The following is a 57,413-nucleotide window of genomic DNA, read 5'->3' as shown; positions in this document are numbered from 1 at the left end:
GCTTCAGCCTCGCTTCCTCATGCGTCTTCGGCGTGACGAAGCGGCCGAGCAGGAGGTAGGCGACCGGGGTCAGGAACAGCGTCGAGGCGGTGGCGAGACCCAGCCCGCCGACAATGACCCAGCCGAGCGCGATGCGCGCTTCGGCACCGGCGCCGGCGGCCAGCACCAGCGGGACCCCGCCGAGAATGGTGCAGATCATCGTCATCATCACCGGCCGCAGGCGGATGATCGAGGCCTGCTCGATCGCCTCGCGCACGCCGAGGCCGCGGTCGCGCAGCTGGTTGGCGAATTCGACGATGAGGATGCCGTTCTTGGCCATGACGCCGACCAGAAGCACGAGGCCAATCTGGCTGTAGGCATTGAGGCTGGTGCCTGACAAAAGCAGCGCAAAGATTGCGCAGGCAAGGCCGAGGGGGACCGTCGCCATGATGATGACGGCGCTGACGAAGCTTTCGAACTGGGCGGCGAGCACCAGGAGGATGATGACCAGCGCGAAGCCGAAAATGGTGATCATGGCGCTGTTGGTCTCGCCGAGCGTCGCGGCTTCGGCCAGCGGCAGGACGCGGCTGCCCGGCGGCAGCAGCGGGGCGGCGATCTGCTCGGCAACGCCGAGCGCGTCACCCAGTGCGAAATTGCCGTTCAGGTTCGAGGTGATCGCCACCGAAGGCTGCTGCTGTTCGCGGGTCAGCGACGGCGGCACGGCGCGCTCGGTCAGCGTGGCGATGGTCGACATTGGCACGAAGCGGCCGTCGGCGGTCTTCAGGAAGATGTTTTCCAGATCGGTCGGATCATTGATCGGGTTGGTGGTCGAGACCAGCTTCACGCCATAGCTGCGGTCGGCGATGTAGACATCGACGACATCGTTGCCGTCGAGCATCGCCTGCAAGGTGTTGGCGAGACCCGATATGTAGATGCCGAGATCGGAGGCGCGCTCGCGGTCGATCGCCACCGCCAGCTGCGGCTGCGTCGGGTCGATGGAAAGCCGCGGCGTCTGGAAGCGCGGATCGGCCTGCATCCGGGCGATGATCTTCACCGCCGCGTCGCCGAGCGCCTTGCGGTCGTTGCCGACCAGCGCGAATTGCAGGCCGTTGCCGGCGCCGCGAATGCCGAGGCTATTGGCCTGCACCGGGAAGATGCGCACGGATGGCACCTGCCGGGTCAGCTGGCTTATCTGCGCCATGATCTCCTGCTGGCTGCGCGTGCGCTCGTCCCACGGCGCCAGCGTCATCACCATGAAGCCGGAATTGTAGGCGCCGTTCTGGCCGGCGTTTTCGAAGGTCGAGACGATCTCGCCGGAATCGCGCAGCGGCTGGATCAGCCGCTCGATCTTCTGCATCTGCTGCGTGGTGTAATCGAGGCTGACGCCTTGCGGCGCGTTGATGCGCAACAGCACGACGGCGCGGTCCTCGCTCGGCGTCAGTTCCTGGCGGATGGTGCCGAACAGGCTGAAGGCGACGCCCGCAAACAGCACCGCAACCAGCAGCACGATCCACGGCGCGCCGAGGCAGGCATGCAGGGCGCGCTTGTAGGCCGCGTTCAGCGCGCCACCGACGCGCGCGCCAATGCCGTGACCGCCTTCATGGTGGAGCGATGCGCCGGTCAACATGCGCGAGGCCAGCATCGGGCACAGCGTCAGCGCCACCACGCAGGAGAGCAGCACCGACATGGCGAGGACGAAGCCGAATTCGCGAAACAGGCCGCCGGTCTGTCCCGGCAGGAAGGAGATCGGCACGAAAACGGCAACGAGCGTCAGCGTCGTGGCGATGACTGCGAAGAACACTTCTTGGGCGCCGAGCACGGCGGCGGCACGAGGCCCCATGCCTTCGTTGCGCCGTCGCACGATGTTTTCCAGAACGACGATGGCGTCGTCGACGACAAGGCCGGTTGCCAGCACCAGCGCCAGAAGCGTCAGGATGTTGATGGAGAAGCCGGCGAGATAGATGGCGGCGATGGTGCCAATCATGGCGACCGGCATTGACAGACCAGGGATCAGCGTCGCGCGCCAGTCGAGCAGGAAGATGTAGATGACGATCAGCACCATGGAGATCGACAGGCCGAGCGCGATCTCGACCTCGTGCACGGCGCCGTTGACGAAGACTGCGTCGTCGCTGGTGATCTTGATCGACATGCCCTTGGGCAGGTTTTCCTGCAGCTTGGCGACGGCTGCCTTCACTCCGGTGGAAATATCCAGCGTGTTCGATTCCGCCTGGCGGATGATGCCAAGGCCAATGCCGGTCTTGCCGTCGGAGCGCAACGAGGTCTGGCCGATGTCGGGACCGAGCGTGACGGTGGCGACGTCGCGGATGCGCGTCGTGCCGCCGATGATGATGTTTTCGAATTCTTCCGGCGTCGTCACATCGGCCGTGGTGCGGACGATGAGATCCTGGTTGGTGGTGGTGATCGAACCGGCTGGTGAATCGAAAGCGACCGAGGCAAGCGCTGCCCTCAGATCGGCCACAGTGAAGCCGAGGCTGGCGAGCTTGTTCTGGTCGACATCGATGCGGAAGATCTTGTCGCGGTCGCCATAGACCTGAACGTCGGCGACGCCAGGCACGGCAGCCAGTTCGTCCTCGATCTGGTCCTGGACGATCACCGTCATGTCCTGCACCGACATGGTGTCGGAGGTGACGGCCAGTCGCATCACGGCATCGGAATTGGCATCGGCCTTGACGATGCGCGGCGGGTCGGCGGTCTCCGGTATCATGTTGGCGACACGGCCGACCGCGTCGCGCACGTCGGAGGCGGCGACGTTCAAATCGACGCCGTCGTTGAACTCGATGGTGACGCGGCTCTGGCCGAAGGAAGAGGTCGACGAGATCGACTTGACGCCGGAGACGCGGGCGACCGCGCCCTCGATGGTGTCGGTCAGTTCACGGTCGACGGTTTCGGCGGCGGCACCCTCGAAGGCCGTCGACACGGTGACCACGGCGCGGTCGACATCGGGCAGTTCGCGGATTTCGACGCCATAGAAAGCGGCAAGGCCGGCCACTGCGATCAGCGTGTTCAGCACGAAGGCCATAACCGGCCTGCGGATGAAGAGTGCGGTGAAGCCGGTTTCGCTGGCGGTGCTGACGGGTGCAGTCATGAGCCTTCGGCAGCTTCCGCGGCGCGCTGATCCTGGCCGGCGATGCGGACCGCGCCGCCTTCGCTGACGCTCTGGGTGCCTTCGGTGACGACCATGTCGCCATCCTCGATCTCAGCGTCGATCAGCACCGTCTCAGTGTTGCGCTGGATGATGCGCACGGGAACGCGCCTGGCCTTGCCGTCCTCGACCTGCCAGACATAGGCGCCGTCGGAACCCCACAGGATTGCCAGCGGGCTGACGGCCGGATAGGTGTCGCCGGGGAAGCGCATGGTGATGCCGAACGACATGCCGGCGCGCAGCGAATCCGCCGGATTGGCGATTGCAGCCTTGACCAGCAGGGTGCGGCTCTTTTCGTCGATGTGGTTGTCGATGGCCGACACAGTGCCGGTATAGGCCTTGCTCGGATTGGCGATCGGCGTCGCCGACAGTTGCGCGCCGACCTTGACGGCGGCGGCGAAGCGCTCGGGCACCAGGAAATCGACCAGGATGGAGGAGCGGTCGTCAAGCGTGGCGATCGCCGACTGGCTGGTGACGTAATTGCCGGCCGATATCGGCAGGATGCCGACCGTGCCGGCGATAGGGGCGACGATCGAACGACGCTGCAAGGCGAGTTCGGCATCCTGCAGCGCCAGTTTGGCGCCGGCCAGCACCACTTGGGCATCGGCGACGGCGACCGGGGTCGCGGCGTTGGAGGCCCTCAATGATTTCACCCGCTCGAGCTTGTCCTGGGCATCCTGCAAGGCAAGCTTGGCACGATCTTGCGAGATCACCTCGGTCTCGGAATCGAGAACAGCGATGATCTGCCCCTTGTCGACGCGGGTGCCGGATTGGACGAGAAATTCAACGAGGCGCCCAGAGCTGTATGGGTTGACCGTCACCGAGGCGTTGGCGCGGCCGGTGCCGATCGCCTGCAGGCGATCGTTGATGGTGGCGGTGGTCGCCGGCAAGGCGACGACATTTGCCGGGCGGCCGGCAGCGTTGCGGCCGCCTGCCTGTTTTGTCGTGTCGACCGCACCGGTTGTGGCGGGCGCCGAAGCATAGGTCCAGTCGATGCCCCAGCGTGCTAGAACCTCCGGCGCGCCCGGGAAGAATCGCGCCCAGGCGAGGACAGCCGCGACCAGGATCACAAGCGCAAAAACGATCTGTTTCCAGGCGGCCATCGACACTCCGGTTGGCAAAACGTCTACCGGTTTCGCCAAGCAAAAAAACGCGCAGCGACGCACCCGGTATGTGCGAAGCCGCCGCAATATCATGGCTTTATGGCAATTCTGCCGCTTCCATGCACATTAAATCTGCGTAATTTTGCGCACCTGCGGCGGGGATTGAACGTGTCAGCGCAGGCTTTCGAGGTCGCGGATGCGCCTGGCGCTGTCGGCCTCGAGCTGCCTCGTGACGGCGCCGATCAGCGTCTCGGCGACAACGAACAGAGCGGCCGAAGAGTCCCACGCCGAAGGCACGGCGGTGCGTCCGGCAATGACATGGCGGGCAAAGCGGGCGATCGGCGATAGCCACTGGTCGGTGAACAGCACGATCTGAACGCCGCGCTGATGCGCGGTCTGGGCAAAGCGGACCAGACTGTCCTGGTAGCGCCTGATGTCGAAGATCACCAGCACGTCGCGCTTGCCCATGTCGATCAGCCGGTCGCGCCAGATGCTCTCCTGGCCGGCAAGGTGATAGACATCGGGCTGGATGATGGCGAGGTGGGCGGCCATGTAGCGTGCCAACGGATCGGTGAAGCGGCCGCCGATCAGGAATGTCTTGCCGCGCCGGTCGGCAAGCCTTGCGGCGATGTCGGCAAGCTGTCTGTCGGAGAGATGCCTGAAGGTCTCGCGCATATTGTCCAGCGTCGCCTCCAGCATTGGCGATACTGCACCGCTTGGGGAGGCCGGGTTGAGCGTGCGCGATGCCGGCGACTGCAATTGCGCCGCCAGTTCGTCCTGCAGCGCCGACTGGAATTCGGGATAGTTCTGGAACCCCAGCCTGGAGACAAAGCGCAGGATGGTCGGCGACGATACGCCGGCGGCGGTCGAGAACTCGGCGACCGTCTTCAGCCCGATCAGCGGATAGTTCGCAATCAGTGTCTGCGCGGCGCGGCGCTCGCCGGCCGGCATCGTGCCGATGCGGTCCGAAATCAGTTCGGCAATGCTGGAAATCATCGTTTTCCCCACCCCTGAGCCCGTCCAGACCGCTTCCCCGAAATCGCGTTGACAAAGCCGGACAAACTGTATGAAATCATCCACAGGGACGCAATGAGGCAAAATACGTAACATAAGATACAGCGCTCCCCAGGGGACGGCAGACTATGGAGAGAGCACGGCCCGCCAGCCTTGCATCGTCTGATACCGTAGGGGTGACGAACCCCGGCGGGTCCAGCCCTTTCGTGCTGACCTGCGACCACGCTTCCAACTTCCTGCCGTCCGAATTCGGCACGCTTGGCCTGCCGGCCGAGGACCTCTCCCGCCACATCGCCTGGGACCCCGGCGCGCTGCCGGTGGCGCGCCGCATCGCGACCGCCCTCGATGCGACGCTCATCGAAACCCGCATCTCGCGCCTGATAATCGACTGCAACCGTCCGCTCGAGGCACCGGACCTGGTGCCGCCGGTAAGCGAGACGACGGCCATTCCGGGCAATGCCGGCCTGTCGGACAGTGAGCGCGCCGAGCGCATCGCTTTGTCGTGGCGGCCGTTCCACGACACGATCGCATCGATCATCGACGACCGGCAGGCGCGTGGGCAGGACACCCGGCTGGTGTCGGTGCATTCCTTCACGCCGGTCTACAAGGGCAAGAACCGGCCCTGGCATATCGGCATCATCCATGATGACGACCGCCGGCTGGCGTCGCCGCTGATAGCGGCGCTGCAGCGGCTCTCCGGCGTCACTGTCGGCATCAACGAGCCCTATTCGCCGGCCGACCGCGTCTATTTCACTTTGGAGCGCCATGCACGCTCGCGCGGCCTTGCCTGCGCAATGATCGAAATCCGCAACGACGAGATCTCCGGCGAGACCGGGCAGCGGAAATGGGCGGATCTGCTCACAGGCATTTTTTCTGACCTGGAACCCGAGGAGGCCAAGGGTTCCCGGCGACACGCAATGGGAAAGTCAGTTCAATCGGCCAGCTAGAAAAACAGGGGACGAAAATGGCAGGACCGGACAAATCAGACGCTGAAAGATCGGAGGATGTAAAAACCCTCCATAGCATGGGCTATGCCCAGGAGTTGGCTCGCCGCATGAGCGGCTTCTCGAATTTCGCAATTTCCTTTTCGATCATTTGTATTCTGGCGGGCGGCATCACGTCCTTCCCGCTGGCCATGGCGACCGGCAGCGGCTTCGAGGCGACTGTCGGCTGGGTCATCGGTGGCGTCTTTGCACTTGTCGTTGCCGCGTCCCTTGGCCAGATCGGCTCGGCCTACCCAACGGCCGGCGGTCTCTACCACTGGTCGTCAATTCTCGGCGGGCGCGGCTGGGGCTGGGCCACGGCCTGGATCAACTTGCTCGGCCTGGTCTTCGTCGTCGCCTCGGTCAATGTCGGCGTCTACGCGCTGTTCAAGGACCTTGTCTGGTCCGGCGTGTTCGGCAACGACGTCTCCGCGTGGGGCTATCAGGAGCAGGTGATCGGCGTTGTGATCATCACGGTCGCACAGGCGCTGATCAACCATTTCGGTATCAGGCTCACCACCATGCTGACGGATTTCTCGGGCTACCTCATTCTGGTCGTCGCCGTCGTGTTGACCGCGATGTTCCTGATCTGGGGCGCAAGCTGGGATTTCTCGCGGCTCACCACCTTCGTCAATAACACCGGTGATCCAGGCGCAGGCTACGTTCCGACCGCACGGACGGCACTCGTCGCCTTCCTGATCGGCCTGCTCTACCCACTCTACACCATCACCGGCTTCGACGCTTCGGCCCACACGTCCGAAGAGACCCACAATGCCCGCGTGGCGGTGCCGCGCGGCATGATCCATTCGGTCCTGTGGTCGCTGGTGTTCGGCTTCGTCATGGCCGTTTCGTTCGTACTGGCCAGCCCCGATCTGGCAGCGACGGCCAAGGATGGCGCCAATGCCTGGTTCAATCTCTTCAACAACCTGCCGGCACCATTCCTGCTGAAGAGCATCATTGCCATCGCAATCGTGCTGGCGAACTTCATCTGCGCTCTCGCCGGACTGACGTCGACCTCGCGCATGATCTTTGCCTTCGCGCGTGACGGCGGCCTGCCCGGTTCGTCGGTGTGGAAAACCGTCAGCCCGACATGGCGCACGCCGGTGGCGGCAATCTGGCTCGGAGCGGTGCTCGCGGTCGCAGCGACATTGTACTCGCCGGCTTTTGCCGCACTGGCGGCCGGCTGTGCATTGTTCCTCTACGTGTCCTACGCCATGCCCGTGGCCGCCGGCCTGCTTGCCGAGGGCAAGAGCTGGACCGAATTCGGCCCGTTCCGCCTCGGCATCTGGTCCAAGCCGTTCGCCGTCATCACGGTGCTTGGCGTTCTGGTGCTGATGTATGCCGGCATCCAGCCGCCCTTCGACATCCTGATCAACTATGCCATCGGCCTGATCGTTCTGCTCGTGGTGCTGTGGTTCGGCATCGAATCGCGCCGCTTCAAGGGCCCGCCGATCGGCGCCGACATTGCTCGCCGCGCTTCGGAGATCGCGGCCGCGGAAGCAGCCGTCGGCCAGACGGCAGGCTAACAGCAAAGACGAGATGCTCCGGCCGGCGCAAGCCGACCGGGGCAGGGCCGGCCAGCTAAGAACGCAAAGGGGACTACAATGGCAGCACCGGGTTATTCAGACACAGACAAGGCGGAAGACGTAAAGCACCTCCATTCCATGGGCTACGCCCAGGAACTTGAGCGGCGGCTAAGCCGCTTCTCCAACTTCGCCGTTTCCTTCTCCATCATCTGCATCCTGTCCGGCGGCATCAATTCGCTAGCGCAGGCAACGTCGGGCGCCGGCGGTATCGGTATCGGCATCGGCTGGCTGGTCGGCTGCTTCGTTTCGCTCACCTTCGCGGTCGCCATGTCGCAGATCAGCTCGGCCTATCCGACGGCCGGCGGCCTCTATCACTGGGGTTCGATCCTCGGCAATCGCGGCACCGGCTGGGTGACGGCCTGGCTCAACCTGCTCGGCCTGATCACCGTGCTTGGCGCCATCAATGTCGGCACCTGGACGTTCTTCATCGGCGCCTTCGGGCCGACGCTCGGCATCGAGGGTACGCTGACCAATCAGATGATCTTCCTGGTCATCATCACTGGCGCCCAGGCCCTGATCAACCATCTCGGCATCAAGCTGACGGCGAAGTTGACCGATTTTTCGGGCTACCTGATCTTCTTCGGCTCGATCCTGATTGCGGTCGTCTGCCTGTTCTCCGCCGAGACCTGGGATTTCAGCCGGCTCTTCACCTTCCACAACTACTCGGGTGAGGCCGGCGCCAGCGTCTGGCCGTCCGTCTCGAACGCCTGGGTGTTCGCTCTCGGCCTCTTGCTGCCGATCTACACCATCACCGGCTACGATGCTTCGGCACACACTTCCGAGGAAACCATCAAGGCGGCCTCATCGGTGCCGCGTGCGATGGTGATGTCTGTTATCTGGTCGGCGGTCTTCGGCTATTTGTTCCTGGCCGCCTTCGTGCTGATGATCCCCAACATGGACGACGCCGCCAAGCAGGGTTGGAACGTGTTCTTCTGGGCCTTCGACCAGCGCGTCAGTCCCGGCCTCAAGGAGTTCGTCTACCTCGTCGTGTTCATCGCCCAGCTGTTGTGCGGCCTCGCAACCGTCACCTCGGCTTCGCGCATGATCTTTGCCTTCTCGCGTGACGGCGGCCTGCCGGGCTCGTCGGCACTGGCCAAGGTCAGCCCGACCTATCGCACGCCAGTGGCGGCCATCTGGACGGCGTCGGTCCTGTCGGTGCTGTTCGTTTGGGGTTCGACGCTGGTTTCGGTCGCCGGCACTTCGGCCTACACCATCGTCGTCTCGTGCACCGTCATCTTCCTGTTCCTGTCCTTCACCGTGCCGATCGTGCTCGGCATGGTGGCCTGGGGCACGCCGAAGTGGGACAAGATGGGACCGTGGAACCTGGGCCGTGGCATCTTCATGCTGTTCGGGGTCCTTTCCATAGTGTCGATGATCCTGATCTTCATCATCGGCATCCAGCCGCCGAACGACTGGGCGCTGTACATCACCGTCGGCTTCTTCATCCTGACGGCGATTGTCTGGTTCGCCTTCGAGCGCAATCGCTTCCAGGGCCCGCCGCTGGGCGACATCATCGCGGCGCGTCAGGCAGCGATCAAGGCTGCCGAACAAGCTGTCGGCGAAACCGGCCACTGACGTCACCATCATGGCCATGGCCGGCGTGCAGCCGGCTATGGTTTCGTCCTCAACGACCAAGCACTGGAGTGCCAAAGGAATGGCCGGAAATTTCTCGTTCGATCAGTTGAAGAAAGCGGTCTCCAGTGGCGAGATCGACACGGTGCTGGCCTGCATCGTCGACATGCAGGGGCGGCTCGCGGGAAAGCGTTTCCTGGCGCAGTACTTTGTGGATTCTGCTCATGACGAGACGCATGGCTGCAACTATCTGCTCGCCGCCGACATCGATATGGAGCCGGTGCCGGGCTACAAGGCGGCAAGCTGGTCGAAGGGCTATGGCGACTTCGTCATGAAGCCGGACCTTGCCACGCTGCGGCGGGTTCCGTGGCTGGAAAAGACCGCGCTGGTGATCTGCGACGTGCTCGACCACCACACCCATGACGACCTTCCGCATTCGCCGCGCGCGATGCTGAAAAAGCAGGTCAAGCGGCTCACCGAACGCGGCTATATCGGCTACTTCGCCTCCGAGCTCGAATTCTACCTGTTCAACGAGACCTACGATTCCGCCCGCAAGAAGCACTGGCAGGGGCTCGACACCGCGTCGCCCTATATCGGCGACTACCAGATCGGCATCACCACCAAGGAAGAAGGCGTCATGCGCCGGCTTCGCAACGAGATGGAAGCGGCGGGCATTCCGATCGAAAACTCCAAGGGCGAATGGGGCCCGGGGCAGGAAGAGATCAATGTGCGCTATGCCGAGGCGCTCGACATGGCGGACCGCCACGTCATCCTGAAGAACGGCGCCAAGGAGATTGCCGAGTCCGAAGGCAAGTCGATTTCCTTCATGTCGAAATACAATTACGGGCTCGCCGGTAATTCCAGCCACATCCACAATTCGCTGTGGAGCGCCGATGGCAAGACGCCATTGTTCTTCGACAAGAAGGCGGACTGGACTTTGTCCACGCTTGGCCAGCAATGGGCGGCTGGGCAACTGAAATATGCCAGGGAGTTTACCTGGTTCCTGGCGCCCTACATCAACTCCTACAAGCGCTTCCAGGCCGGCACCTTCGCACCGACCAAGATCATGTGGAGCGAGGACAACCGCACCGCCGGCTTCCGCCTGTGCGGTGAGGGCACCAAGGGCATCCGCATGGAATGCCGCATCGGCGGCGCCGACCTGAACCCCTATCTCGCTTTCGCGGCGCTGATCGCCGCCGGCCTTGCCGGCATCGACGAGAAGCTCGAACTGCAGAAGCCGTTCGTCGGCGATGCCTACCAGGCCTCGCGCCTGCCGGAGATCCCGAAGACGCTGCGCGACGCCACCGAGACGCTGGCCAAGTCGAAGATGCTGAAGCAGGCGCTCGGCGACGATGTGCTCGAACATTATGTCCACACCGCAAAGTGGGAGCAGTTCGAATACGACCGCCGCATTACGGATTGGGAACTGCACAGGGGGTTCGAGCGGTATTAAAACTTTATACAGCTTTAATGTTGACAATGTAGTGAAGTTAGTACCATATGGTACCTGTAAACTGCAGTGCGCTACATTGAGGAGTTTGCAATGTCCAAATATGCGCCGCTCAAGGACTTTCTCATTGCCCAAAATGTCGATCGCATTCCGATGTCATTCGCCGAAATCGAGAGAGTGCTCAATCTGCCGCTGCCCGCATCGAAGCAATACCCTGCATGGTGGAGCAACAATCCGAGCAACAATCCCATGACAAGGGAGTGGCTTGAGGCTGGGTTCGAGACCGAATCCGTCAATATAGGGAGTGGGAAACTGGTATTTCGCCGCGTTCGCAAAGTACCCATTTCGGCGCCGCCCAGTGGTAGCGTGCCTGCCGCGCCAAAGGAGGCGCGCGCGGATCGCCACCCCGGTTTTGGTTTCATGAAGGGCCTGATAACAATCGAAGCCGGATTTGATATCACCAAACCTTTCGATGACGAGCCATGGGACCGGGGCTATCTGGGCGGTGAGGCTGACGCGCGTGACGGCAAACTTGCGGTGCGTAAATGAGCGAAGAGCCAAACCTGCTTCTGGATACATGTGCGATGATCTTTGTCGCCAACGATAGTCTGATCGATCCGCACGCAAGCCGGGAGATTTCGGAAGCGGCCTATGACGGCCGTCTGTATCTTTCGCCGATGTCGGCATGGGAGATCGGAATTGGCGTAGCCAAGGGCCGGCTCAATCTGCCATTGGCGCCACTCGACTTCGTGGAGCGATTCATCGAGCGAATGTCGGCGAAGCTCAGCGCTATCTCACCAGCCATTCTGATTGCGTCATCCAACCTGCCCGGTCCGCCTCATGGTGATCCCATGGATCGGATACTGATGGCAAGTGCGAGAGCGTTGGACATGGTTCTGGTGACGCGTGACGAGCCCATCCTTCGCTATGGCCGCAATGGCCATCTGCGCACCCTAGCCTGCTAACTTGGAGTATCCTTTGGAAACCGTAAAACTCAAATCGCCCATCGATGGTTCGATTTACGCCGAGCGGCCGATCGCGACCGACCAGGCGATCAATGCCGCGGTCGAGCGCGCCAAGGCGGCGCAGGAGAAGTGGGCGCTGACGCCGATCGTCGAGCGCGGCAAATTTATGCTGGCGATGCTCGAAGCGCTGGTCGCGATGACCGACGAGATCGTGCCGGAGATCGCCTGGCAGATGGGGCGACCGGTGCGCTATGGCGGCGAGTTCGGCGGCGTCAGGGAACGCACCAATTACATGGTCGAGATCGCTGAAGCCGCGCTGAAATCCGTGCCGGCATCCAACCCGAAGGACGGCTTCCGACGCTATGTGAAGAAGGATCCGCTCGGCGTCGTCATGGTGATCGCGCCGTGGAACTATCCCTATCTGACCGCCGTCAACACCATCGTGCCGGCACTGATGGCCGGCAATACCGTTATCCTCAAACATGCGGCGCAGACGCTGCTGGTTGGCGAACGGTTCCAGCAGGCGTTCGACAAGGTTGGGCTGCCCAAGGGCGTGTTCCAGAATGTCGTGCTGAACCATGCCCAGACCGAGAAGCTGCTCGGCTCGGGCAAGATCGACCATGTCAATTTCACCGGTTCGGTCGGCGGCGGCCGCGCCATCGAGAAGGCGGCGGCCGGCACCTTCATGACGCTCGGGCTCGAACTCGGCGGCAAGGATCCGGCCTATGTGCTGCCCGACGCCAAGCTCGACCATGCGGTGGCCAATCTGGTCGACGGCGCCTTCTACAATTCCGGCCAGTGCTGCTGCGGCATCGAGCGCGTCTATGTGCATGAGAAGGTCTACGACCAGTTCGTCGAAGGTTTCATCGCCGAGACGAAGAATTATGCCGTCGGCAATCCGCTAGAACAGGCGACGACAATGGGGCCGATGGCGCAGGCGCGCTTTGCCGACCTGATCCGCGAGCAGAAGGCCGAGGCGCTGCGCAAGGGTGCAATCGCACACATCAATATGAAGGTGGCTAACGACAAGGCCGGCTCGCCCTATCTCGCGCCGGAAGTGCTGACCGGCGTCGACCACCAGATGAGCGTCATGCGCGAGGAAAGTTTTGGCCCGATCGTCGGCATCATGAAGGTGCGCAACGACGAGGAGGCGATCGCGCTGATGAACGACAGCCCCTACGGGCTGACCGCTTCGATCTGGACCGACGATATCGAGCATGCGGTGGCGATCGGCGACCGCGTCGAGACCGGCACCGTGTTCATGAACCGCTGCGACTACCTCGATCCGGCGCTGGTCTGGACCGGCGTCAAGGACACCGGCAAAGGCGTCGCCCTTTCGGCGCTCGGCTACGACAATCTGACCCGGCCGAAATCCTTCCATCTGCGCGAAGCCATCTGATTTTTTGAAAGACAAGACATGTCCAAGCTGATCTCCAAATGGAACTACCCGACCACCGTCCGCTTCGGCGCCGGGCGCATCAAGGAACTGCCTGAGGTGCTCGCTGCCACCGGCATTAAGCGGCCGCTTTTCGTCACCGATCCGGGGTTGGCGAAACTGCCGGTCGTCGCTTCGACGCTGAAAATCCTCGACGACGCCAAGGTATCCTATGGCGTGTTCTCCGAGGTGAAGCCGAACCCGGTCGATTCCAACCTCACCGCCGGCATCGCCGTTTTCAAGAAGGGCAAGCATGACGGCGTCATCGCCTTCGGCGGCGGTTCAGCGCTCGATCTCGGCAAGCTGATCGCGTTCCAGGCCGGCCAGACGCGACCGATCTGGGACTTTGAGGATGTCGGCGACTGGTGGACGCGCGCCAATTCGGATGCCATCGCGCCGATCATCGCCGTGCCGACCACTGCCGGCACAGGCTCGGAAGTCGGGCGTGCCGGCGTCATCACCAATGAGGCGACGCACACCAAGAAGGTCATCTTCCATCCGAAGCTTTTGCCGGCAATCGTCATTGCCGATCCGGAACTGTCGGTCGGCATGCCCGGCTTCATCACCGCCGGCACCGGCATGGATGCGCTGGCACATTGCCTCGAAGCCTATTGCGCGCCGGGCTACCATCCGATGGCCGACGGCATTGCGGTGGAAGGTGTGCGCCTGGTGTTCGAGAACCTGCCCAGGGCCTACGCCAAAGGCAAGGACCTTGTCGCGCGCGCCCACATGATGAGTGCGGCCGCCATGGGTGCTGCCGCCTTCCAGAAGGGTCTTGGCGCCATCCACTCGCTGTCGCATCCGATCGGCGCGCTCTACGACACCCATCACGGCATGACGAATGCGGTGTTCATGCCCTATGTCTTGGCCTTCAATCGCGACTCCATCGAGGAGCGGATTGCCCGGCTCGCTGCCTATTGCGGCATCAAGGGTGGCTTCGACGGCTTTGCCAAAGCGATCATCAAGCTGCGCAAGGAATTGAAGGTGCCGCATGCGCTGCCCGATCTGATCAAGGGGCTCGACATGGACAAGAAGCGCAAGGGGCTGATCGCCGACATGGCGGTGGTCGATCCGACAGCCGGCGGCAACCCGGTCAAGCTGACCAAGAAAGCAGCGCTGACGCTGCTCGAGAACACTATCGCCGGCACTGTCTGAGGCGGTTTCTGCGCCGGGCGTGATCTAAAAACGAAGGGAAAGGAAGGGCAAGGGGGCAAAAAGCAAGGCAATAAACCATTAGCCGGGAAATTAAGTCGAGGCTAATTGCTACAGCCGGTTAAAAAGAGTTAACTTTTCGTACCGCCGGGGGCCAGTTTCAAAAAGCTTTCATCTGGCTGTCATATGAAACCGATACCGCATCGCAGGCGTCCAGGACGCCAGTTCAACGGAGAGAACACATGTTCAAGTTCACAGGGAAAGTGCTTTCCCTTTCGGCCGTCGCCCTCATGGCGACCTCTGCTATCTCGTCGGCCCAGTCCATGGATGAACTGGTTGCCGCTGCGAAGAAGGAAGGCCAGCTCACGACCATCGCGCTGCCGCATGACTGGTGCGGCTACGGCGCCGTCATCGACGGCTTCAAGGCAAAGTATCCTGAGATCACCATCAACGAACTCAACCCCGATGCCGGCTCCGGCGACGAGGTCGAGGCGATCAAGGCCAACAAGGACAACAAGGGCCCGCAGGCGCCCGACGTCATCGACGTTGGCCTGTCCTTCGGCCCGACCGCCAAGGCTGACGGCCTGATCCAGCCCTACAAAGTGTCGACCTGGGACTCGATCCCCGACAGCGCCAAGGATGCCGATGGTTACTGGACCGGCGACTACTATGGCGTGCTATCCTTCCTGGTGAACAAGGACCTCGTCAAGGAAGCGCCTGCTGACTGGGCTGACCTGCTGAAGCCGGAATTCGCCAACACCGTGGCGCTTGCCGGCGACCCGCGCGCCTCGAACCAGGCCATCCAGGCCGTCTACGCGGCCGGCATTTCCGGTGGTGCGGCTGCCGGCGAAGCTGCTGGCACTGCTGGTCTCGACTTCTTCAAGAAGCTTAACGCCGCCGGCAATTTCGTGCCGGTCATCGGCAAACCGGCGACCCTGGCACAAGGCCAGACGCCGATCCTGGTGACCTGGGATTACAATGCACTTGCCGGTCGCGACACGCTGAAGGGCAATCCGCCCGTCGACGTCGTCGTGCCCAAGACCGGTGTCGTTGCCGGCGTCTATGTGCAGGCGATCAGTGCTTTCGCACCGCATCCGAACGCTGCCAAGCTCTGGCTGGAGTATCTCTACTCCGACGAAGGCCAGATCGGCTGGCTGAAGGGCTATTGCCACCCGATCCGCTTCAACGATCTTGCCAAGAACGGCAAGCTCCCGGCGGACGTGATGGCCAAGCTGCCGCCGGCCGAGGCTTACGCTGCCGCAGTGTTCCCGACGCTGGACGAGCAGGGCAAGGCAAAGGAAGCCGTCACCAAGAACTGGGATGCCGTCGTCGGCGCCAACGTCAAGTAAGGCTTGAAACCAACCGGGCGGCCTCGCGGCCGCCCGGTGTTCCTCGGAGACGGTAGCCGGCGCATGACAGATATCTCGCTTTCCGATCACGCAGTTGCCGGGAAGACCGCGCCCCCCAGCGAGGCGCGTGCAATGCGACTGCCGACGCAATGGCTCGGCGTTGCGCCATTCTTCATCTTCGCCATCATGTTCCTGATCCTACCCACGCTCTATCTGATGCTGGGTGCATTCCAGAACGATGCCGGCGAATTCACGTTCGAAAACATAGCAGCACTGGCGCAGCCATCGATTGTCGCCGCCTACTGGATCTCGCTCAAGGTCAGCCTTTCCTCGTCGCTGATCGGCGCCTTCGCAGGTCTCGGCATCGCCATCGCCATCGTGCGCGGCGGCCTGCCGGAGTGGATACGTTCGGCGACGTTGACATTCTCCGGCGTGGCTTCCAATTTCGCCGGCGTACCGCTGGCCTTCGCCTTCATCGCCACGCTCGGCCGGCTGGGCCTTGCCACGGTGATGCTGAACACTTTTTTCGGTCTTAATATCTACGCGCACGGCTTCAACATCCTGTCGTTCTGGGGCCTGACGCTGACCTATGTCTATTTCCAGATTCCCCTAATGGTGGTCATCATCACGCCTGCGATCGACGGCTTGAAGAAGGAGTGGGGCGAGGCTGCGGCGACGCTTGGCGCCACCCAGACGCAATACTGGCGCATGGTGGTCATCCCGGTGATCTGGCCGAGTTTCCTCGGCACGGTCATCCTGCTCTTCGCCAATGCCTTCGGCGCCATCGCCACCGCCTATGCGCTGACCGGCTCTTCACTCAACATCGTGCCGATCCTGCTCTATGCGCAGATACGCGGTGACGTGCTGCACAATGCCCATCTCGGCTATGCGATCGCCTTCGGCATGATCGTCATCACCGGGCTGGCCAATGTCTTCTACATCTGGTTCCGGACGCGCTCGGAGAGGTGGCTGAAATGAAGTCCGGAAAATTCTGGGCCTGGGTCGTCTTCGGGCTGGGCGCGGCCTATTTCTTCATTCCGCTGATCGCGACGGTGGAATTTTCCTTGCGCATGCGGCGCGGCGCTTATTCCTTCGACGCCTATCAGATCGTGCTTGGCGACCCTCGTTTTCAGGCGACCTTTGGCTACTCAGTGCTTGCCGCCATCTTCACCATCATTCTGGGCGTGTTGATCGTGGTGCCCGCCGCCTACTGGATTCGACTGCGCCTGCCGCAACTGCGCCCGATCGTAGAGTTCATCACGCTGCTGCCGCTGGTCATTCCCGCCATCGTCATCGTCTTCGGCTATATCAGGATGTACGGTTCGAATTCGCCGCTGCCGTTCCTGGCGACCGACATGGGCACAAATGCCTTGCTGGTCATCGGCTATGCAATGCTGGCGCTGCCCTACATGTATCGCGCGGTCGATACCGGACTGCGCACCATCGACGTCAGGACGCTGACCGAAGCGGCGCAGATCCTTGGCGCCGGTTGGGGCACGATCATTGGTCGTGTGATCCTGCCCAATGTGCTGATCGCCGTGCTGTCGGGCGCCTTCCTTACCTTCGCCATCGTCATTGGCGAATTCACCATGGCCAGCTTGCTCAACCGGCCCGCCTTCGGCCCCTATCTGCAAAACGTTGGCGCCAACCGCGCCTATGAGCCGGCGGCGCTTGCCATCATCGCCTTCGCCATCACCTGGGGCTGTATGTCGCTGATCCAGATCCTGTCCCGTTTCGCGCCGAGATCGGCGAACCGCCCGAACTGATCGACAAAGTACTGATCGAAAGAAAAAGCCATGGCCGAACCATTCCTCTCCATCCAGCATGTGCGAAAATCCTTCGGCGCCACCACCGTGGTCGAAGATTTCAATCTTGATGTCGAGCCGGGCGAGTTCGTTTCCTTCCTTGGGCCATCGGGTTGCGGCAAGACCACCGTGCTGCGCATGGTCGCCGGTTTCGAAGAGCCGTCGGCGGGCAAGATCGTCGTCGCAGGCAAGGACATCACGAGGCTAAAGCCCAACCAGCGCAATGTCGGCATGGTGTTCCAAGCCTATGCGCTGTTCCCCAACCTGACGGTGGCGCAAAACATCGGCTTTGGCCTGAAGGTCGCCGGCATGCCCAAGGCGGACATCGACAGACGCGTGGCCGAGATGCTCGACATCATCAAGCTGCCGCAGATGGCCGACCGCTATCCCTACCAGCTCTCCGGCGGCCAGCAGCAGCGCATCGCGCTGGCCCGCGCCATCGCGCCGAAGCCGAAGCTGCTTTTGCTCGACGAGCCGCTGTCGGCGCTCGATGCCAAGGTACGTGTGTCGTTGCGCGAGGAAATCCGCTCGATCCAGAAGAAGCTCGGCATCACCACCATCTTCGTCACACATGACCAGGAAGAGGCGCTGTCGATCTCCGACCGCATCGCGGTGATGTATGGCGGCAAGGCCGAGCAGGTCGGCACGCCGTTCGAGATCTACAACCGGCCGGCGACCAAGTTCGTCGCCAACTTCGTCGGCACGCTGAACGTGCTCGAAGGCAAGGTCACTGACGCCGCGGCCGGCACGGTGCAGGTCAACACGCAGGAAGTCTCGCTCAAGGGCAAGCTCAACGGCTCGAAGTCCGGTGACACGCTGTCGCTGGCGCTGCGTCCCGAGGCGATTTCGCTAGGCCGCCAGCCCGGTCGCGATTCAAGCCTGTCGGGCGAAATCTCCGAAGTGCACTTCCTCGGCTCGGTCATCCGCGTTCGCGTCGGCATCGGAGGCAACACGGTGTCGCTCGACACCTTCAACAGCCCGGCAACGCCACCGCCCGCAGTCGGCGAGAAGGCCGACATATCGTTCTCATCAAGCGATATGCTGGTGCTGCACTAGCAAGCAGCATTTTGGCGCGACCGAGGCGGTCGATTCGAGCTGGCGCGATGAACGGCCGTATCATTGCCGGACCCCGAGTGCTGGATAATCAACAGCATCTTGCCATCCAGCCACTGCCCATGATGCCGCTTCGCCGCTACGATGGGCCATGGCGCTATTCGAACTTACCCTCATCCTGCTTCTGGCTGCCGTCGCGCTGACGGCGCTGTCGCGGCGGCTGGAAATTCCCTATCCGTCCCTGCTGGCTCTGGCCGGCGTCGCGATTGCCTTCGTACCCGGTGCGCCGACGATCGAGATCGATCCGGAGCTGGCGCTTGCCCTGTTCATCGCGCCGGTGCTTCTCGACGCCGCCTATGACACGTCGCTGCGCGACCTCAAGCGCTACCGGCTGTCGCTCGCGTTGCTGGCGCTGGGCGCCGTGGTCTTCACCACCGTGATGGTTGCCTTGGTCGGCTGGAAGATGGCCGGCCTGCCGATCGCGGCGGCAATCGCGCTCGGCGCCATCGTCGCGCCACCGGATGCGGTGGCCGCATCCGCCGTGCTCAGCCAGTTCAAGGTGCCGCACCGCATCACCGCCATCCTGCAGGGCGAGAGCCTGCTCAACGATGCCACGGCGCTGCTGATCTACCGGCTGGCGGTTTCGGCGGCGCTTGGCACGATCATGCTCAGCAACGCCGTTCCGGTGATCCTGCTGGCAACGATCGGCAGTGTGATCGCGGGCTATCTGTTTGGCCGCGTCTCGCTGCTGGCGCTCGGCCGCATCGAGGATGCGGCGAGCAGCACGGTGGTGCAGTTTGCCGGAACCTTCGCCGTGTGGATCATCGCCGACAGGCTCGGCCTTTCCGCCATCATCACCATCGTCGTCTATGCCATGACCATTGCGCGCAGGGCGCCGCGCCAGTCGTCGGCGAGACGCCGCGTCAGCACCTATTCGGTCTGGGAGTCGGCGGTGTTCGTGCTCAACGTGCTGGCTTTCGTGCTGATGGGCCTGCAGGCACGCACGATCGTTGGCAGGCTGGCCGGCGACGGGCAAGGCGAAGCATTCCTTTTCGCCGCAACGGTGCTGGTCGTCGTTATCGTCGCGCGCCTTGTCTGGGTGGCGAGTTACGTCGCGATCATCCGGTGGCTTGCCCGCTTCGGCAGCCAAGAGGCAAGGCGGGAATTGCCGACGTTCGGCGGCGCCGTCATTGTCGGCTGGTGCGGCATGCGTGGGTTGGTGACGCTGGTGGTGGCCATTGCGCTGCCGGCCGATTTTCCCGGCCGCGACCCGATCGTGCTTGCCGCCTTCGCGGTGGTGCTGGGCACGCTGGTGCTGCAAGGCATGACGCTGAAGCCGCTGCTGCGCTGGATCAACTTCGACCCCGATAGAACCGTCGACAATGAGGTGGCGCAGGCGCGCGTCGCCATCATGCAGGCAGCACTGGACGTGCTGAGCCGCAAGACATCTGCGGCCGCCGCCGTCGTGCGCGAACAGTATGAAGCGCAGCGCCTGATTGCGGAAAACCCGGAGGACGCTCAGGCCGCGACCGAATACGACCGGCTGCGCCTCTATGCCATCAACCGCCAGCGCGACACGCTCGAGGAGTTGCGCAGCAACGGCACGATCGGCGACGAAGCCTACCACCGGCTGGAGGAAGAGATCGACTGGGCCGAACTGGCGGCATCGCCGGCGGGCCGGTTCCAGCCGCTGACCACATCATAGACGCTGGCCCAGTTCCGCCGTCGTGCCGGTACATTGCAACCCGTCTGCCGAACCGCTACTGCCAAAGCGAAATTCAGCCGGATAAGCAATGAAGCTGGTCAGCTACAACATCCAGTACGGGTTCGGCGGCGATGGCCGGTACGATCTTTCGCGCTGCACCAAGCTGGTCGACGGCGCCGATATCATCGCGCTGCAGGAGGTCGAGCGGCATTGGCAGCGCACCAATGAGGACGACCAGCCGGAGGTCCTGTCCAAGCTGCTGCCTAGCTATTACTGGGTCTATGGCCCGGCCTTCGACATGGACGCCAGTGAGCAGCGCGACGGCCGGGTCGTCAACCGCCGCCGCCAGTTCGGCACCATGCTGCTGTCGAAGCTGCCGATCGCCTGGTCGCGGCTGCACGCGCTGCCCATGCGCCGCACGCTCAAGCCGCTCAACACGCGCAACGCCGCGCTCGAATGCATGATCCGCACGCCGGCCGGACCGGTAAGGGTCCTGTCGCTGCATCTCGCCCATATCGCGGCGGAGGAGCGTCTGGAGCAGATCGACTATCTCTTGGCCGAGCATCGCCGCGCGCCGTCCGAGGGCGGCCCGTGGAGCGGCGCGGACGATGAGCCTTCGCGCAACTGGACCAGCGGCGAGGCCGAGCCGGAGAACCCGACGGCGGCGATCTGGATGGGCGATTTCAACATGGAGCCTGGCAGCGCCGAATACAGCCGCATCGTCGGCAGCACGCCCTATCATCGCGGGGCGGCCTATCTCGACGGCTTTGTTGATGCCGCTGCCGTCGCTAGCGAGCCGGCTGCCGATTACCACACCCATGTGAAAACGATCGACGGGAAAGTGGCAAAACGCCGGCTCGACCATTGCTTCGTCGGCGGTATGTTCGCCGACAGTGTGCGCTCGGTCAGTGCCGATATAGGCGAGATCGCTTCAGACCATTTTCCGGTCCGGATCGATATCGATCTCGAAACGCCTTTGAGCTCGGGAGATCGGTGAGCCCTCGATGACGCTTTTCGTCTTCTTCGCGGTGCTTGCCGCCGCCGCCATGCACGCGATCTGGAACGCGCTGGTCAAGGTCCATCTCGATCGCTTCCTGTCGATCACGCTGATGACACTGGGCATGGGGTTTGCCGCGCTTTTCGTGCTGCCCTTCGTCGAGTTTCCGAAGGCCGAAGTGTGGCCTTTCATCATCGCCTCGGTGATTTTCCACATGGGCTACCGGACTTTCCTGATCGGCGCCTACAAGGCCGGCGATTTCGCCCAAACCTATCCGCTGGCGCGCGGCACGGCGCCGCTTTTGACCGCCCTCGGCGGCGTTGTCGTGCTGCAGGAGATGCCGGCGCCTTTCGCCATCCTCGGCATCCTGCTGCTGTCGGCCGGCACGTTGGTGATGTCGTTTCGCGGCGGCGCGCATCTGGAGCGGATCAATGTGCGGGCGGTCGGCTTTGCGCTCGGCACTTCGATCTTCATATCCAGCTACACGCTCTCCGACGGCAGCGGCGCGCGGCTGGCCGCAACGGCAACGAGCTATGCCGCATGGCTGTTCATCTGCGATGCCACGTGGGCGCTGGTGCTGTGCCTCATCTTTCGCGGGCCCAAGGCCCTGCCCGTGCTGGCGCGCGACTGGAAGGCAGGCCTGTTCACCGGCGTGCTTAGCGGCGCGGCCTACTGGATCGTCATGTGGGCGATGACCAAGGCGCCGATCGCCTCGGTGGCGTCGTTGCGCGAGACGTCGATCCTGTTTGCCATGATGATCTCGGTTTTCGCGCTCGGCGAGAAGATGACAGGCTGGCGCGGCGCCGCCGCGCTCAGCATCGTCGCCGGTGTCGTGGCCCTCAGACTGGGCTGAGAGCCTGACTACTTCAGCCGAGCACCGTCATCACCTGTCCGCGCCGTTCCGGACTGAAGCGGATGACGACGATGATGCAGACGGCGACCACGCCGGCAAACAGCGCCAGCGCGTAGCCATAGCTGCCTCCAGACGCCTCGGCGATGCCGGCCTGGTAGGGACCGCCATAGGACGCCGCGAGATTGCCGGCCTGGTAGATGAAGCCGGGCAAGGTTGCCCGCACGGCGCCGGGCGACAGCTCGTTAAGATGCACCGGGATGACGCCCCAGGCGCCCTGCACCGCGACCTGCATGACGAAGGCGCCGATGGCCAGCATGAACGGTGTCGAGCTGAAGGCCCAGAGCGGAATCGAGGGCAAGGCAATCAGGCAGGGGAGCGTTATCGCGCTGACGCGGCCGATCTTCTCCGACAGTGCGCCGAACGCCAACCCGCCGACGATGGCGCCGATATTGGCGACGATGGTGATCCAACTCACCGTGTGCGGGTCGAAGCCATGCTGCTTCTTGAGGAAGGTCGGGTAGAGGTCCTGCGTGCCGTGGCTGAAGAAATTGAAGAACATCATCAGCACGACCGCATAGACGGCGACGCCCCAGTGCTTCCGCAGCGTTTCAAGAAGGCCAGGTCTGACGGACTTCTGCGCCTCGACGAAGGCCGGCGATTCCGGCACATGCGAGCGGATGAAGAGCACGATCAGTGCCGGCAGGAAGGAGAGCAGGAACATGGCGCGCCAGCCGATCGTGTAACCACCGATCGTCTGCTCGTAAAGCACGCCGTAAACCACGGCCGCCAGAAGGTAGCCGGTGGGATAGCCGCATTGCAGGATGCCCGAGACCATGCCGCGGGCACTGGGCGGAATGGACTCCATGGCGAGCGAACTGCCCAGCCCCCATTCGCCGCCCATGGCGATGCCGAACAGAGCGCGCAGCGCCAGGAAAATGCCGAGATTGGGCGAGAAGGCAGCCAGCGCGCCGACCACCGAATAGCTGACGATGTTGAGCATCAGAATGGGCTTGCGGCCATATTTGTCGGCCAGCCTGCCGAAGAAGAAGGCGCCGATGAAGCGTGTCGCCAGCGTCAGGAACAACGCTTTGGAGACTGCGGGACGTCAGTGTTGAATTCGGTTGCGATATCGGTGAGCAGGAACGTCAGAAGGAAGAAATCAAAAGCGTCGAGCGTCCAGCCGAGGAAGGAGGCAAGGACGGTTTTCTTCTGCTGCGCGGTGAGAGCCACGACGTTCCTCCTAAACGCCCCCGGGGAACGATATGTTCCTTGGGGCGCAAAAGAGAACAGGCGTCAGCCGGCTTTCGAAAGAAGCGCGGTCACTTTTTCGTAATGTCGAGATCGAACACCATCAGCCCGTCGGTGCCGCCTTCGAGCGCTGCGACCAATCGGGCGCCGGCGCGCTGATGCGCTTCATGCACGAGATAGGCGTCGCGGGCGGCGGCATCGCGGAAGTCGATGGTGAAGGCATGGCTGAAGCCGCGCACGAACGGCTCCGGGCTGACATTGGTGCTGAAATGGACCGCGTCCATGCCGTCGACAACGGAGCGCAGTGCTTCGAGATCGGCGTGGATTGCCGTGCGCTCCGTGGCGGGCACATCGCTGCGGAGGCGTACGAAGACGCAGTGTCTGATCATTGGTTCGTTCTCCTAAGTGGCTATGCGGCCCGATTGCCGGAGAACACCGCCGGCGGCAGCGGCTCGCGGCCGAGGATGATGTCGGCGCCTTTTTCGCCGACCATGATGGTCGGCGCGTTGGTGTTGGAGGAGGGCACGCGCGGCATGACCGAGGCGTCGCAGACACGCAGGCCCTCGATGCCGCGCAGGCGCAGGTCCGGTGTGACCACCGCCATATCGTCATGGCCCATGCGGCAGGTACCCACCGGATGATGGTCGGTCTTGGCGGTGCGGCAGGCATAGTCGATCAGCTCGTCATCGCTGGCGAGCGATGGTCCGGGCAGCACCTCGCGCAACACGTAAGGTGCAAGCGCCTTCTGCCGCATGATCTCGCGCGCAAGCCTGAGGCCCTTGATCGACATGGCGCGGTCATAAGGGTCCGACCAATAGTTGGGATCGATCAGCGGGTGGTCGGCCGGGTCGGCGCTGCTCAGCCGCACCGTGCCGCGCGAGCGCGGGCGCAGGAAGGCCGAGTTCAAGGTCACGCCGGGGTTCTTCAACCTCTCGACGCCGGCCTCGATGCCGGAGCCGAGTCCCAGATGGAACTGGATGTCGGGCGAGGCGGCGGTCGGATCGGCGTACCAGAAGCCGCCGGTCTCGAACAGGCTGGAGGCGACCGGCCCTTTCTTCAGCAGCAGATACTGCAAGCCGGCCCACGCGGTGCGGTGCAGCTTGGCGTAGTTGTCATAGGTGTGGTCGCCGGTGCATTCGGCGATGACGAACAAATCGAGATGGTCCTGCATGTTGGAGCCGACACCGGGCAGATCATGCACCGGCGTCACGCCGACCGATTTCAGGTGATCAGCCGGGCCGATGCCCGACTGCATCAACAGCTTCGGCGAACCGATGGCGCCCGACGAGACGATCACTTCGCGCTCGGCGCGCATGATGGTCTTCTCGCCGCCGGGTTTGTCGACGGTCTCGACGCCGATGGCGCGGCCTTTCTCGACGACGATGCGGGTGACCAGCACATCGGTTCGGACTGTCAGGTTCTTGCGGGCGCGGATGGGCTTCAAATAGGCGACCGAAGCGGATGAGCGCCGGGCGTCCTTCTGGGTCAGCTGGTAGTAGCCGACGCCTTCCTGGCTAGCGCCGTTGAAATCCGGGTTGAAGGGGATGCCCATCTCTTGGCCGGCGCGGAAATAGGCCTCGCAAATCGGCAGCGGCGAAATCGGGTTCGACACGCCGAGCGGCCCCTGGTCGCCGTGAAAATCGTTGGCGAAGCGCTGGTTGTTCTCGGCGCGCTTGAAATAGGGCAGCACGTCGCGATAGCCCCAGCCCGCGAGGCCCTCTTCCTTCTCCCATGCGTCGTAGTCGCGAGCGTTGCCGCGCGTGTATATCTGGGCATTGATGGACGAGCCGCCGCCGACCACCTTCGCCTGCGTATACCAGAAGACGCGGTCTTGCATGTGCCTCTGCGGCACAGTCGACCAGCCCCAGGAAGCGATGCCCTTGGTCATCTTGGCAAAGCCCGCCGGCATGTGGATGTAGGGGTGCCAGTCCTTGCCGCCGGCCTCGAGCAGCAGCACGGAGTTCGCTGGATCCTCGCTCAGCCGGTTGGCCAGAACGCAGCCGGCCGGGCCGGCACCTACGATGATGTAGTCGGTCATAACCCTATCCACCTACAGTCGAGGCACGGAGAGCGCGCCGTCGACATTGATAATCGAGCCTGTGGAAAAGCCGAGCTTGCCGGCGGCAAGCGTCGCCACCACGGCGCCGATGTCCGATGCTTCGCCCCAGCGTTTTGCCGGCACCAGGCCGCTGTCGATAAGCGCGTCGTATTTGGCTGATACGCTCGCGGTCATGTCGGTGCGAATGATGCCCGGCCGCAGTTCGAACACGCCGATGTTTTCCGGCGCAAGCCGTAGCGCCAGGTTCTTCACCCACATCGAAAGGCCGGCTTTCGAGATGCAGTAGTCGGCGCGTTCCGGCGAGGCCATATCGGCGCTGACCGAGGTGATGGTGATGATCGAGCGCGGATGATTGCTGGGAGCCGCCAGCATCGCCTTGGCGACGGCCTGGCTAAGGAAGACTGTGCCGCGCAAATTGACGTCCAGCGCACGGTCGAAATTCTCGGGCTTCAGCTCCAGCAGATCGCCGCGCACCACGGCGCCGATGCCGGCATTGTTGACGAGGCAGTCGATGCGGCTGAAGGCACGTATGGCGGCGTCGACGAGGGCCGTGTGATCCTCGAGGTTGGCGATATCACAACGGACATAGGCGAACTCCGCACCCCGTGCGGTGATGTTGGCGGCCAGTTCGTCCGGCGCTTGTTCGGCAAGGTCGGCGATCAAAATGTCGAAGCCGTCCCCGGCCAGCGCCTCGGCGCAGGCGAGCCCAATGCCGCGCGCACCGCCGGTGACGATTGCTGCGGGGTGGGTCATGCCGCGAGGTCCGTTCGGCGAATATGCTCGGCCACGCGCAGCGCCTGTGCCGCAATCGACAGCGCCGGATTCACGGCGGCCGAGTTCGGCAAAAAACTGGCGTCGACAACGAACAGGTTCGGGTGGTCGAAGGCGCGGCAGAAAGGGTCGAGCGGCGACGTCGCCGGATGGTCGCCCATTTTCACCGTGCCGCACTGGTGCGAGGGCGTGCGCTTGTCGAAGGGACGCGACAGCACGATGGGATAACCGCAGGCGCGGAAGTTCTCACGCATCACCCTGGTCAGCCCGTCCAGCGACTGCATGTTGGAGCGCCGCCATTGCATGACGATGTCCTTGCCGTCGACCATGATGCGGCTTTCCGGATCGGGTAGATCCTCGCACATCAGATACCAGTCGACGGCGTGACCGGCCATGTAATCGAGCGCGAATTTCGGCACGCGTTTGACGTTGGCCTTCAACATGTTGCCGTCGATCTTGCCGAGCAGCTGGACGTTGCCGAGCGGCTTGCCGCCTTTGCCGTCGGAGAGATAGTAGTCATTCAGCATCAGCGTCTTCTGGTAGACGCTGTCGTTCCTGCGGCGCGGATCGATCGCCAGCATGGCGCTCGAATTATGGTTCATGAAATTGCGGCCGACCTGGTCGGAGCGGTTGGCGAGGCCTTTGCCATCTGGTGAAGGCGAGCGCAGCAGGATGACGGCGGAATTGACCGCGCCGGCGGACAGGATGACAAGCTTCGGCGCGACTTTCTTCATCTCGCCATTCTGACGGTAGTGAACGGCAGCGATGCTTTTGCCGTCGGACGACGCTTCGAGATATTCGACATGGCAGCCGGTTTCGAGTCGGATATTGCTGTCCTTGAGTGCAGCCGTCAGCGGTCCGGTCTGCGCATCAACCTTGCCCTGGGCGGTGTTGGGGAATGCGTCCCAGCCGGTCTTGCCCCCTTTCAGCCAGGTGTCGATGTCGACGCCGAGCGGCAGCGAGGCGGGGTGCAGGCCCAGTCCCTTCAGCTCGGCGCGGGCGCGCGCAATCGGCGCCTCGTCGGGCACCGGCTTGAAGGCATAGGGGATGGAGTGGAACGGTTCGGTCGGGTCCTCGCCGAGTGAACCGCGGACGCGAAACAGCTGCTCGGCTTTCGAATACCAAGGCTCGAATTCATCGTAGGAAAACGGCCATGCCGGCGAGACGCCACCGAAGTGCTCCATGGCGGCGAAATCCTCTTTGCGGTAGCGGATCAGCACCGCGCCATAGAATTTCGAATTGCCGCCGACATAGTAGTAATTGCCGGGGTTGAAGGCCGCACCGCCGGCCTCGCGCCACATCTCCTTCGGACGGTAGTGGCCGTCGACGAAAATGGAGCGCGTGTCGCGGGCATGCGGCGTTGCCGTCAAGGGCTCACCGCGCTCCAGCATCAGGATCGAGGCACCGCTGCCCGCCAGACCGGAGGCGATCGTAGCGCCGCCGATACCGGAGCCGATCATGACGATATCGGGGCTGACCATCTCGATCAGCGGATGCGGTGTTCGGTCGCCGGATCGAAGAACACGGCCTTGGTCAGGTTGAAGGCGAGCGGCGTGCTGGTGCCCGGCTGGATGTTGGCGTCGGCCCGCAACCGCGCCACCACGCCCTTGCCGCCGAGGTTGGTCACCGCGAAAGTGTCGGACCCTGCCGGCTCGACCACTTCGATGTGCAGGTCGGCAGTGGCAATGTTGGAGGCGTTGCGTTCCGCACCTTCCGGATCGGTCAGCGCTTCCGGGCGCACGCCGAAGATGATCGGCTTGCCCTGGAACGCCGACAGGCCCGCCGGCGCATTGGCCATCGGCAGCGTAATGGGCTCGCGCGCCTCGCGCTCCAACACGACGGACAGCGCATTGCCCGACGTGGCAATGGTCGCCGGGATCAGGTTCATCGCCGGCGAACCCATGAAGTCGGCGACGAACAAATTGGTCGGGTTGTTGTAGATCTCGGCCGGGGTGCCGAACTGCTGCACCTCGCCGTCGCGCATGACGGCGATCTTGGTAGCCAGCGTCATCGCCTCGATCTGGTCGTGGGTGACGTAGACGATGGTTGTGCCGGTGGTGGCATGCAGGCGCTTGATCTCGATGCGCATGTCAACGCGCAATTTGGCGTCGAGGTTGGACAAAGGCTCGTCGAACAGGAACAGCTTAGGGTCGCGCACCAGCGCCCGGCCCATGGCGACGCGCTGGCGCTGGCCGCCGGAAAGCTGGCTCGGCTTGCGCTGCAGGAGGTGGCCGATCTGCAGGACCTTGGCCACCTTGTCGATCGCCTTTTGGCGTTCGTCGGCCGGCACGCCGCGCATCTCCATGCCGAAGGAGATGTTTCCGGCCACCGTCATGTTCGGATAGAGCGCATAGCTCTGGAACACCATGGCGATGTCGCGCTTGGATGGGTGCAGATCGTTGATGGCGCGGCCGTCGACGCGGATTTCGCCCTCGGTGATCTGCTCCAGGCCGGCAATCGTGTTGAGCAAGGTGGACTTGCCGCAGCCGGACGGGCCGACCAGCACCAGGAAGCCGCCCTTTTCGAGCTCGACATCGATGCCCTTCAGGATCTCGACATTCCCGAAGCGCTTCTTCAGCCCATCAATTTCCAGAAAAGCCATCAGATTATCCTTTGACCGCGCCCGCCATCAGGCCACGCACGAAGTAGCGGCCGGCGACCACATAGACGAGAAGGGTGGGCAGGGCTGCGATCATCGCCGCAGCCATGTTGACGTTGTATTCGACGACGCCTGTCGAGGTGTTGACGACGTTGTTGAGCGCCACCGTCATCGGCATCACGTCGCCGGAGCCGGCATAGGCGGAGGCGAACAGGAAGTCGTTCCAGATGTTGGTGAACTGGTAGATCACCGTCACCACGATGATCGGCAGCGAGTTGGGCAGCATGATGCGCCGGAAGATCTGGAAGAAGCTTGCCCCGTCGATCTGCGCCGCCTTCACCAGCTCGTTCGGAAACGCTTCGTAGTAATTGCGGAAGAAGAGGGTGGTGAAACCGATGCCGTAGACGACGTGAACGAACACCAGGTTCACGGTCGGATTGCCAAAGCCGAAGGTGAAACCGGTCGCGTTCTGCAGCTTGACGCCGAACCGGCCCAAGCTGCCGAGGATCGTTGCCATCGGCAGCAGTACCGACTGGAACGGGATGAAACAGGCAAACAGCATCAGCCCGAACACCAGCGTCGCCCCGCGAAAGCGCCATTTGGTCAGCACATAGCCGTTGAGCGCGCCGAGCAGGGTCGAGATGATGACTGCCGGAACCACCATCTTGATCGAGTTCCAGAAATAGCCCTTCATGCCGACGCAGGTCAGGCCCGAGCAAACTTCGCTCCACGCCTTTATCCATGGGTCGAAGGTCGGCGCCTGGGGCAGCGCCAGCATGTTGCCGTTCTGGATCTCCTCCATGGTCTTGAACGAGGTCACCAGCATGACGAACAGCGGCATCAGGTAGAACAACGCAAACAGCGCCAGCAGTCCGTAGATGACGATGCGGTTGAGGGTCTTGGTGCTCATGCCGCTACAGGCCTGGCGGGCAGGGGTGGCAACGGCGCTCATTGCGGCTTCTCCCGCAGTTCCGAATAGAGATAAGGCACGATGATGGCAACGATGGTCATCAGCATGATCACGGCACTGGCCGAGCCGACGGCCATTTCGTTGCGCTTGAAGGTGTACTCATACATGAAGTTGGACGGCAGCCAGGCCGAGCCACCGGGGCCGCCGCTGGTCAGCGCCACCACGAGATCGTAGGACTTGATGGCAAGGTGCGCGAGCACGATGAAGGCCGACAGGAAGATTGGCCGCAGCAGCGGAATGACGATGCGGCGGTAGAGCTGGAAGGTGGTGGCACCGTCGATCTGCGCCGCCTTCATGATCTCGCCGTCAATGCCACGCAGGCCGGCCAGGAACATCGCCATGATGAAGCCGGAGGCCTGCCAGACGCCGGCAATGACCACCGTGTAGATGACGAAATCCTTGTTCTTGATCCAGTCGAAATGGAAGCTCGTCCAGCCCCACTGATGCAAGGTCTGCTCAAGACCGAGGCCGGGGTCGAGGAACCATTTCCAGGCGACGCCGGTGACGATGAAGGACAGCGCCATCGGGTAGAGATAGATCGGCCGCAACACGCCTTCGCCGCGAATCTTCTGGTCGAGCAGGATGGCCAGGAACAGGCCGAGCGCCAGGCAGATGGCGATGTAGAGAAAGCCAAAAATGCCCATATTGACGATCGACGTGTACCAGCTCGATGGCGGGTCGGAGTCGAACGTCCAGCCCCACAGCCGTAGATACGCGCGTGGTCCGGTAATGACATAGGACGGGAAGGTCTTGGAATTGGTGAAGGACAGATAGACTGTCCACAGGATGAAGCCATAGACGAAGACGATGGTGATGGCGAAGCTCGGCGCCAGCACGATCTTCGGCAGCGCGTCCTGCAGTCGCGCGCGCACGGAGGGGCGAGACCGCTCGGGTGTCAGCTTGATCTGGGTCGTCGCTACACTGCTCATGAGGCTCCTCCCGTTCGGGTCGTCCGTGCTCTGCCGTCAGGCGGCAAGGCGGCCCCGTGCATACGGGTCTCTGGTCGGCATGGTGTTCAAGAGTGCTCTCACCGTTTCACGGAAACGGCGAACCTCTCTAACTCTTTCTTTTACGCAATTCCGGCCGGAAAACCGCTCACACTTTTCCTGGAATTGCGCCAGCTGGCCAATCCTTAGGTGACACCTTCCCCGCCGAAGCGGGGAAGGTGTGTTTCTGGCCAGCGCTTACTTGGCGTCGTCGATTGCCTTGACCAGTTCGGTCACGGCTTCGTCCGAGGTCTTGATCTGACCGTGGACGAACTTCGAAACGACGTCCTTGTAGGCATTGGCGACCGCCGGAGGCGCGCCATAGCCCTGGGCAAGCGAGCCGAACAGTGTGCCGCCTTCGTTGGCAGCCTTCAGGTCGGCGATGCCCTTCTTGCCGCACGCGTCGAAGTCGGTGTCCGGAACGTCGGTACGGGCGGGAACCGAACCCTTGACGACGTTGAAGGCCGACTGGAAGCTCTTCGACAGGGTGGCGGTGGCCAACGCGACCTGGGCGGCCTTGCGGTCGTCCGGAACGTTGAACATGCCGAACATGTCGGAGTTGTAGACCACCGAGCCTTCCGTGCCCGGGAAGCGATAGCACAGGAAGTCGGTGCCCGGCGTTTTCTTGGCGGCGTTGAACTCGCCCTTGGCCCAGTCACCCATCACCTGCACCAGGGCATCGCCCTTGATGACCATGGCGGTGGCAAGGTTCCAGTCGCGGCCCGAGAAGTTCGGGTCGACATAGGTGACGAGCTTGGCGAGGTTGTCGAACGACTTCTTCATCGTGTCCGACTTGAGGGACTCGTCGTCGAGGTCGTTGAAGGCCTTCTTGTAGAACTCAGGTCCGCCGGTCGACAGCACAACCGAGTCGAACATGGTGGCTTCCTGCCAGTTCTGGCCGCCAAGGGCGAGCGGAATGACGCCAGCCGCCTTGGCTTTGTCGAGCAGGGCGACGAAGTCGTCGAAGGTCTTTGGCTCGGTGCCGCCGATCTTGTCCATCACCGCCTTGTTGATCCACAGCCAGTTGACGGAGTGGACGTTGACTGGAGCAGCGACCCACTTGCCGTCATAGACAGAGAACTTTTGCAGGGCTGCCGGAACCGACTTGTCCCAGCCTTCCTTCTTCGCCGTCTCGGTCAGGTCGCCCATGACGCCGGCCGCCGCATAGTCGAGCACGGTGTAGCCGAGCATCTGCGACGCGGTCGGGTAATTGCCGGCCGCGACCATCGCCTTCAGCGCAGTCATGGCGGCGTCGCCGCCACCACCGGCCACCGGCACGTCCTTCCAGGCATAGCCTTCCTTGGCAAGGTCGCCCTTGAGGACGTTGAGAGCAGCCGCTTCGCCGCCCGACGTCCACCAATGCAGCATCTGCACTTCCTTGACGTCCTCGGCATGGGCCGAGAAAGCAAAGGCCGTCGCCAGAGCCGTTCCGATAAGCAGTTTGCGCAACATGTTCTACCTCCCTTGTTGCATTACACGACCGGTGGAAGCCCCACCGGGTTCTTCCAAACTCAGCCGACCCACCAACCGGTGCGCTGGCCGCGATGAAACTGGATTGTCTTTTCCTCGGTATAATCCTCGACAGCGCGTTTGCCGAGTTCGCGTCCGATGCCGGACTGCTTGTAGCCCCCGAATGGCAACTCGGGAAAGCCTTCCATGAATGTGTTCACCCAAACGGTCCCCGAACGCACACCACGCGCCACCGACATACAAGTGTCGATGCTGGCGCTCCACACCCCTGCAGACAGACCATAGGGCGTGTTGTTGGCGATGTGCAACGCCTTTTCAATCGATCCAAAAGTCAGCACGGAGAGCACCGGGCCAAACACTTCCTCGCGCGCAATAGCCATGTCTTCGGTAACGCCGCGGATGATGGTCGGATCGAGGTACTGGCCGGCATTGGACGCCAATTGGCCGCCACCGGTATAGACATTGCTGCCGTCTTTTGCTGCTGCCACGACGTAATCCGCCACCTTGGTCAGATGGTCGGCTGATATCATCGCGCCAACCTTGGTTCGGTCATCGAGTGGGTCGCCGACCGTTACCATGGCGGTGAGGGCCTTGACGGTGGCGAGGAAATCGTCGGCGATGGCTTCATGCACGATCAGCCGGCTACCAGCATTGCAGCATTCGCCGGCGTTGAAGAAGCCGCCGAACACTGCTGCGTCAGCGGCCGCCTCAAGATCGGCATCGGGGAAGACGATCTGGCCGTTCTTGCCGCCGAGCTCCATCGAGACTTTCTTCAGCGACTGCGCGGCGGAAGCCATGGTCATCTTGCCGACGCGGGTCGAGCCTGTGAACGACACCATTTCGACCAGCGGATGGCTGACCATCGGCCCCCCGACATCGGCGCCGAGGCCGGCCAGGATGTTGACGACGCCGGCGGGCAGGCCGGCCTGCATCAGGATGTCGCCGAGCACGAAGGTCGACGCCGAGGTCATTTCGCTCGGCTTGACCACCGCGGTGCAGCCGGCGGCGAGCGCGAAGGGCAGTTTCTGGCTGACGATCAGGAACGGGAAGTTCCACGGGGTGATGATCGAGACGACGCCGATCGGCTCGCGCAGGACGACGCCCAGCATGGCGTCGCCGAGATTGGCGTAGCTCTCGCCGTGCAGCGTGCGGGCGAGCGAGGCGGCATAACGCCAGATGTCGACGGCGCCGCCGATCTCGCCACGCGCCTGGGCGATCGGCTTGCCGGACTCCAGCGCATCGAGGCGGGCGATGTCTTCGAGCTGGGCCTCGATCAGGTCGGCCGTCTTGAGCAGGATGGCGGCACGCTCGGCCGCCTTCATGCGCGGCCAAGGGCCGGTCTCGAATGCCTTGTGCGCGGCCTGCATGGCCGCCTCCACCTCGGCCTCGCCGGCCTGCGCATAGCGCGAAACGGTGAAGCCATGGCCGGGGCTGTTGCGCGCAATCGTGCGGCCGTCACGGGCATCGACATGCTTGCCGTCGATCAGGAGCTTGTAAGCCTTCGGCGCCTTGGACGCCTCGGCCGGCATGGAAATGTTGAGCGGTGCGTTCATCATGCTTTCTCTAGGATCTTGAAAAGGCCGGCTTCTGCTTGGCCTTGAAGGCGCTCACGCCGGCTTTGAGGTCGCCGGTCAGCGCAACGAAGCCGCTGGCGAGCGCCTCGGTGGCGGCCGCACTTTCCTCGCCTTCGGCGACTGCGATCATCAGCTTGGCGGCTTCGGTTGCGAGCGGCCCGCGCCCGGCGATTTTTTCGGCCCAAGTCCTGGCCTCTGCCAGCGCCTGGCCGGTCTCGACCACGCGGTCAACGACGCCGAGGGCAAGCGCGTCGGAGGCGGCAAAGAGCTCGCCGCCGAGTGCCATGCGGCGCACGATCTGGGCCCCAAAGCGGCGCACGGCGCGCTGCGTGCCGGACCAACCGGGGACGACGCCGATCGATGTCTCGGGAAAGCCGAGCTTCACCTGCGTTTCGGCGACACGGAAGTCGCAGGCGACCGCCAGCTCCAGCCCGCCACCCAGCGCATGGCCGGAAAGCACCGCGATGGTCGGCTGCCGCAGCCGCGCCAGTCGGTCGAAGACACGGTGGCCGTAGCGCACCCATTGCACCTGAAAGTCGGCAGCGCTCATTTGTGCCCAGGCCTCGACATCGCCGCCGGCGCAAAAGCCTTTGCCTTCGCCGCGGATCAGCACGACGCGCACGCCTTCAGCCATTTCGGCTTCGTCGAGCGCTGTCTCGAGCGCGCGCAGCATCGGAATGTCCAGCGCGTTGAACTTCTCCGGCCGGCGCAGCGTGACGATGCCGATGGCGCCGTCCTGCTCGAAGGTGACGAGGCGCTCAGCCATGCGCGCCTCCGAGCGAAGCGCCACCATTCAGCGACAGGCCGATCGGCCGGTCCTGATAGAGAGCCGCCGGCGTGACCTTGAGATCGTTGGCGATGCCGAGCGGAATCTCTGACTGCGCCAGCACATCGCGTTCGAGGTCGATGCCGGGCGCCAGTTCCGTCACCATCAGACCGTCCGGCGTCAGCTTCATCACGCAGCGCTCGGTGACGTAGGTGATGTCCTGCCCTTGCGCGACGGCGCGCTTGCCGGAGAAGGAGATGTGTTCGACCTCGTTGACCACCTTCTTGACCTTGCCTTCTGCATCGATGCGGATGCCGCCATCGGCGAGCGACAGTTTTGCGCCGGCATTGAAGAAGCCGGAGAAGACGATCTTTTTCGCCCGTGCCGTGATGTCGACAAAGCCGCCGGCCCCGGCGGTGACATGTGGCCGGGCCGAGAGTTTCGACACGTTGACGGAGCCATGGCGGTCGATCTGCAAGAAGGAGAGCAGCGAGGCATCGAAGCCGCCGGCCTGGAAATAGATGAACTGGTGCGGCGAGGGCATGATCGCCTCGGCGTTGGAAGCGCAGCCGAACTTGAAGTCGAGCAGCGGCACGCCGCCGACCGCGCCCTGCTCGATCACCCAGGTGACCTTGCCGTGCTGGCCTTCCTCGAGAAGGATACGCGGCACATTGGCCGAGATGCCGAAGCCGATATTGACGGCCATGCCATCGCGCAACTCCATGGCGACGCGGCGCGCGATTACTTTCTGGATGTTCATTTCGGCGTTGCGAAAGCTTGACAGCGGGCGGAAGATCTCGCCCGAAATCGCCGGGTCGTAAGGCGTCAGCGTCGTCTGCAACTGGTCCGGCGCCACCACGATGTGGTCTACCAGCACGCCGGGCACGCGCACGTCATGCGGCTTCAGCGTGCCGTTCTCGACGACGCGCTTGACCTGCGCAATGACGATGCCGCCATTGTTGCGCGCGGCAAGCGCCTGTTCGAGGCCGCCGAGATAGGCGCCCTCATGTTCATAGGTCAGGTTGCCGCGCTCGTCGGCGGTGGTAGCGCGGATGATCGAAATGTTGGGCACGATCGAGCGGAAATAGAGCCATTCCTCGCCGTCGAACTGCTGCACCGAGACGATCGGCTCGCTTGCAGCCGCGTTCATGGCGCAGCCCTGGTGGCGCGGGTCGGCAAAAGTGTCAAGGCCGACCTTGGTCAGCACACCCGGCCGCTTGGCGGCGGCCTCGCGGTGCATGTCGAACAGGATGCCCGACGGCACATTGTAGGCGGCGACCGAATTGTCGCCGATCATCTTCCAGATCTGCGGCGGCTCGGACGAGGAGGGGCCCGAGGGATAGGAGCCGCAGAGCGTGCGCTTCAACAAACCGGGCTTGGCCAGATGGTCGATGCCCTTGATGCCATACATGTCGCCGGCGGCGATAGGGTGCAGCGTGGTGATATTTTTCGGATGGCCTTCCGCGTCGAAGCGCCCGCCGATGGCGGCGAGCACGGCGTCCGGGCAGCCGAGCCCGCTCGACGACGAGACCGACACGGTCATGCCGTCCTTGATGAGGTTGGCGGCCTGCTGAGCGGAGACGAGCTTGCTCACTTGGCGCTCCCGAGTTTCGGCTCGATGGCAACCGCCTTGCCGGATTTCCCGGACAGCAACGCTGCTTCGGCCGACGCCAGCGACCAGACGCCGTCCTCGCCGGTGGCGGAGGGCTGGCCTTCTCCACGCATGGCGGCATGGAACTGGCGCAGCGACCTGGCGTAGAGGTCTTCTCGGTCGAAGCTCAGTTCTTCCTCGCCTTTGGCGGTGCGTAGCAGCACCGAGCCGACTGGCTTCTGCGTCATCACATTTTTTGCGATCAGCGAACCTTCGGAACCATGCACCTCAAAGCCGGTATCGGCGAACTTGGTTGTGAAGCCTTCATGCGACTGGGCAATCAAACCGGACCTGAAGCGCCAGATGCACATGGCACCGTCTTCCAGCCCGCTGCCGGCCATGCCGGCCAACTGGGTGAAGGCCGAAATCTCGACCGGGTCGTCGCCGAGCACGAAGCGCAGCGTGTCGGCATCATGCACGGTGATGTCGAGCACCACGCCGCCGCCGGCCTCAGGCTTGGTAATGCGCCAGCCCTGCAGGTTTTCCGGCAAATAGACGGAATGGAAGACGCGCGCGGCAATCGGCTTGCCGATATGGCCGGCTGATATGGCGTCGCGCATGGCGCGGTGGGCGCCGGCATTGCGCAGATGATGATTGGTGCCAAGCACGACACCGGCTTCCTTGGCGGCGGCGACCATTGTGCGCGCGTCGGCGCTGTTCAGCGCCAGCGGCTTTTCGCACAGAACATGCTTTCCCGCGTCGATCGCGGCCAGCGCCTGTTCGAGATGCAGTTCATTGGTGGTCGAGATGTAGACGGCGTCGATGTCGGCGCTGAGCAGGTCATCGAGCGTCGAGACGGCAAGCGGGACGTTGTGTTCATCGGCATAGGTCTTGGCGCGCTCCGGGCTGGAGCTCATCACCGCTGATATTTCGCCACCCTCTTGCGCGCGAATGGCGTTGATCATGAACTGTTTGGCGATCGTGCTGGCGCCGATCAGTCCCCATTTGACGCTCATGCCGCGTCTCCCATTCCTGCTGATGTGTCCTGGGTGCCGCGATCGGGACCGCAGCTGTCCCTGACGACCAGATTGACGGCGCCGATATGGTCCTCGGCATGCGTGATGCGCGACTGGATCATCTTCAGCATGACGTGGGCGGCGCGTTCGCCGAGGCCGGGTGTGTCCACCGAGACGCTGGTCAGCGCCGGCATATAATGCTCGGCCTCGACCACGTCGTCGAAGCCGACGACGGCAAAGTCCGCGCCGGGCTCCAGCCCGCGCTTGCGCAGCGCCAGCATGACGCCGAAGGCGACGGCATCGTTGAAGCACAGTGCCGCCGTCGGCGGCTCGGCCATGGCAAGGGCGGTTTCCAGGCACGCGATGCCGCCCCTGCGGCTGGTCTCGCCTTCGACGACAAGCACGTCGCGCCTGGCAATGCCCAATGTTTCGCAAGCTTCACGAAAACCGCCCAGGCGCTCCTGATAGACGACCAGGTCGGAGGTGCCGCCGAAGAAGGCCAGCCAGCGATGGCCCTTGCCGATCAGATGGGCGGCGGCGAGATACGCGCCGCGATGGTTGTCAGGAGCGATCACCGGGATGCGGCTGTCCGGCAGGCGGCGCATGGCGAAGACGACCGGCACGCCCGCCATCTCGAGGCGACGGAAGGCGCCCGGCGTGGTGCCGCGTGCCGGTGACACGATCAGGCCTGCGACGCCCTGTTCCATCAGCGACTTCAGCACTTCTTCCTGGCGCACCGGGTTCTCCGCCGTGTTGGCGATGAAGGGCACGATGCCGGCCGACTGGAAGACGCGCTCCATGCCGACCGCCAGCTCGGCGAAAAAGGGGTTGGTGAGATCGTTGATGACCATGCCGATGACGTTGGAATGGGCTTTGCGCAGATTGGCGGCGCCGCGGTTGTAGACATAGCCGACATCCTCGATCGCCTTGCGAACCTTGACCGCGGTTTCAGGCCGGATCAGCCCTGAGCCTTGCAGCACAAGCGACACCGTCGATTTGGACACACCAGCCTCGCGGGCGATGTCCAGGATCGTTGCCTTGGCCCGGCTGGCCATGTCGGTGGTTTCCTCCGCTTAGATGGGCAAATCTATTGGAACGTTCTAATCACTCTGCCAACCGAGAGTCAATCGGGATTCTTGCGGAGGTCGAAAAGGTGATGAATGTGGTTCCTAGCAAGGACTCTTAGCCTTCTTGGCATTTGGACCGGTTCAATCGCCGCAATCATAAAGGTTCTTGATTTATTGGAACGTTCCATTTATAGGATGCCGAAAACGGAGGTTGCCATGGATATCACCCTGCCTACGCAGAATGGCGGCCGCGTCAGCTACAAGCTCGCGGGCAGTCCGGTCGAGCCCGTAATCGGTGCGGTTTTCCCGCGCATCGCCTATGCCGCGGCCCACGTCGTCGCCGATCCTTTCGCGATGACCGACCCCTGGTCGAAGCCTGCGGTCGATTGGGACAAGACGATGGCGTTTCGGCATCATTTGTGGCGGCTTGGCTTCCGCATCGCCGAGGCGATGGACACCTCCCAGCGCGGCATGGGTTTCGACTGGGCGAATGCGCAGGAATTGATCCGCCGCTCGATCGCCGAGGCGCGCAGCGTCGAAGGCGCAGACCTCTCCTCGGGCGCCGGCACCGATCATCTGGCGCCGGCCAATTCGAGATCACTCGAAGATGTGATCGCCGCCTATGAGGAGCAGTTCGCTTTCATTGAAGGCGAGGGCGGCAAGGCGATCATGATGGCCAGCCGGGCGCTGGCAGCGGTCGCAAAGGGTCCGGACGACTATATCAGGGTCTACGATCGCATCCTCAGCCAGGCATCCGGCAAGGTCATCCTGCACTGGCTGGGCGACATGTTCGATCCTGCACTGAAAGGTTATTGGGGCAGCGGCAATTTCGAGGCCGCGCTCGACACCGTCGTCGCCATCATCGAGCGCCATGCCGGCAAGGTCGAGGGGATAAAGATTTCCCTGCTCGATGCCGGCAAGGAAGTTGCCTTGCGCAACCGGTTGCCGGAAGGCGTCGTCATGTTCACCGGCGACGATTTCAACTATCCCGAACTGATTGCCGGCGACGGGAAGCGGCACTCGCACGCCTTGCTCGGCATATTCGACGCCATCGCGCCAGTCGCCAGTGCGGCGCTCGCGAAACTGGCTGACGGCGACCGCGCCGGATTTGACGCGCTGATGGCGCCGACAGTGCCGTTGTCGCGCAAGATCTTCGAGGCGCCGACGGAGTATTACAAGGCCGGCATCGTCTTCATGGCCTGGCTCAACGGCCATCAGGACCATTTCGCCATGGTCGGCGGCATGCAGTCGGCGCGCGGCATCCTGCACTATGCCGACATCTTCCGCCTTGCCGACCAGGCAGGGTTGCTCGCCGATCCCGAGCTTGCGCTGGCCAGGATGAAGCATTTCTGCGCGGTTGCAGGTGCCTGAGAACGACACAATCGCTGGCTGAAACCTGTCCCCCGTATGGGGGATTTGCGTTCTCGCGCCAAATCTGTATTCGGTTGCCGGGATTGGATGCGGACGGAGCGGCAATGACGGAAAAAGTGGCGCTCATCACCGGGGTTACCGGGCAGGACGGGGCCTATCTCGCAGAATTGCTTCTGCAGAAGGGCTATATTGTCCATGGCGTCAAACGCCGCTCGTCCTCGTTCAACACCGAGCGCGTTGACGACATCTATGTCGATCCGCACGAGCGCGGTGCGCGTTTCTTCCTGCATTATGGCGACCTGACCGACGCGACCAACCTTATTCGCCTGGTGCAGGAGACACAGCCCGGCGAGATCTACAATCTCGGCGCCCAGAGTCATGTCCAGGTGAGTTTCGAGACGCCGGAATACACCGGCAATGCCGATGCGCTGGGAACACTCAGGCTGCTCGAGGCGATCCGCATCCTGCGCCTGGAGAAGTCGGTGCGCTTCTATCAGGCATCGACGTCGGAGCTTTACGGCAAGGCGCGCGAGGTCCCGCAAAGCGAGGCGACGCCCTTCCATCCGCGCTCGCCCTATGCCGCGGCCAAGCTTTACGCCTACTGGATCACGGTCAACTACCGCGAGGCTTACGGCATGTTCGCCGCCAACGGCATCCTGTTCAACCACGAAAGCCCGACACGCGGCGAGACCTTCGTCACCCGCAAGATTACGCGGGCCGTCGCCTCGATCCATCATGGCCTGCAGGACACGCTCTATCTCGGCAATCTCGACGCCAAGCGTGATTGGGGCCATGCGCGCGACTATGTGGAGGGCATGTGGCGCATTCTGCAGCACAGCGAAGCCGACGATTTCGTGCTGGCGACCGGCGAGGCGCATTCGGTGCGCGAATTCGTCGAGCTGGCGTTTGCCGAGACCGGCCGCACCATCCGCTGGCAAGGCGAGGGTGTCGATGAAGTCGGTGTCGATGCCGGTTCGGGCACTGTCCTGGTGCGCATCGATCCGCGCTATTTCCGGCCGACCGAGGTCGACCTGCTGCTCGGCGACCCCGCCAAGGCCAAAGCCAGGCTGGGGTGGTCGCACACGACCGGCTTCAGGGATCTGGTGGCGGAAATGGTGCAGGCCGATCTGGCGCGCACCGCCGGCGGCACGCGGCAGAACAGCCGTTCTGCGTGAGGCAGGTTCATGGACGCGACATTTGATCTGAAAGGCAAGCGTGTCTTCGTCGCCGGGCATCGCGGTATGGTCGGTTCGGCCGTCGTGCGCCGGCTGGCGAGCGAGGACTGCGAGATACTCACCGTATCGCGCGACAGGCTCGACCTGCTCGACCAGGCAGGGGTGCGGCGCTGGATGGCCGAGCACAGGCCGGATGCGGTGGTGATGGCGGCCGCCAAAGTCGGCGGTATCCTGGCCAATGACCGGTTCCCTGTCGATTTCCTGCAGCAAAACCTGGTTATGCAGGGCAATGTCATTGACGGCGCCTTTCGCAGCGAGGTCGGCAAGCTTTTGTTTCTCGGCTCGTCCTGCATCTATCCAAAGCTCGCGCCGCAGCCGATCAGGGAAGACGCGCTGCTGACCGGTCCGCTCGAACCCACCAATGAATGGTATGCGATCGCCAAGATCGCCGGGCTCAAACTGTGCCAGGCCTATCGGCGCCAGCATGGCGTCGACTACATCTCGGCGATGCCGGCCAACCTTTACGGTCCTGGCGACAATTTCGATCTCCAGTCCAGCCATGTCGTGCCGGCCCTGATGCGAAAGGCGCATGCACTGGCGCTGAGCGGCGGCAACAGCCTCGAGGTCTGGGGCTCGGGCACGCCACGGCGTGAATTCCTGCATGTCGACGACGCCGCCGGTGCCTTGGTCTGGCTGTTGAAGAATTATGCCGGCGACAGCCACGTCAATGTCGGTTCGGGCGAGGATGTCACCATTGCCGAGCTTGCCCAGACCGTCGCATCGGTCGCCGGCGTCGAGGCTGATATCGCCTTCGATACGACCAAGGCAGATGGCACGCCGCGCAAGTTGATGGATGTTTCGCGGCTGTTTGCGACGGGATGGCGCCCGCGCTACGCGCTTCGCGATGGATTGGAACAGACATATGCGTGGTTTCTCAACCATATTGAGAAGGGTGATGTCCGCCTCGGCGCGGCCTGATTCCAATTTTCCTTGAACCATTTCGCTGCCGCCCGCGACCAGGCGGTGTGTAGCAAACACGGTCCATCAAGGAGAACGTCAATGTTTATCACTTCAAGAAACGCATTTCTCGCCGCCATCGCGGTTTCGGTGCTGGCAGGGTGTCAGACGGCACCGCCGAGGGAATGCGAGAAGACCAAGCCCGGTATCACCTACAACGGCAAATGCTGCGGCATCGGCACCCCGTGCCGTGAAGGCAGCAACGCCCCTCATGACAAGCCCGACAGGCCCGATCCGCGGCCGCAATGATCCGCGAGCCTGAAACGTCCCGGCACGTGCCGGGACGTTTCGCCCTCCGACAGGGTGGATTTACGGATCGGAAGGCCGCTACCCGGTTCCTTGCTGGCCGGCATTTGAGTACGAAACGGGACGGCGGGGCAGTAGACGATGCGGTCGCGCAGATCGCGCGAAAACTTCCCGCCGGATCTGTACTTCAAGGGGCTGTTCGACTGTTCGAAGGGAAGGTCCTGGAGAAACTCAGATTTCGCTTTCCGTCGATGGGAGGATGCTACTAAAAAAAATTCGAGATGCTCTTGAACTCATTTGGGGCGCCTCCTAATTCGATTTCCGCCAAGGCCATAAGGCTCGGCAAAAAATGGCGGCGCCGCACGGGGCGGCGTCCTTGTACCCATGTTGCTTCAAGGAGGATGTGGCTATGAGAACCTTTGATACCCTCTATCGGACCACCGTCGGTTTCGACCGGCTTTTCGACATGCTCGACAGCGGCACGCGTCCAGACTGGCCGCCCTATAACATCGAGAAGGTCGACGAGAACGATTACCGTATCTCGATGGCCATCGCAGGCTTCAGCCAGGATGAGGTTGAGCTGACCCAGCATGGACCCGAACTGGTCGTGGTAGGCCAGAAGGCTGATGATCAGAGCGGACGCCAGCTGCTGCACCAGGGCATCGCCTATCGCAGTTTCAGGCAGACGTTCAAGCTTGCCGACCACATGAAGATCAAGGCAGCCAAACTGGAGAATGGCCTCCTCTCGATCGACATCGTCCGTGAGATTCCCGAAGAGCTGAAACCGCGCCGCATTAGCATCGGCGTCGGCGACACGCCAACGGCCGCCACTCAGATCACGCAAGACACGGACCGCGCGCGTAAAGCCGCGTAATCCTGTCGATCTGTCACACTTTGAACTGCGGGTCCGCCTCCCGGTTCCGGCCGGGAGGCTGTGATTGCGGAGAAACGAAGATGATCACTGCAGGACGTACTGGCGCGCCTCTGTCGCGCGCCTGCAGTTGGCCTGGACCGCGCAAACCATGAAACTCAATGGTTCGTTCAATTTGGAGGATCATATGAACGATCGGATGTTTGACAGCGCCGTTTTCGTGAAAAGCGGCGACAACCTTGTTCAGGAAATCACGTGTCTCGAGGACGCTCTGGAGTTCCTCTATGAATGGCCGAAGGACAGGCGCGGCCCCATTCACCAAACCGCATTGCGGGCCTGCCAGCGAGCTTTCGATAGCGATTATCCGCTTTCCGCAGCCAGAGAAGCGTTCAGCGGTTTTGCGAAAGCAGCCAGAATCCTTGAGGAAGTATCCACGACAATGCCGTGGATGATGGGCAGAGGTGGCGAAGGCGGAGGAGTGACTGCCTAAAGCGCGTCGCGCTGAAACCGATTCATGCGACACGCTTTAAGTCTTTGTTTTGATGCATGTCGTTGTCCCAGAACCGCGGCATACTTCTGGGTGACATGCATTAGGAAAGGAGGTCATGATGCTATCGAAACCTTTTGAAAAGCCAGTCCGGGTGTGGGTGGGATTGGGCTTTCCCCGCCAACTCAACACGGTCGCGGATGCTTATCAATTCGCAGCCGAATGGTGTGGCAACAGCCCGGAGCAGAGAGCTGCTATTCGCGCTTGCAAAGCCGCTCTGATTGGTGATGTGGAACCCGAGACAGCACGAGGCGTCTTCGTCGCGTTCGCTCGCAAGAAGGATATTCTTATGGAGGACGGCATCGAGCCTGCGCCTTCAAGGACGCTAAGTCCGCACCACGTCTAAAGCGCGTCGCGTTTGAACGGACTCAGGCGACGCGCTTTAGGCCTTTGTTTTTATGCATGTCGTCGTCTCAAAACCGGGGCCACTTTTGAGCGCCATGCATTAGAATGTCCACAAACACGAGGCGGCTGCCACAAGCGGTGGCCGCCTTACCGGCTAAGTCGTCGAAGGGGTGCGCCAAAAACGGGCTTGGCTAAGTTATTGAAAGGATGGTGGGCGTGACAGGGATTGAACCTGTGACCCCTGCAATGTCAATGCAGTGCTCTCCCGCTGAGCTACACGCCCATCCGAAGCCGCGCATACACCATTTTTGGTCCAGCGCGTCAATAGCCGGAAAAGGGAAAGAAAGGCTCGTTTTGCCGCGCCGCCGACGAAGCGGCGAGATCACACTGTGCGCGCTTCAGGCGGCCTGAAGCATTTTTTCGACCTCATTGACGAGATCGCGCAGGTGGAAGGGCTTGGACAGCACCTTGGCGTCTTTCGGCGCCTTGGAATCGGGGTTGAGCGCGACGGCCGCGAAACCGGTGATGAACATCACCTTGAGGTCGGGATCGATCTCGGTGGCGCGGCGGGCGAGTTCGATGCCGTCCATCTCCGGCATGACGATATCGGTCAGCAGCAGGGAGAAAGGTTCTTCGCGCAGCCGCTCGTAGGCGCTGGCGCCATTGTCGAAATCGCTGACGTGATAGCCGGCCCGCTCCAGTGCCTTGACCAGGAACCGGCGCATGTCGTCGTCGTCTTCCGCCAGCAGAATGCGTGCCATCTTGTCCCGTCCGAATCACCCCAGCCGAGCCTGCCGTCCGGCAAGCCCGTTAACCATCCTGTATATGAGGAGCTGACGGTAAACATCAAGTGAACGTTGGCTGCATTAATCCTGATTTGACGGGGTTCCTGACATGCCGAAATGCTGGACATGCGGCCGATGAGGTGGCAGTTTCCCATCATGATGCATTGCTGTTTCCGGGTTCGTTCAAATTGACGACGGCAGCCGAAGATTTTTCGGTCGTTCCACCCTTCGAAATCCGATCGGGCGCCGAGCAGCGCGTTCCCTTCGTCTTCAACTCACCGCATAGCGGCCGCTATTATCCAGACCGCTTCCTGGCCATGGCGCGGCTCGACCGGAGCGCCATCCGCCGCTCCGAGGATTGCTATGTCGACGAGCTGTTCGGCAGCGCGGTGGTGCTGGGCGCGCCGATGCTGGCGGCGAATTTTCCGCGCGCTTACCTCGACGTCAACCGCGAACCCTGGGAACTCGACCCGCGCATGTTCGCCGAGCCGGTGCCGTCCTTCTGCAACATCCGCTCGGCGCGTGTCGCCGGCGGGCTCGGCACCGTGCCCAAGCTGGTGGGCGAGGGGCTCGACATCTATTCCGGCCGTCTGCCGCTGGCGGAGGCCGTCCAGCGCATAGAGGCGGTCTACAAACCCTATCACGAGACGCTGAAGCGGCTATTGACCAGAACCCATGCCAGGTTCGGCTATGCCGTGCTGATCGACTGCCATTCGATGCCGGCGAGCATCAGGGTGGGCGACAGCGGCCTGCGGCCGGATTTCATCGTCGGCGACCGTTTCGGCATCTCGGCCACGGCGGCCCTGACCGAGACGGCGATCGGCCTGCTCATCGGCATGGGCTACACCGTCGCCCACAACAAACCCTATGCAGGCGGTTTCATCACCGAGCATTACGGCCGGCCGGCGCGCCATCTGCATGCGCTGCAGATCGAGGTCAATCGCGGCCTCTACATGAATGAGCGGACGTTCCAGAAATCGGCCGGCTTCGATGCGCTGGCCGACGATATGGCGCGCTTTTCGGCCGACCTGATGGCGATGCCCGACCACCACTTCATCGACCTGCCGCTGGCCGCCGAATGACGCCGGAGCGGCGGCTGTTCATGCAATCCCGCGCTGGCCATCCCGCAGCGTAAAAAAAGACCGCATCGTTTGCACGACACGGTCGAAGTCTAGGGAGGAAACGCCCAAGGAGGGCATGGACAGGAAAACCTGTCCGAGAACAAATTTATTGTGCGATGCACAAATGTCAATCGATCCCACGCTTTTTTAATTCACTCTGGTGTGGAAATGCGTTTCGATGGTCCCGATGTGTGACATTTCGGCAACGCTGATGTCTCTGATAAATCGATAAACCGGCTTGTTTTGGCGGGAAAGTGCCGGCAGACGGGGTTGGCACTCTGTAATGCGGGAGAATCACGTGGACATCAGCATCGATTTCATGCGCCGGATCGCGCAAGCGGCGGCGGCTGAAACCTTGCCGCGTTTCCGCGCACAGGGCGCGGTGGCCAACAAGGAAAACGGCAGTTTCGACCCGGTCACCGAGGCCGACCGCGAGGCCGAGCGCGCCATTCGGGCGCTGATCTCGGCTGAGTATCCCGATCACGGTATCCTTGGCGAAGAACATGGCAGCGAAAACATCTCCTCAAGGCATGTCTGGGTGATCGATCCGATCGATGGTACCCGCGCCTTCATCTCAGGCTTGCCGGTGTGGGGAACGCTGGTCGGATTGACGGTCGACGGTGACGCCGTCGCCGGCATGATGGCGCAGCCGTTCACCGGCGAGCTGTTCTACGCCAACGCTTCCGGCTCCCACTACGAAGGCCCCGGTGGGCCGCGGAAGCTGTCGACCCGCAAGAGGACGAAGCTTGACGAGGCGACCTTGTTCACCACCACGCCGGCGCTTTTCAAGGGCGAGGCGCGCACCCGCTACGACGCGTTCGAGAAACAGATCCAGCTCGCCCGCTACGGAGCCGATTGCTACGCCTTTGCCATGATCGCGTCCGGCAGCGTCGACATCGTCGCCGATCCCGGATTGAAACCCTACGACATCGTGGCGCTGATCCCGATCATCGAAAAGGCCGGCGGCGTCGTCACCACATTCGAGGGCGGTCCGGCGGAAAAGGGCGGCGACATCCTGGCCGCCGCAACGCCGGAGCTTCATGCGGCTGCAATGGCAGCCCTGCGGGGCTGATAGTCGACCCGATCAGCGCGGCTTGATCGAGCGCTGGAATTCCGCCGGCGTTCGCCCGTAGACCTGCCTGAACGCTGAGCTGAAATGGCTGTGGCTGGAGAAGCCGAGGTCCAGGCCGAGCGTGGTCAGATTGTCGTAGCGGCCAAGCAGGTCGAGCGCGCGCGCCAGCCGCAGGCGCAGATGGTAGCGATAGAGCGGCATCGCCTCGACCTGCTGGAAAACCTGCGTGAGATAAACCGGTGATACCCCGACTTCAGCGGCGATCTCGGCCAGCGTCCAGCGCCGCGAAAGATCCGAGGACAGGACGAGCTTGGCGCGATCGACCAGCTTCTGCCGGCCAGCGCTGGCGCCGGCGGCATGCGAGGTGCGCTCGCCGAGGGAGCGCCGCACCAGCGTCAGCGCCAGGGTTTCGGCCTCCAGCGTTTCGGCAATGTTGCGGCTCAGGCTGTGGCGCAGCACCGCCACCAGCGCCTGAGCCCGCGGGTCGATGCGGCGGCGCTGACGACGAAACGCCACGGCGCTGCCCGAGCGCAACTGCTCCTTCGGCGTCAACTCCTGCAGTTGCGCCTCCTCGACAACGAGATCGAGGCAGGAATCGCCACCCTCGACGGGATGGCTGATCCGGTAGCCTTCGGCGTTGTTGAAGAACAACAACTGGTTGGCTTCGGCGACCGCATCGTTGCGGCCGACATGGCGCACGAAGACGCCGCGATAGGGAAACACAAGATGCGTGGCAGCGGTGCACTCTTCTTCGCTCTTGTGCCGGCATTCGCCGCTGCAGAGGACATCCCTCACCCTGACGGTGCCGGTGTCCAGAAGCGTCTGTACCGTGAACTGCGACATGGTGAGCTGAGACATGGCCGTTGCATTCTACCCTTGCGCCGAAAGCTGCTCCGGCACATTAGGCGATTGGCTTGTCCAAACCTGTCAGGAGACTTCACCTGTCGGGCCCTTCGTACGGCCATGGCTCAGTCCCACAAACGGCGCATGTATTCGCAGTGAGCGTCGCTGCGCGACAGTCCGATGTCCTTGAGCTGTTCGTCGGTCATTTCGAGCAAGGCAAGGCGGCTTCGGCGCCTTTCCAGTTGACGGCCGATCCAGTTGGCCGCCGCGATGCCTTGTGTCCGCAAGGACCGCCGGAACGTCGCGGTTTGAGTTGTCGGCTGATGTGCGAGGCATTGCGCTGCATGATCGGGGCGCATCGCTCAGGCTTCCCCGTTGCCGGCGCCGGCCACTGAGGCGCCGGCTTCGTTCAGCGCAATCGCGCATTCCTCGCAGCAGACCTCGACGGTCTTGCCGCCGACCTTGACGCGGATCGGGTTGGCGTCCAGCTGGCAATCGCAGGCAGCGCAGGTTTTCTCGGTCATGACGTCATCCCCTTGGCGTTCAGTATGCGGAGAGATGAGCATTCCGGGGCGGCACCGGCTGTCAGAATCTTTAGCTCTTTGGGTGCTGCCGGCGCTGCTCCTGACAGAAGGCTGTCAGCAGGCGCAAGCTCAAGGCGCCGCAACATGCAGCGCCGGCGGCATCAGGCTGTTGGGTCGTCGTTGCCGGGTATGAAGGCGTCGAAGGCGGCGAGCAACTGCTCGCGATAGACATCGGCCTCCTGCAGGATCTCGTGTTTCGAGCCATCGATCATCAGCAGCGAGCCCAGACGCAGACGCCTGGCATAGGCTTCCACGGCCTTGGTCGAGACGACCTGATCGGCGCCGGCGGCGATCATCAGCAGCGGCACCTGGATCCTGGCCATGAAGTCGGGCTCACTGATGGCTTCGCCTGCCTTGATTGCCGCCTGCAGCCAGCGGATCGTCGGCCCGCCGAGCGCCAGTTGCGGATAGTGCTCGTAGATTTTCGTGTTGCGCTGATAGCGCCCGGGGTCCGATGTCACCTTGTTGAGGGCGAAGGGCAGGGTTTCCCTGGGACGCGGACCCCAGGCGGCGTAGAGCCGGCCGAGGCCGAGAAAGCACAATACCGAGCAGACGCGGCGCGCGGTTTTTGCCGACACGGGCGAGTCGGGCACCGTCAGGAAAGGCGCAATCAGCACCATGCGACGCACCCGGTTGACCATCGACGGCGCCGCGAGCAGCGCGATTACGGCGCCCATCGAATGGGCGAGGATGTAATACGGGCCGCGGCAGTCGGGCAGCACGATATCCTCGAAGAACTGTTCGAGGTCGCCGGTGTAATCGTAGAAAGAGCGGACATAGCCGCGTTGCGGATCGGCGATCAGCCGGTCGGAATCGCCCTGGCCGCGCCAGTCGAGCGTGGCGACGCCGAGGCCGCGGTCGGTCAGGTTGCGGATGGTTTCGAAATACTTCTCGATGCACTCGTTGCGGCCGGGCAGCAGCACGACAGTGCCTTTCAGCGGCCGGGTGACCGCGGCAAACAGGCCGTAGCGGATCTTCTTGCCGTCGCGCGTGGTGAAAAAGCCGCCGGCGACATTTTGCGGCGGCGGATTGCCTGGCGTGGGATGGAAGAGATCCGTCATTAGGCGCTTGCGTCTTCGTGGTGTCTCACCCGGCAGGGCGTCGGCATGGTGATAGACGCCAATGGATGAAAAGCAAAGGGAGGACGCCAAGGGGGCGGACGAACGACAAGCAAGGCCGGAAGCAGCCTGCGGCGGCGTGCTTCCGGCCTCTGTCGATCCGGGAGGAAGGGACGTTACACCCGGTCGGCCTCGTCGCGGCGCTTTCATCCGGCGCCGCCTGGTTCTTTATCCTGGGGGCACTCTAGCGCCGGCCGGCTGAACGGGCGCCGAAGCAGCGGTTCATCTGCCGTTCATCGACGCCTCGATTGGCGCTCTTCAAAAATCCTTGAAATGCGCTTTTGCGCTCCCCAAATGTCGGATGCAGCCGCCGATGTCGGGGCTGCTGGTCCACCCGAAACGCCTTTCCAGGGTTTCGCACCGGCCACACGCAAACATGTTGCTCAACAGGAGAACACCTCATGCGTCACGTTGATTTTTCCCCGCTCTATCGCTCGACCGTCGGCTTCGACCGCCTGTTCACCATGCTCGACTCGCTGGCCCAGCCCGATGGCGCGCAGACCTATCCGCCCTACAACATCGAGCGCACCGGCGAGGACGCCTATCGCATCTCGATGGCGGTTGCCGGCTTCTCGGACGAAGAGATTTCGATCGAAGCCCACCGCAACGTGCTGACCGTCAAGGGTGAGCGCAAGGAAGAGGGCAATGGCGAAGGCTCCGAGCTGCTCTACCGCGGCATTGCCTCGCGTTCGTTCGAGCGCCGCTTCCAGCTTGCCGACCATGTCGAGGTCGTCGGCGCCACGCTGAAGAACGGCCTGCTTTTCGTCGACCTTAAGCGCAACATCCCCGAGGAGCTGAAGCCGCGCAAGATCGCGATTACCGCCTCTTCGGCCAACGCCAAGCAGATCGAGGCCAAGAACGCCGCGTGATCAAGACGGCGGCGTCACAACGCCCAAGGTTGAAAGCGTCTCCTCCCGAGACGAAAGCGGCGCCGCGAGGCGCCGCTTTTTTTCGCCGCAGCCTCTGTCACCCCAACCGAAGAGTTCTGGCTCTTTTGCGGCGGGCGCCGTCTTCCCATGAAGGGCGATGTCTGATCTTTCGGCTGATTTTTCCCTGGCCCTAACGGCAACCATTGCGGTGACCTTCCTGCTGGCCGGCATCGTCAAGGGCGTTACCGGTATGGGACTGCCGACGTTGGCGATGGGGCTGCTGGGCACAATCATGCCGCCGGTCGCCGCGGCTTCGCTGCTGATCGTGCCGTCCTTCGTCACCAATATCTGGCAGCTGTTTGCCGGCCCGAGCTTCGGATGGATCCTCAGGCGGCTGTGGCTGATGATGGTCGGCATCGTCGCCGGCACGCTGGCCGGCTCATGGCTGCTGGCCAGCGACAATGTCAAATGGACGACGGCCGGCCTCGGGGCGGCGCTGATCGTCTATGCCGTCTATACGCTGCTGGCGCGGCAGTTGACGGTTCCCGCGTCAGCCGAGCGATGTTCGTCGCCCATCGTCGGTTTCCTTACCGGCCTCGTCACCGGCGGCACCGGCGTGTTCGTCGTGCCCGCTGTACCTTACATTCAGGCGCTGGGCTTGAGCCGTGACGATCTGATCCAGGCGCTCGGCCTGTCCTTCACCGTGTCGACGATCGCGCTCGCTGCCGGCCTTGCCTCGCACGGCGCGTTCCAGGTCGGGCATGTCGCCATGTCGTCGCTGGCGGTTGCGCCGGCCTTGCTCGGCATGTGGCTCGGACAGTTGCTCCGGCAGCGGATCAGCCCGGCGACCTTCCGGCGCTGGTTTCTTGTTTTCCTGATCTTGCTTGGCCTCGAGCTTTTGGCGCGGCCTTTCCTTGCTTAGCGACCGGTGCCGGTTGCGAGAACGGCCTCGACGTTTTGCCGGTGGACGGGCTCGTACAGCGCGAAGTACTCGACCTCGCCCGTGGCGAACATGTCGGCGCCGAAGGTTTTCAGATCCTGCTTCGCAAGATCAGGCTCATGCCGGCAGCGAAGCAGTTTTTGAACGTAGGCTTGCGTGGCGGCGATGAGGCCTTTGTCGTAGCCGCCTCGTTCAATCGCTTCGAGCGAGCCGTGATTGGGCAAGATGCGGTCTATCGGCCACCCGCTCATGCGTTCGAGATCGACCAGATGTTGCGCCAGCCGATCCGCCTCGCTGACATAGGTGATCGGATCCTCCAGCGTGTCGCCCGCCAGCAGCAGGCCGTTCCCAGGCATGAACAGCACGGTGCCGTCGTGGCTGTGGATTTCGACCTGACGCAGCTCGACGGCGATCGATCCAACGGTGAGGTCAAGACTGCCTTCGAAGGTCCTGTTCGGCAGCACGAGAGGCTTGATCGGTGGAACACCGCTTTCGATCTCGGCCCGGTTGTTCGCGAGCGCCGAGGCGGTGAGCGTGTTGGCGATAATCTCGCAATCCTGAAACACCTCATTGCCGGCAATATGATCGTCATGCCAGTGGCTGAGCACCACCCGGATCGAGCTGACCCCCATGTCTTCGAGCGTCTGCCTGATGAAGCGCGCGTGAGGCAGCGAAATATCCGGGTCGTTGACAAGCGCCTGCGACCCATCGACTACCGGATAGGGGCAGATGCCGAGGGCATAGGCGCCGTCGTCCAGCCAGTTCGGTTCGTCCGACCAGGCGCGAACGCCGTCGATGCGGCCATCGTAGAAGCCGAGCACGTTTGGCGCCGGGCGAACCAGCCGCATGGTTGAGCCGACAGGTGGCTTTGTCATTGGCGCGGTCTCGCGGGTCAGGCGATCATCTGGCCGAAGCGATCGACCTCATCTGAAGTCGTGGCAAAGCTGGTGACGAAGCGATAGAGCAACTCGTCCTCGCCGACATGGCCGTCGAAGCCGTGCGGCCGGTGCCAGTCGTAAAAGGCGGCGCCGACGGATTGCAGCCTTTCGGCTTCCGCCTTTTTCATCACCGCGAACACCTCGTTGGCCTGCGGCAACCAGGCGAGCTTAGCCGTTGCCGAATCCTCGATCGCAGCCGCCAGGCGCGCGGCCATGGCATTGGCATGACGGGCCGTGTCCAGCCACAGGCCGTCCGTGAAGTAGGCGTCGAACTGCGCTGCGATGAAGCGCGACTTGGAGAACAGCTGTGCGGCGCGCTTGCGCAGGAAGGACAGCTCCTTGGCGCGGTCTAGATCGAACAGCACCACCGCTTCGGCGCACCAGCAGCCGTTCTTGGTGCCGCCGAACGAGACGATATCGACGCCGCGCTTCCAGGTCATTTCGGCCGGCGTCGTCTCAAGCGCGACCAATGCGTTGGCAAAACGGGCGCCGTCCATATGCAGCGGCAGGGAAAAGCGTTTGGCGATCTCCGAAATGGTGGAAATGTCGTCGAGCCCGTACACTGTGCCGACTTCGGTCGATTGGGTGATCGAGACGGCCGTCGGGCGTCCCCAATGGACGATTTCGGGTGCGAAACGGGCGACGGCCCGTTCAAGATTGTGCGGGTCGATCTTGCCCAGGGCGCCGTCGACAGCATGGAGACGCGAGCCGCCGCTGAAATATTCCGGCGCGCCGCATTCGTCCTCGATGATGTGCGATTCGCGGTGCGCAAAGGAAATGCCGCCGGGCTTGTTGTAAGCGGCCAGGGACAGCGAGTTGGCCGCCGTGCCGGTAGCGACGAAGAACACCGCGACCTCGCGTTCGAAGATCTCGCTGAAACGCTGGTAGACGGCGCGGTCGAGATCGCCATCGCCATAGGCGGTCGAAAAGCCGCCGGCGTTGGCTGACAGCCCGGCGGCAATGTTGGAATGGACGCCCGCCCAGTTGTCGGATGCAAAGAACATCAGGAAAGTCCCTGTCTGGTTGAGAAAGTCTGGTTGCGACAAGAGCGCGACCATGGCCGTTTCGGGGTTTGACGCGCAAGGGCCAAGGGCTGAAAAAGCGGTAAAGCCAAAGGCGATCACGAAGGAGTGCCGGGATCGAAATTTCGTTTCGACAGCGCCCGACGTAATTTTCTGTCGCCAAACGTCCAAGAATTTGGTGAATCGGTCTTGTGTACGCCCAGGATTTCTGACATAAAAATTTAGGACAGTAGTGCTGTCTTATTTTGTCGCACAAGTCAGGCTGGATTGGCGTATCATTTGGGCCACTCCGGCCGTTGCCGCGAGCGACGGGTAGACGGCTCGGCTGTGGCCTGTACGATACCGGATACGAACCGGCGGTGCACCGCACGGTCCGCCAAGGATTTCGAAAAGACGTGCCGCAAGATGAGAGCGGAAGCCAGTCGCTTCCCAAGGTAGACCAGCGCCCCAAATGCTAGACGTGCAAGGGGCCGGAACGGAGGACAGGACGATGACGGAACTGACGCCATCTGCGATTATCGGCCAGGCCGCGCAGACGAAAGCGGCAGCCGTTAAAAATACCGTTCTGACCAAAGAAGGCCAGACCACCAACGGCCTGACCACCAATGGCATGGCCGCGCAGGGTCTCTATGATCCGCGCAACGAGCATGACGCGTGCGGCGTCGGCTTCATCGTCAACATGAAGAACGTGAAGTCGCACCAGATCGTCAAGGACGGGCTCTTCGTGCTCGAAAACCTGACGCATCGCGGCGCTGTCGGCGCCGATCCGCTGATGGGCGACGGCGCCGGCGTGCTGGTGCAGATTCCCGATCATTTCTTCCGCGAAGAGATGGCGGCCCAGGGCGTCGAACTGCCGGCGGCAGGCCAATACGGCGTCGGCCACTGGTTCATGCCGCAGGATGCGGCACTGCGCGCCCATATCGAAGAGATCATCGCCGAATCGGCGCTGTCAGAAGGGCTGCCGCTGCTCGGCTTTCGCGACGTGCCGGTCGACAATTCATCGCTGTCGAAGGCGCCCGATATTGCGGCCTCCGAACCGTTCCATCGCCAGGTCTTCATCGGCCGCACATCGGACATTCCAGATGACGAGGAATACGAGGCCAGGCTGTACCTGCTGCGCAAGGTGATTTCCGGCCGCATCTACGCCGAGAACAACAACAAGGATATCGGCGCCTACTGTGTGTCGCTATCGGCGCGTACCATCGTCTACAAGGGCATGTTCCTGGCCTACCAGGTCGGCGCCTATTACAAGGATTTGTCGGATCCGCGTTTCGAGACCGCGCTGATCCTCGTCCACCAGCGCTTCTCGACCAACACCTTCCCGTCATGGAAGCTCGCGCACCCCTACCGCATGGTCGCGCATAATGGCGAGATCAACACGGTGCGCGGCAACAACAACTGGATGGCGGCGCGCCAGGCCTCGGTCGATTCCGAACTGTTCGGCAACAACATCTCCAAGCTGTGGCCGATCTCCTATGACGGCCAGTCCGACACGGCGTGCTTCGACAATGCGCTCGAATTCCTGTTCCAGGGCGGCTACAGCCTCAGCCATGCCATGATGATGCTGATCCCCGAAGCGTGGGCCGGCAACAAGCTGATGGATGCCGACCGCAAGGCTTTCTACGAATACCATGCAGCGCTTATGGAGCCGTGGGACGGGCCGGCCGCGGTCGCCTTCACCGACGGCCGCCAGATCGGCGCCACGCTCGACCGCAACGGGCTGCGCCCGGCGCGCTACATCGTCACCGACGACGACCGCGTCATCATGGCGTCCGAAGCCGGCGTGCTGCCGGTGCCGGAGGAGAGGATCGTCAAGAAGTGGCGGCTGCAGCCCGGCCGCATGCTTCTGATCGACCTCGCCAAGGGCCGCATCATTTCCGACGAGGAGATCAAGTCGGAGATCGCCACCAGGCATCCCTACAAGACCTGGCTCAACAACACGCAGCTGATCCTCGAGGATCTGAAGCCGGTCGAGCCGCGCGCGCTGCGCAAGGATGTCAGCCTGCTCGATCGCCAGCAGGCTTTCGGCTACACGCAGGAAGACACCAAGCTGTTGATGTCGCCGATGGCGACCACCGGCCAGGAAGCCGTGGGTTCGATGGGCACCGACACGCCGATCTCGGCGATGTCGGACAAGTCGAAGCTGCTCTACACCTATTTCAAACAGAATTTCGCCCAGGTCACCAACCCACCGATCGACCCGATCCGCGAGGAGCTGGTGATGAGCCTGGTGTCGTTCATCGGGCCGCGGCCGAACATCTTCGACCTGGTCGGCAATTCGCGCCGCAAGCGGCTCGAAGTGCGCCAGCCGATCCTGACCAATGGCGATCTGGAAAAGATCCGCTCGATCGGCCACACCGAGGACCGTTTCGACACCAAGACCATCGACATCACCTACGGGTCGAGCGAGGGCGCGGCCGGCATGCAGGGCGCCCTCGAGCGTCTGTGCGAGCGGGCGGAAGCCGCTGTCGCCGGCGGCTACAACATCATCATCCTGTCCGACCGCCAGGTGGGTCCCGACCGTATCGCCATCCCGGCACTGCTGGCGACGGCTGCCGTGCACCACCACCTGATCCGCAAGGGTCTGCGCACCGCGGTCGGCCTGGTCGTGGAATCCGGCGAGCCGCGCGAAGTGCATCATTTCTGCTGTCTCGCCGGCTACGGCGCCGAGGCGATCAACCCCTACCTTGCCTTCGATACGCTGCTCGACATGCACAAGCGTGGCGAACTGCCGGCTGAGGTCGACGCCTACGAGGTGGTCTCGCGCTACATCAAGTCGATCGGCAAGGGCATCCTCAAGGTGATGTCGAAGATGGGCATCTCCACCTACCAGTCCTATTGCGGCGCGCAGATATTCGACGCCATCGGGCTGAAGTCGGATTTCGTCGAGAAGTACTTCACCGGCACAGCGACGCTGATCGAAGGTGTCGGCCTGGACGAGGTCGCGGCCGAGACGCTCAGCCGCCACACCGACGGTTTCGGCAACGATCCGGTGCTGCGCAACAGCCTCGAGGTCGGCGGCGAGTACATGTACCGCATGCGCGGCGAAGCCCATATGTGGTCGCCCGACGCCGTCGCCACCTTGCAGCACGCCGTGCGCCAGGGCTCGTGGGAGACGTTCAAGGAGTATTCCGCGCAGATCGACAGCGAGACGGCCCGTGCCCAGACCATACGCGGCCTGTTCAGGATCAAGCTTGCGGAAGAGACCGGCCGCAAGAAGGTCGCGATAGAGGACGTGATGTCGGCGGCCGATATCGTCAAGCGCTTCTCGACCGGGGCGATGTCGTTCGGCTCGATCTCGCGCGAGGCACACACGACGCTGGCGCGCGCCATGAACCAGATCGGCGGCAAGTCGAACACCGGCGAGGGCGGCGAAGAGGCAGACCGCTATCTGCCGCTGCCCGGCGGCGGCAAGAACCCCGAACGTTCGGCGATCAAGCAGGTCGCCTCGGGGCGGTTTGGCGTCACCGCCGAGTATCTCGTCAATTCCGATGTCATGCAGATCAAGGTCGCGCAGGGCGCCAAGCCCGGTGAGGGCGGCCAGCTGCCCGGCCACAAGGTCGACGCCACCATCGCCAAGGTCCGGCACTCGACGCCCGGCGTCGGCCTGATCTCGCCGCCGCCGCATCACGACATCTATTCGATCGAGGATCTGGCGCAGCTGATCTACGACCTGAAGAACGTCAACCCGGCGGCCGACGTATCGGTCAAGCTGGTGTCGGAAGTCGGTGTCGGTACGGTTGCGGCCGGCGTCACCAAGGCACGCGCCGACCACATCACCATCTCCGGCTATGATGGCGGCACCGGCGCGTCGCCGCTGACCTCGCTCAAGCATGCCGGCAGTCCATGGGAAATGGGCCTTGCCGAGACGCACCAGACGCTGGTGCTGAACGGGCTGCGCTCGCGCGTTGCACTGCAGGTCGATGGTGGCTTGCGCACGGGGCGCGACGTCATCATCGGTGCGCTGCTCGGTGCCGACGAGTTCGGCTTCTCGACCGCGCCGCTGATCGCGGCCGGCTGCATCATGATGCGCAAGTGCCACTTGAACACCTGCCCGGTCGGCGTCGCGACGCAGGACCCGGTTCTGCGCAAGCGTTTCAAGGGCACGCCCGAGCATGTCGTCAACTTCTTCTTCTATGTTGCGGAAGAGGTGAGGGGGCTGCTGGCCGAGATGGGCTACACCCATATCGACCAGATCATCGGCGACAGCGACCTGCTGGAGAAGCGCGAGATGATCCAGCATTGGAAGGCGCGTGGGCTCGATTTCG

General features: G+C 63.0%; 50 protein-coding genes, 1 tRNA gene and 1 pseudogene (2 of these 52 running past the window's edge). 27 read left to right on the top strand and 25 right to left on the bottom strand.

Annotated elements, in window-relative coordinates:
• The 3 genes from NKH22_RS11640 to NKH22_RS11630 all read right to left on the bottom strand — a co-directional run.
• Positions 1-3,085 carry the 5' portion of an efflux RND transporter permease subunit gene (locus tag NKH22_RS11640; RefSeq protein ID WP_352909576.1) on the bottom strand. It extends 47 nt beyond the left edge of the window, so 3,085 of the gene's 3,132 nt are visible here — the first part of the coding sequence; the start codon lies at positions 3,083-3,085; the stop codon falls past the left edge of the window.
• The gene (locus NKH22_RS11635; RefSeq protein WP_023691844.1) at positions 3,082-4,245 is read right to left on the bottom strand and encodes an efflux RND transporter periplasmic adaptor subunit; all 1,164 of its coding nucleotides are present in this window, start codon (positions 4,243-4,245) and stop codon (positions 3,082-3,084) included. Before NKH22_RS11635 ends, NKH22_RS11640 begins: the two co-directional genes overlap by 4 nt.
• A gap of 171 nt (positions 4,246-4,416) precedes the next feature.
• Entirely contained in the window at positions 4,417-5,241 is an 825-nt protein-coding gene (locus tag NKH22_RS11630) for a MurR/RpiR family transcriptional regulator (protein ID WP_023671160.1), read from the bottom strand.
• A 146-nt stretch (positions 5,242-5,387) separates the two neighbouring features.
• Between NKH22_RS11630 and NKH22_RS11625 the strand changes: the two genes are divergently transcribed.
• The 15 genes from NKH22_RS11625 (at position 5,388) to NKH22_RS11555 (ending at position 22,164) form a co-directional block, all read left to right on the top strand.
• Positions 5,388-6,206: an N-formylglutamate amidohydrolase gene (locus NKH22_RS11625; protein ID WP_023691843.1), complete on the top strand. Its 819-nt coding sequence runs from the start codon at positions 5,388-5,390 to the stop codon at positions 6,204-6,206.
• Positions 6,207-6,223: 17 nt separating this feature from the next.
• Positions 6,224-7,768 (top strand): amino acid permease, encoded by a 1,545-nt coding sequence (locus NKH22_RS11620; RefSeq protein WP_023691842.1) that lies wholly within the window; start codon positions 6,224-6,226, stop codon positions 7,766-7,768.
• Between the two features lie 78 nt (positions 7,769-7,846).
• Complete coding sequence (locus tag NKH22_RS11615; protein WP_023691841.1) at positions 7,847-9,403, top strand: amino acid permease; 1,557 nt, start codon at positions 7,847-7,849, stop codon at positions 9,401-9,403.
• Between the two features lie 79 nt (positions 9,404-9,482).
• The gene (locus NKH22_RS11610; RefSeq protein ID WP_023691840.1) at positions 9,483-10,853 is read left to right on the top strand and encodes a glutamine synthetase family protein; all 1,371 of its coding nucleotides are present in this window, start codon (positions 9,483-9,485) and stop codon (positions 10,851-10,853) included.
• Positions 10,854-10,943: 90 nt separating this feature from the next.
• Positions 10,944-11,399, top strand: coding sequence for a DUF7662 domain-containing protein (locus NKH22_RS11605; protein ID WP_023691839.1), 456 nt, complete (start codon positions 10,944-10,946; stop codon positions 11,397-11,399).
• Complete coding sequence (locus NKH22_RS11600; RefSeq protein WP_031196520.1) at positions 11,396-11,815, top strand: type II toxin-antitoxin system VapC family toxin; 420 nt, start codon at positions 11,396-11,398, stop codon at positions 11,813-11,815. The genes NKH22_RS11605 and NKH22_RS11600 overlap by 4 nt, the downstream gene beginning before the upstream one ends.
• A 13-nt stretch (positions 11,816-11,828) precedes the next feature.
• Complete coding sequence (locus tag NKH22_RS11595) at positions 11,829-13,214, top strand: aldehyde dehydrogenase family protein (RefSeq protein ID WP_023691838.1); 1,386 nt, start codon at positions 11,829-11,831, stop codon at positions 13,212-13,214.
• Between the two features lie 18 nt (positions 13,215-13,232).
• Positions 13,233-14,405, top strand: a complete 1,173-nt coding sequence (locus NKH22_RS11590; RefSeq protein WP_023691837.1) for an iron-containing alcohol dehydrogenase — start codon at positions 13,233-13,235, stop codon at positions 14,403-14,405.
• Positions 14,406-14,644: 239 nt separating this feature from the next.
• Entirely contained in the window at positions 14,645-15,751 is a 1,107-nt protein-coding gene (locus NKH22_RS11585; protein ID WP_023671169.1) for an ABC transporter substrate-binding protein, read from the top strand.
• A 63-nt stretch (positions 15,752-15,814) separates the two neighbouring features.
• Positions 15,815-16,729: an ABC transporter permease gene (locus NKH22_RS11580; protein ID WP_023817252.1), complete on the top strand. Its 915-nt coding sequence runs from the start codon at positions 15,815-15,817 to the stop codon at positions 16,727-16,729.
• On the top strand, positions 16,726-17,517 hold the full coding sequence (locus NKH22_RS11575; RefSeq protein ID WP_023671171.1) for an ABC transporter permease: 792 nt from the start codon (positions 16,726-16,728) through the stop codon (positions 17,515-17,517). Before NKH22_RS11580 ends, NKH22_RS11575 begins: the two co-directional genes overlap by 4 nt.
• Before the next feature lie 30 nt (positions 17,518-17,547).
• Complete coding sequence (locus NKH22_RS11570; RefSeq protein ID WP_023686439.1) at positions 17,548-18,612, top strand: ABC transporter ATP-binding protein; 1,065 nt, start codon at positions 17,548-17,550, stop codon at positions 18,610-18,612.
• 148 nt (positions 18,613-18,760) lie between these two features.
• Positions 18,761-20,314 carry a cation:proton antiporter gene (locus NKH22_RS11565; RefSeq protein ID WP_352909573.1) on the top strand — a complete coding sequence of 518 codons (1,554 nt, stop codon included), beginning with the start codon at positions 18,761-18,763 and terminating at the stop codon, positions 20,312-20,314.
• An 88-nt stretch (positions 20,315-20,402) separates the two neighbouring features.
• The gene (locus tag NKH22_RS11560) at positions 20,403-21,311 is read left to right on the top strand and encodes an endonuclease/exonuclease/phosphatase family protein (RefSeq protein WP_023820630.1); all 909 of its coding nucleotides are present in this window, start codon (positions 20,403-20,405) and stop codon (positions 21,309-21,311) included.
• 7 nt (positions 21,312-21,318) lie between these two features.
• On the top strand, positions 21,319-22,164 hold the full coding sequence (locus NKH22_RS11555; protein ID WP_023820631.1) for an EamA family transporter: 846 nt from the start codon (positions 21,319-21,321) through the stop codon (positions 22,162-22,164).
• A 13-nt stretch (positions 22,165-22,177) separates the two neighbouring features.
• Here the strand turns inward: NKH22_RS11555 and NKH22_RS11550 are convergent.
• From NKH22_RS11550 to NKH22_RS11485, 14 genes and pseudogenes are all read right to left on the bottom strand, one after another.
• Positions 22,178-23,394, bottom strand: a pseudogene (locus tag NKH22_RS11550) (MFS transporter).
• A gap of 89 nt (positions 23,395-23,483) precedes the next feature.
• On the bottom strand, positions 23,484-23,801 hold the full coding sequence (locus NKH22_RS11545) for a Dabb family protein (RefSeq protein ID WP_023820632.1): 318 nt from the start codon (positions 23,799-23,801) through the stop codon (positions 23,484-23,486).
• 20 nt (positions 23,802-23,821) lie between these two features.
• Positions 23,822-25,450, bottom strand: a complete 1,629-nt coding sequence (locus NKH22_RS11540; protein WP_023733503.1) for a GMC family oxidoreductase — start codon at positions 25,448-25,450, stop codon at positions 23,822-23,824.
• Positions 25,451-25,462: 12 nt separating this feature from the next.
• Positions 25,463-26,224, bottom strand: coding sequence for a 3-ketoacyl-ACP reductase (locus tag NKH22_RS11535; RefSeq protein ID WP_023820633.1), 762 nt, complete (start codon positions 26,222-26,224; stop codon positions 25,463-25,465).
• Entirely contained in the window at positions 26,221-27,723 is a 1,503-nt protein-coding gene (locus NKH22_RS11530; protein ID WP_023820634.1) for a GMC oxidoreductase, read from the bottom strand. Before NKH22_RS11530 ends, NKH22_RS11535 begins: the two co-directional genes overlap by 4 nt.
• 5 nt (positions 27,724-27,728) lie before the next feature.
• Positions 27,729-28,844 carry an ABC transporter ATP-binding protein gene (locus tag NKH22_RS11525; protein ID WP_023671180.1) on the bottom strand — a complete coding sequence of 372 codons (1,116 nt, stop codon included), beginning with the start codon at positions 28,842-28,844 and terminating at the stop codon, positions 27,729-27,731.
• Positions 28,845-28,848: 4 nt separating this feature from the next.
• A complete protein-coding gene (locus tag NKH22_RS11520; RefSeq protein WP_023820635.1) occupies positions 28,849-29,793 on the bottom strand; it encodes a carbohydrate ABC transporter permease in 945 nt (314 codons plus the stop codon).
• Positions 29,790-30,740 (bottom strand): carbohydrate ABC transporter permease, encoded by a 951-nt coding sequence (locus NKH22_RS11515; protein ID WP_023820636.1) that lies wholly within the window; start codon positions 30,738-30,740, stop codon positions 29,790-29,792. Before NKH22_RS11515 ends, NKH22_RS11520 begins: the two co-directional genes overlap by 4 nt.
• Before the next feature lie 255 nt (positions 30,741-30,995).
• Entirely contained in the window at positions 30,996-32,249 is a 1,254-nt protein-coding gene (locus NKH22_RS11510) for an ABC transporter substrate-binding protein (protein ID WP_027049809.1), read from the bottom strand.
• Positions 32,250-32,308: 59 nt separating this feature from the next.
• Positions 32,309-33,820 carry an aldehyde dehydrogenase family protein gene (locus tag NKH22_RS11505; protein WP_023820637.1) on the bottom strand — a complete coding sequence of 504 codons (1,512 nt, stop codon included), beginning with the start codon at positions 33,818-33,820 and terminating at the stop codon, positions 32,309-32,311.
• A 10-nt stretch (positions 33,821-33,830) separates the two neighbouring features.
• A complete protein-coding gene (locus NKH22_RS11500) occupies positions 33,831-34,607 on the bottom strand; it encodes an enoyl-CoA hydratase/isomerase family protein (protein ID WP_023671185.1) in 777 nt (258 codons plus the stop codon).
• Complete coding sequence (locus NKH22_RS11495; protein WP_023747126.1) at positions 34,600-36,201, bottom strand: acyl CoA:acetate/3-ketoacid CoA transferase; 1,602 nt, start codon at positions 36,199-36,201, stop codon at positions 34,600-34,602. Before NKH22_RS11495 ends, NKH22_RS11500 begins: the two co-directional genes overlap by 8 nt.
• A complete protein-coding gene (locus tag NKH22_RS11490; RefSeq protein ID WP_352909570.1) occupies positions 36,198-37,214 on the bottom strand; it encodes a Gfo/Idh/MocA family protein in 1,017 nt (338 codons plus the stop codon). Before NKH22_RS11490 ends, NKH22_RS11495 begins: the two co-directional genes overlap by 4 nt.
• Positions 37,211-38,269 (bottom strand): LacI family DNA-binding transcriptional regulator, encoded by a 1,059-nt coding sequence (locus NKH22_RS11485; protein WP_352909569.1) that lies wholly within the window; start codon positions 38,267-38,269, stop codon positions 37,211-37,213. Before NKH22_RS11485 ends, NKH22_RS11490 begins: the two co-directional genes overlap by 4 nt.
• 228 nt (positions 38,270-38,497) lie before the next feature.
• On the opposite strand from NKH22_RS11485, the gene NKH22_RS11480 reads away from it, so the two are divergent.
• From NKH22_RS11480 to NKH22_RS11450, 7 genes are all read left to right on the top strand, one after another.
• On the top strand, positions 38,498-39,652 hold the full coding sequence (locus NKH22_RS11480; RefSeq protein ID WP_023725193.1) for a dihydrodipicolinate synthase family protein: 1,155 nt from the start codon (positions 38,498-38,500) through the stop codon (positions 39,650-39,652).
• A 104-nt stretch (positions 39,653-39,756) separates the two neighbouring features.
• Positions 39,757-40,827 (top strand): GDP-mannose 4,6-dehydratase, encoded by a 1,071-nt coding sequence (gene gmd, locus NKH22_RS11475; protein WP_023701025.1) that lies wholly within the window; start codon positions 39,757-39,759, stop codon positions 40,825-40,827.
• A 9-nt stretch (positions 40,828-40,836) separates the two neighbouring features.
• Positions 40,837-41,805 (top strand): GDP-L-fucose synthase, encoded by a 969-nt coding sequence (fcl, locus tag NKH22_RS11470; protein WP_023701026.1) that lies wholly within the window; start codon positions 40,837-40,839, stop codon positions 41,803-41,805.
• An 81-nt stretch (positions 41,806-41,886) separates the two neighbouring features.
• Positions 41,887-42,093: a hypothetical protein gene (locus NKH22_RS11465; protein ID WP_352594578.1), complete on the top strand. Its 207-nt coding sequence runs from the start codon at positions 41,887-41,889 to the stop codon at positions 42,091-42,093.
• Positions 42,094-42,499: 406 nt separating this feature from the next.
• Complete coding sequence (locus NKH22_RS11460) at positions 42,500-42,964, top strand: Hsp20 family protein (RefSeq protein ID WP_023671192.1); 465 nt, start codon at positions 42,500-42,502, stop codon at positions 42,962-42,964.
• Positions 42,965-43,028: 64 nt separating this feature from the next.
• Positions 43,029-43,451 (top strand): DUF982 domain-containing protein, encoded by a 423-nt coding sequence (locus NKH22_RS11455; protein ID WP_348625649.1) that lies wholly within the window; start codon positions 43,029-43,031, stop codon positions 43,449-43,451.
• Between the two features lie 115 nt (positions 43,452-43,566).
• On the top strand, positions 43,567-43,854 hold the full coding sequence (locus NKH22_RS11450; RefSeq protein WP_245260022.1) for a DUF982 domain-containing protein: 288 nt from the start codon (positions 43,567-43,569) through the stop codon (positions 43,852-43,854).
• Positions 43,855-44,061: 207 nt separating this feature from the next.
• On the opposite strand, the gene NKH22_RS11445 is transcribed toward NKH22_RS11450, so the two are convergent.
• Positions 44,062-44,136: transfer RNA gene (locus NKH22_RS11445), tRNA-Val, on the bottom strand.
• A 115-nt stretch (positions 44,137-44,251) separates the two neighbouring features.
• Positions 44,252-44,614: a cell cycle two-component system response regulator CpdR gene (gene cpdR, locus NKH22_RS11440; protein ID WP_023671195.1), complete on the bottom strand. Its 363-nt coding sequence runs from the start codon at positions 44,612-44,614 to the stop codon at positions 44,252-44,254.
• Positions 44,615-44,778: 164 nt separating this feature from the next.
• On the opposite strand from cpdR, the gene NKH22_RS11435 reads away from it, so the two are divergent.
• Together NKH22_RS11435 and hisN are read left to right on the top strand one after the other, a co-directional pair.
• Positions 44,779-45,720: an N-formylglutamate amidohydrolase gene (locus NKH22_RS11435; RefSeq protein WP_352650546.1), complete on the top strand. Its 942-nt coding sequence runs from the start codon at positions 44,779-44,781 to the stop codon at positions 45,718-45,720.
• A gap of 337 nt (positions 45,721-46,057) precedes the next feature.
• Positions 46,058-46,831, top strand: coding sequence for a histidinol-phosphatase (gene hisN / locus NKH22_RS11430; RefSeq protein ID WP_352909568.1), 774 nt, complete (start codon positions 46,058-46,060; stop codon positions 46,829-46,831).
• Between the two features lie 12 nt (positions 46,832-46,843).
• Here hisN and NKH22_RS11425 read toward each other — a convergent pair whose 3' ends face one another.
• The 4 genes from NKH22_RS11425 to NKH22_RS11410 form a co-directional block, all read right to left on the bottom strand.
• Positions 46,844-47,674, bottom strand: coding sequence for a helix-turn-helix domain-containing protein (locus NKH22_RS11425; RefSeq protein WP_352909594.1), 831 nt, complete (start codon positions 47,672-47,674; stop codon positions 46,844-46,846).
• A 125-nt stretch (positions 47,675-47,799) separates the two neighbouring features.
• Positions 47,800-48,033, bottom strand: coding sequence for a DUF1127 domain-containing protein (locus NKH22_RS11420; RefSeq protein WP_023671199.1), 234 nt, complete (start codon positions 48,031-48,033; stop codon positions 47,800-47,802).
• 3 nt (positions 48,034-48,036) lie between these two features.
• The gene (locus NKH22_RS11415) at positions 48,037-48,198 is read right to left on the bottom strand and encodes a hypothetical protein (protein ID WP_023695699.1); all 162 of its coding nucleotides are present in this window, start codon (positions 48,196-48,198) and stop codon (positions 48,037-48,039) included.
• 161 nt (positions 48,199-48,359) lie between these two features.
• The gene (locus tag NKH22_RS11410) at positions 48,360-49,319 is read right to left on the bottom strand and encodes an alpha/beta fold hydrolase (protein ID WP_023704020.1); all 960 of its coding nucleotides are present in this window, start codon (positions 49,317-49,319) and stop codon (positions 48,360-48,362) included.
• A gap of 458 nt (positions 49,320-49,777) precedes the next feature.
• Between NKH22_RS11410 and NKH22_RS11405 the strand changes: the two genes are divergently transcribed.
• The gene (locus NKH22_RS11405) at positions 49,778-50,245 is read left to right on the top strand and encodes an Hsp20 family protein (RefSeq protein WP_023671202.1); all 468 of its coding nucleotides are present in this window, start codon (positions 49,778-49,780) and stop codon (positions 50,243-50,245) included.
• A gap of 157 nt (positions 50,246-50,402) precedes the next feature.
• Positions 50,403-51,167: a sulfite exporter TauE/SafE family protein gene (locus NKH22_RS11400; protein WP_352909566.1), complete on the top strand. Its 765-nt coding sequence runs from the start codon at positions 50,403-50,405 to the stop codon at positions 51,165-51,167.
• Here the strand turns inward: NKH22_RS11400 and NKH22_RS11395 are convergent.
• Positions 51,164-52,060, bottom strand: coding sequence for an MBL fold metallo-hydrolase (locus tag NKH22_RS11395; RefSeq protein ID WP_352909564.1), 897 nt, complete (start codon positions 52,058-52,060; stop codon positions 51,164-51,166). The genes NKH22_RS11400 and NKH22_RS11395 overlap by 4 nt on opposite strands.
• 17 nt (positions 52,061-52,077) lie before the next feature.
• Complete coding sequence (locus NKH22_RS11390; RefSeq protein WP_023686416.1) at positions 52,078-53,127, bottom strand: threonine aldolase family protein; 1,050 nt, start codon at positions 53,125-53,127, stop codon at positions 52,078-52,080.
• A gap of 508 nt (positions 53,128-53,635) precedes the next feature.
• On the opposite strand from NKH22_RS11390, the gene gltB reads away from it, so the two are divergent.
• Positions 53,636-57,413 carry the 5' portion of a glutamate synthase large subunit gene (gene gltB, locus NKH22_RS11385; RefSeq protein WP_352909562.1) on the top strand. The gene runs 974 nt beyond the window's last position, so 3,778 of the gene's 4,752 nt are visible here — the first part of the coding sequence; it begins with the start codon at positions 53,636-53,638; its stop codon lies off the right edge, out of view.

It is taken from the genome of Mesorhizobium sp. M1252, assembly GCF_040318265.1.
In the GTDB taxonomy this organism is placed as follows: Bacteria; Pseudomonadota; Alphaproteobacteria; order Rhizobiales; family Rhizobiaceae; genus Mesorhizobium.
Note: the sequence above shows the minus strand (reverse complement) of the source record. Positions and strands in the feature narration are given on the sequence as shown.

Excerpts from the sequence above, each read along its gene's own strand:
- NKH22_RS11635 (WP_023691844.1), bottom strand. The coding sequence starts at position 4,245 with ATGGCCGCCTGGAAACAGATCGTTTTTGCGCTTGTGATCCTGGTCGCG.
- NKH22_RS11630 (WP_023671160.1), bottom strand. The coding sequence starts at position 5,241 with ATGATTTCCAGCATTGCCGAACTGATTTCGGACCGCATCGGCACGATG.
- NKH22_RS11625 (WP_023691843.1), top strand. The coding sequence starts at position 5,388 with ATGGAGAGAGCACGGCCCGCCAGCCTTGCATCGTCTGATACCGTAGGG.
- NKH22_RS11620 (WP_023691842.1), top strand. The coding sequence starts at position 6,224 with ATGGCAGGACCGGACAAATCAGACGCTGAAAGATCGGAGGATGTAAAA.
- NKH22_RS11615 (WP_023691841.1), top strand. The coding sequence starts at position 7,847 with ATGGCAGCACCGGGTTATTCAGACACAGACAAGGCGGAAGACGTAAAG.
- NKH22_RS11610 (WP_023691840.1), top strand. The coding sequence starts at position 9,483 with ATGGCCGGAAATTTCTCGTTCGATCAGTTGAAGAAAGCGGTCTCCAGT.
- NKH22_RS11605 (WP_023691839.1), top strand. The coding sequence starts at position 10,944 with ATGTCCAAATATGCGCCGCTCAAGGACTTTCTCATTGCCCAAAATGTC.
- NKH22_RS11600 (WP_031196520.1), top strand. The coding sequence starts at position 11,396 with ATGAGCGAAGAGCCAAACCTGCTTCTGGATACATGTGCGATGATCTTT.
- NKH22_RS11590 (WP_023691837.1), top strand. The coding sequence starts at position 13,233 with ATGTCCAAGCTGATCTCCAAATGGAACTACCCGACCACCGTCCGCTTC.
- NKH22_RS11585 (WP_023671169.1), top strand. The coding sequence starts at position 14,645 with ATGTTCAAGTTCACAGGGAAAGTGCTTTCCCTTTCGGCCGTCGCCCTC.
- NKH22_RS11580 (WP_023817252.1), top strand. The coding sequence starts at position 15,815 with ATGACAGATATCTCGCTTTCCGATCACGCAGTTGCCGGGAAGACCGCG.
- NKH22_RS11575 (WP_023671171.1), top strand. The coding sequence starts at position 16,726 with ATGAAGTCCGGAAAATTCTGGGCCTGGGTCGTCTTCGGGCTGGGCGCG.
- NKH22_RS11570 (WP_023686439.1), top strand. The coding sequence starts at position 17,548 with ATGGCCGAACCATTCCTCTCCATCCAGCATGTGCGAAAATCCTTCGGC.
- NKH22_RS11565 (WP_352909573.1), top strand. The coding sequence starts at position 18,761 with ATGGCGCTATTCGAACTTACCCTCATCCTGCTTCTGGCTGCCGTCGCG.
- NKH22_RS11560 (WP_023820630.1), top strand. The coding sequence starts at position 20,403 with ATGAAGCTGGTCAGCTACAACATCCAGTACGGGTTCGGCGGCGATGGC.
- NKH22_RS11555 (WP_023820631.1), top strand. The coding sequence starts at position 21,319 with ATGACGCTTTTCGTCTTCTTCGCGGTGCTTGCCGCCGCCGCCATGCAC.
- NKH22_RS11545 (WP_023820632.1), bottom strand. The coding sequence starts at position 23,801 with ATGATCAGACACTGCGTCTTCGTACGCCTCCGCAGCGATGTGCCCGCC.
- NKH22_RS11540 (WP_023733503.1), bottom strand. The coding sequence starts at position 25,450 with ATGACCGACTACATCATCGTAGGTGCCGGCCCGGCCGGCTGCGTTCTG.
- NKH22_RS11535 (WP_023820633.1), bottom strand. The coding sequence starts at position 26,224 with ATGACCCACCCCGCAGCAATCGTCACCGGCGGTGCGCGCGGCATTGGG.
- NKH22_RS11530 (WP_023820634.1), bottom strand. The coding sequence starts at position 27,723 with ATGGTCAGCCCCGATATCGTCATGATCGGCTCCGGTATCGGCGGCGCT.
- NKH22_RS11525 (WP_023671180.1), bottom strand. The coding sequence starts at position 28,844 with ATGGCTTTTCTGGAAATTGATGGGCTGAAGAAGCGCTTCGGGAATGTC.
- NKH22_RS11520 (WP_023820635.1), bottom strand. The coding sequence starts at position 29,793 with ATGAGCGCCGTTGCCACCCCTGCCCGCCAGGCCTGTAGCGGCATGAGC.
- NKH22_RS11515 (WP_023820636.1), bottom strand. The coding sequence starts at position 30,740 with ATGAGCAGTGTAGCGACGACCCAGATCAAGCTGACACCCGAGCGGTCT.
- NKH22_RS11510 (WP_027049809.1), bottom strand. The coding sequence starts at position 32,249 with ATGTTGCGCAAACTGCTTATCGGAACGGCTCTGGCGACGGCCTTTGCT.
- NKH22_RS11505 (WP_023820637.1), bottom strand. The coding sequence starts at position 33,820 with ATGAACGCACCGCTCAACATTTCCATGCCGGCCGAGGCGTCCAAGGCG.
- NKH22_RS11500 (WP_023671185.1), bottom strand. The coding sequence starts at position 34,607 with ATGGCTGAGCGCCTCGTCACCTTCGAGCAGGACGGCGCCATCGGCATC.
- NKH22_RS11490 (WP_352909570.1), bottom strand. The coding sequence starts at position 37,214 with ATGAGCGTCAAATGGGGACTGATCGGCGCCAGCACGATCGCCAAACAG.
- NKH22_RS11485 (WP_352909569.1), bottom strand. The coding sequence starts at position 38,269 with ATGGCCAGCCGGGCCAAGGCAACGATCCTGGACATCGCCCGCGAGGCT.
- NKH22_RS11480 (WP_023725193.1), top strand. The coding sequence starts at position 38,498 with ATGGATATCACCCTGCCTACGCAGAATGGCGGCCGCGTCAGCTACAAG.
- gmd (WP_023701025.1), top strand. The coding sequence starts at position 39,757 with ATGACGGAAAAAGTGGCGCTCATCACCGGGGTTACCGGGCAGGACGGG.
- fcl (WP_023701026.1), top strand. The coding sequence starts at position 40,837 with ATGGACGCGACATTTGATCTGAAAGGCAAGCGTGTCTTCGTCGCCGGG.
- NKH22_RS11465 (WP_352594578.1), top strand. The coding sequence starts at position 41,887 with ATGTTTATCACTTCAAGAAACGCATTTCTCGCCGCCATCGCGGTTTCG.
- NKH22_RS11460 (WP_023671192.1), top strand. The coding sequence starts at position 42,500 with ATGAGAACCTTTGATACCCTCTATCGGACCACCGTCGGTTTCGACCGG.
- NKH22_RS11450 (WP_245260022.1), top strand. The coding sequence starts at position 43,567 with ATGATGCTATCGAAACCTTTTGAAAAGCCAGTCCGGGTGTGGGTGGGA.
- cpdR (WP_023671195.1), bottom strand. The coding sequence starts at position 44,614 with ATGGCACGCATTCTGCTGGCGGAAGACGACGACGACATGCGCCGGTTC.
- NKH22_RS11425 (WP_352909594.1), bottom strand. The coding sequence starts at position 47,674 with ATGTCGCAGTTCACGGTACAGACGCTTCTGGACACCGGCACCGTCAGG.
- NKH22_RS11420 (WP_023671199.1), bottom strand. The coding sequence starts at position 48,033 with ATGCGCCCCGATCATGCAGCGCAATGCCTCGCACATCAGCCGACAACT.
- NKH22_RS11415 (WP_023695699.1), bottom strand. The coding sequence starts at position 48,198 with ATGACCGAGAAAACCTGCGCTGCCTGCGATTGCCAGCTGGACGCCAAC.
- NKH22_RS11410 (WP_023704020.1), bottom strand. The coding sequence starts at position 49,319 with ATGACGGATCTCTTCCATCCCACGCCAGGCAATCCGCCGCCGCAAAAT.
- NKH22_RS11405 (WP_023671202.1), top strand. The coding sequence starts at position 49,778 with ATGCGTCACGTTGATTTTTCCCCGCTCTATCGCTCGACCGTCGGCTTC.
- NKH22_RS11400 (WP_352909566.1), top strand. The coding sequence starts at position 50,403 with ATGTCTGATCTTTCGGCTGATTTTTCCCTGGCCCTAACGGCAACCATT.
- NKH22_RS11395 (WP_352909564.1), bottom strand. The coding sequence starts at position 52,060 with ATGACAAAGCCACCTGTCGGCTCAACCATGCGGCTGGTTCGCCCGGCG.
- NKH22_RS11390 (WP_023686416.1), bottom strand. The coding sequence starts at position 53,127 with ATGTTCTTTGCATCCGACAACTGGGCGGGCGTCCATTCCAACATTGCC.